At 71.0% G+C, this 51445-nt stretch carries 46 protein-coding genes and 3 pseudogenes (1 of these 49 cut by a window edge); 22 read left to right on the forward strand and 27 right to left on the reverse strand.

The genetic code is table 11. From position 1 onward, the window contains the following. The 3 genes and pseudogenes from ligA to ACIQZO_RS31165 form a co-directional block, all read right to left on the reverse strand. Positions 1-840, reverse strand: the 5' end (the start) of a protein-coding gene (gene ligA / locus ACIQZO_RS31155) for an NAD-dependent DNA ligase LigA (RefSeq protein WP_403632482.1). 1224 nt of this gene lie to the left of the window's left edge; only the first 840 of its 2064 coding nucleotides appear in the window; its start codon is at positions 838-840; its stop codon lies off the left edge, out of view. Between the two features lie 63 nt (positions 841-903). Continuing rightward, a pseudogene (locus ACIQZO_RS31160) lies at positions 904-1575 on the reverse strand (APC family permease); the annotation flags it as partial. Positions 1576-1676: 101 nt separating this feature from the next. Next, positions 1677-2456 carry a TetR/AcrR family transcriptional regulator gene (locus ACIQZO_RS31165; protein WP_403632484.1) on the reverse strand — a complete coding sequence of 260 codons (780 nt, stop codon included), beginning with the start codon at positions 2454-2456 and terminating at the stop codon, positions 1677-1679. Positions 2457-2559: 103 nt separating this feature from the next. On the opposite strand from ACIQZO_RS31165, the gene ACIQZO_RS31170 reads away from it, so the two are divergent. Continuing rightward, positions 2560-3810 (forward strand): saccharopine dehydrogenase C-terminal domain-containing protein, encoded by a 1251-nt coding sequence (locus ACIQZO_RS31170; RefSeq protein WP_403632487.1) that lies wholly within the window; start codon positions 2560-2562, stop codon positions 3808-3810. Between the two features lie 109 nt (positions 3811-3919). Here ACIQZO_RS31170 and ACIQZO_RS31175 read toward each other — a convergent pair whose 3' ends face one another. The 4 genes from ACIQZO_RS31175 to ACIQZO_RS31190 form a co-directional block, all read right to left on the reverse strand. Then, on the reverse strand, positions 3920-5029 hold the full coding sequence (locus ACIQZO_RS31175; protein WP_403632490.1) for an aliphatic sulfonate ABC transporter substrate-binding protein: 1110 nt from the start codon (positions 5027-5029) through the stop codon (positions 3920-3922). Between the two features lie 257 nt (positions 5030-5286). Beyond that, complete coding sequence (locus ACIQZO_RS31180; RefSeq protein ID WP_403632493.1) at positions 5287-5430, reverse strand: putative leader peptide; 144 nt, start codon at positions 5428-5430, stop codon at positions 5287-5289. Positions 5431-5524: 94 nt separating this feature from the next. Further along, positions 5525-5983: an RrF2 family transcriptional regulator gene (locus ACIQZO_RS31185; RefSeq protein ID WP_403632496.1), complete on the reverse strand. Its 459-nt coding sequence runs from the start codon at positions 5981-5983 to the stop codon at positions 5525-5527. Between the two features lie 126 nt (positions 5984-6109). After that, positions 6110-7321: an acyl-CoA dehydrogenase gene (locus ACIQZO_RS31190; RefSeq protein ID WP_403632499.1), complete on the reverse strand. Its 1212-nt coding sequence runs from the start codon at positions 7319-7321 to the stop codon at positions 6110-6112. Between the two features lie 793 nt (positions 7322-8114). On the opposite strand from ACIQZO_RS31190, the gene ACIQZO_RS31195 reads away from it, so the two are divergent. Next, a complete protein-coding gene (locus tag ACIQZO_RS31195; RefSeq protein WP_403632502.1) occupies positions 8115-9215 on the forward strand; it encodes a DUF402 domain-containing protein in 1101 nt (366 codons plus the stop codon). Between the two features lie 182 nt (positions 9216-9397). Here the strand turns inward: ACIQZO_RS31195 and ACIQZO_RS31200 are convergent, their stop codons facing one another. Continuing rightward, complete coding sequence (locus tag ACIQZO_RS31200; RefSeq protein ID WP_403632613.1) at positions 9398-10774, reverse strand: DUF4157 domain-containing protein; 1377 nt, start codon at positions 10772-10774, stop codon at positions 9398-9400. Positions 10775-11294: 520 nt separating this feature from the next. Here ACIQZO_RS31200 and ACIQZO_RS31205 point away from each other — a divergent pair. The 5 genes and pseudogenes from ACIQZO_RS31205 to ACIQZO_RS31225 all read left to right on the forward strand — a co-directional run bounded on the left by ACIQZO_RS31205 (position 11295) and on the right by ACIQZO_RS31225 (position 13533). Continuing rightward, positions 11295-11621 (forward strand): DUF6247 family protein, encoded by a 327-nt coding sequence (locus ACIQZO_RS31205; RefSeq protein WP_403632505.1) that lies wholly within the window; start codon positions 11295-11297, stop codon positions 11619-11621. Beyond that, complete coding sequence (locus tag ACIQZO_RS31210; protein WP_403632507.1) at positions 11618-11878, forward strand: hypothetical protein; 261 nt, start codon at positions 11618-11620, stop codon at positions 11876-11878. The genes ACIQZO_RS31205 and ACIQZO_RS31210 overlap by 4 nt, the downstream gene beginning before the upstream one ends. A 55-nt stretch (positions 11879-11933) precedes the next feature. Continuing rightward, entirely contained in the window at positions 11934-12065 is a 132-nt protein-coding gene (locus ACIQZO_RS31215; protein WP_403632509.1) for a hypothetical protein, read from the forward strand. A gap of 98 nt (positions 12066-12163) precedes the next feature. Beyond that, complete coding sequence (locus tag ACIQZO_RS31220) at positions 12164-12799, forward strand: VOC family protein (protein ID WP_243339124.1); 636 nt, start codon at positions 12164-12166, stop codon at positions 12797-12799. A gap of 116 nt (positions 12800-12915) precedes the next feature. Then, positions 12916-13533: pseudogene (locus tag ACIQZO_RS31225) on the forward strand (transposase). Positions 13534-13558: 25 nt separating this feature from the next. Here ACIQZO_RS31225 and ACIQZO_RS31230 read toward each other — a convergent pair. Further along, positions 13559-14716: an FAD-dependent oxidoreductase gene (locus ACIQZO_RS31230; RefSeq protein ID WP_403632512.1), complete on the reverse strand. Its 1158-nt coding sequence runs from the start codon at positions 14714-14716 to the stop codon at positions 13559-13561. A gap of 258 nt (positions 14717-14974) precedes the next feature. Between ACIQZO_RS31230 and ACIQZO_RS31235 the strand changes: the two genes are divergently transcribed. Together ACIQZO_RS31235 and ACIQZO_RS31240 are read left to right on the forward strand one after the other, a co-directional pair. Further along, a complete protein-coding gene (locus tag ACIQZO_RS31235; RefSeq protein WP_403632515.1) occupies positions 14975-15979 on the forward strand; it encodes an SDR family NAD(P)-dependent oxidoreductase in 1005 nt (334 codons plus the stop codon). A gap of 115 nt (positions 15980-16094) precedes the next feature. Further along, positions 16095-16784, forward strand: a complete 690-nt coding sequence (locus ACIQZO_RS31240; protein ID WP_403632616.1) for an aspartate/glutamate racemase family protein — start codon at positions 16095-16097, stop codon at positions 16782-16784. A 95-nt stretch (positions 16785-16879) separates the two neighbouring features. Here the strand turns inward: ACIQZO_RS31240 and ACIQZO_RS31245 are convergent, their stop codons facing one another. From ACIQZO_RS31245 to ACIQZO_RS31255, 3 genes are all read right to left on the reverse strand, one after another. Further along, a complete protein-coding gene (locus ACIQZO_RS31245) occupies positions 16880-17281 on the reverse strand; it encodes a DUF5958 family protein (protein ID WP_403632518.1) in 402 nt (133 codons plus the stop codon). Between the two features lie 205 nt (positions 17282-17486). Continuing rightward, positions 17487-17795 carry a hypothetical protein gene (locus tag ACIQZO_RS31250; RefSeq protein WP_403632521.1) on the reverse strand — a complete coding sequence of 103 codons (309 nt, stop codon included), beginning with the start codon at positions 17793-17795 and terminating at the stop codon, positions 17487-17489. A 97-nt stretch (positions 17796-17892) separates the two neighbouring features. Further along, positions 17893-18837, reverse strand: a complete 945-nt coding sequence (locus ACIQZO_RS31255) for a DUF1353 domain-containing protein (protein WP_403632524.1) — start codon at positions 18835-18837, stop codon at positions 17893-17895. 146 nt (positions 18838-18983) lie between these two features. Between ACIQZO_RS31255 and ACIQZO_RS31260 the strand changes: the two genes are divergently transcribed. Continuing rightward, positions 18984-19859, forward strand: coding sequence for a hypothetical protein (locus ACIQZO_RS31260; RefSeq protein ID WP_403632526.1), 876 nt, complete (start codon positions 18984-18986; stop codon positions 19857-19859). A 254-nt stretch (positions 19860-20113) separates the two neighbouring features. Here the strand turns inward: ACIQZO_RS31260 and ACIQZO_RS31265 are convergent. The 3 genes and pseudogenes from ACIQZO_RS31265 to ACIQZO_RS31275 form a co-directional block, all read right to left on the reverse strand. After that, positions 20114-20763, reverse strand: a pseudogene (locus ACIQZO_RS31265) (fasciclin domain-containing protein). Positions 20764-20842: 79 nt separating this feature from the next. After that, positions 20843-22456 (reverse strand): molybdopterin-dependent oxidoreductase, encoded by a 1614-nt coding sequence (locus tag ACIQZO_RS31270; RefSeq protein ID WP_403632529.1) that lies wholly within the window; start codon positions 22454-22456, stop codon positions 20843-20845. Between the two features lie 142 nt (positions 22457-22598). Continuing rightward, on the reverse strand, positions 22599-22838 hold the full coding sequence (locus ACIQZO_RS31275) for a chaplin (RefSeq protein WP_403632532.1): 240 nt from the start codon (positions 22836-22838) through the stop codon (positions 22599-22601). A 135-nt stretch (positions 22839-22973) separates the two neighbouring features. Between ACIQZO_RS31275 and ACIQZO_RS31280 the strand changes: the two genes are divergently transcribed. Beyond that, complete coding sequence (locus ACIQZO_RS31280) at positions 22974-23582, forward strand: amidase family protein (RefSeq protein WP_403632534.1); 609 nt, start codon at positions 22974-22976, stop codon at positions 23580-23582. A 538-nt stretch (positions 23583-24120) separates the two neighbouring features. Beyond that, positions 24121-24618 (forward strand): RrF2 family transcriptional regulator, encoded by a 498-nt coding sequence (locus tag ACIQZO_RS31285; protein WP_403632536.1) that lies wholly within the window; start codon positions 24121-24123, stop codon positions 24616-24618. A 151-nt stretch (positions 24619-24769) separates the two neighbouring features. Here the strand turns inward: ACIQZO_RS31285 and ACIQZO_RS31290 are convergent, their stop codons facing one another. The 6 genes from ACIQZO_RS31290 to ACIQZO_RS31315 form a co-directional block, all read right to left on the reverse strand. Next, positions 24770-25309, reverse strand: coding sequence for a hypothetical protein (locus ACIQZO_RS31290; protein ID WP_403632539.1), 540 nt, complete (start codon positions 25307-25309; stop codon positions 24770-24772). Positions 25310-25502: 193 nt separating this feature from the next. Then, positions 25503-26465, reverse strand: coding sequence for a carbohydrate ABC transporter permease (locus tag ACIQZO_RS31295; protein ID WP_403632542.1), 963 nt, complete (start codon positions 26463-26465; stop codon positions 25503-25505). Further along, positions 26462-27853, reverse strand: a complete 1392-nt coding sequence (locus ACIQZO_RS31300) for an ABC transporter permease subunit (protein WP_403632545.1) — start codon at positions 27851-27853, stop codon at positions 26462-26464. Before ACIQZO_RS31300 ends, ACIQZO_RS31295 begins: the two co-directional genes overlap by 4 nt. A gap of 7 nt (positions 27854-27860) precedes the next feature. After that, the gene (locus tag ACIQZO_RS31305) at positions 27861-29192 is read right to left on the reverse strand and encodes an ABC transporter substrate-binding protein (RefSeq protein ID WP_403632548.1); all 1332 of its coding nucleotides are present in this window, start codon (positions 29190-29192) and stop codon (positions 27861-27863) included. 80 nt (positions 29193-29272) lie between these two features. Continuing rightward, positions 29273-30982: a glycoside hydrolase family 13 protein gene (locus tag ACIQZO_RS31310; RefSeq protein WP_403632551.1), complete on the reverse strand. Its 1710-nt coding sequence runs from the start codon at positions 30980-30982 to the stop codon at positions 29273-29275. A gap of 247 nt (positions 30983-31229) precedes the next feature. After that, on the reverse strand, positions 31230-32516 hold the full coding sequence (locus ACIQZO_RS31315) for an ABC transporter substrate-binding protein (RefSeq protein WP_403632554.1): 1287 nt from the start codon (positions 32514-32516) through the stop codon (positions 31230-31232). A gap of 169 nt (positions 32517-32685) precedes the next feature. Between ACIQZO_RS31315 and ACIQZO_RS31320 the strand changes: the two genes are divergently transcribed. From ACIQZO_RS31320 to ACIQZO_RS31330, 3 genes are read left to right on the forward strand one after another with little or no spacing between them, the layout of a single operon-like run. Continuing rightward, positions 32686-33192, forward strand: a complete 507-nt coding sequence (locus ACIQZO_RS31320; RefSeq protein WP_403632557.1) for a PadR family transcriptional regulator — start codon at positions 32686-32688, stop codon at positions 33190-33192. A gap of 29 nt (positions 33193-33221) precedes the next feature. Then, a complete protein-coding gene (locus ACIQZO_RS31325; RefSeq protein WP_403632619.1) occupies positions 33222-34001 on the forward strand; it encodes an ABC transporter ATP-binding protein in 780 nt (259 codons plus the stop codon). A 2-nt stretch (positions 34002-34003) separates the two neighbouring features. After that, entirely contained in the window at positions 34004-36385 is a 2382-nt protein-coding gene (locus ACIQZO_RS31330; protein WP_403632622.1) for an FtsX-like permease family protein, read from the forward strand. A gap of 174 nt (positions 36386-36559) precedes the next feature. Here the strand turns inward: ACIQZO_RS31330 and ACIQZO_RS31335 are convergent, their stop codons facing one another. Further along, positions 36560-37942, reverse strand: coding sequence for a phosphotransferase (locus ACIQZO_RS31335; protein WP_403632559.1), 1383 nt, complete (start codon positions 37940-37942; stop codon positions 36560-36562). A 467-nt stretch (positions 37943-38409) separates the two neighbouring features. On the opposite strand from ACIQZO_RS31335, the gene ACIQZO_RS31340 reads away from it, so the two are divergent. Next, positions 38410-39261: an alpha/beta fold hydrolase gene (locus tag ACIQZO_RS31340; protein WP_403632562.1), complete on the forward strand. Its 852-nt coding sequence runs from the start codon at positions 38410-38412 to the stop codon at positions 39259-39261. A gap of 6 nt (positions 39262-39267) precedes the next feature. Here the strand turns inward: ACIQZO_RS31340 and ACIQZO_RS31345 are convergent, their stop codons facing one another. Beyond that, a complete protein-coding gene (locus tag ACIQZO_RS31345; RefSeq protein ID WP_403632565.1) occupies positions 39268-39957 on the reverse strand; it encodes a hypothetical protein in 690 nt (229 codons plus the stop codon). Between the two features lie 278 nt (positions 39958-40235). Between ACIQZO_RS31345 and ACIQZO_RS31350 the strand changes: the two genes are divergently transcribed. Continuing rightward, positions 40236-41132 carry a hypothetical protein gene (locus ACIQZO_RS31350; RefSeq protein WP_403632568.1) on the forward strand — a complete coding sequence of 299 codons (897 nt, stop codon included), beginning with the start codon at positions 40236-40238 and terminating at the stop codon, positions 41130-41132. Between the two features lie 69 nt (positions 41133-41201). On the opposite strand, the gene ACIQZO_RS31355 is transcribed toward ACIQZO_RS31350, so the two are convergent. Together ACIQZO_RS31355 and ACIQZO_RS31360 are read right to left on the reverse strand one after the other, a co-directional pair. Further along, positions 41202-41558: a hypothetical protein gene (locus ACIQZO_RS31355; protein WP_403632570.1), complete on the reverse strand. Its 357-nt coding sequence runs from the start codon at positions 41556-41558 to the stop codon at positions 41202-41204. Positions 41559-41867: 309 nt separating this feature from the next. Continuing rightward, complete coding sequence (locus ACIQZO_RS31360; RefSeq protein ID WP_403632573.1) at positions 41868-42542, reverse strand: alpha/beta hydrolase; 675 nt, start codon at positions 42540-42542, stop codon at positions 41868-41870. A gap of 359 nt (positions 42543-42901) precedes the next feature. On the opposite strand from ACIQZO_RS31360, the gene ACIQZO_RS31365 reads away from it, so the two are divergent. Next, a complete protein-coding gene (locus tag ACIQZO_RS31365; protein WP_403632576.1) occupies positions 42902-43285 on the forward strand; it encodes a VOC family protein in 384 nt (127 codons plus the stop codon). Between the two features lie 244 nt (positions 43286-43529). Here the strand turns inward: ACIQZO_RS31365 and ACIQZO_RS31370 are convergent, their stop codons facing one another. Continuing rightward, entirely contained in the window at positions 43530-45449 is a 1920-nt protein-coding gene (locus ACIQZO_RS31370; RefSeq protein ID WP_403632579.1) for a hypothetical protein, read from the reverse strand. 170 nt (positions 45450-45619) lie between these two features. Between ACIQZO_RS31370 and ACIQZO_RS31375 the strand changes: the two genes are divergently transcribed. Next, on the forward strand, positions 45620-46999 hold the full coding sequence (locus ACIQZO_RS31375) for a hypothetical protein (protein WP_403632582.1): 1380 nt from the start codon (positions 45620-45622) through the stop codon (positions 46997-46999). Between the two features lie 571 nt (positions 47000-47570). Here ACIQZO_RS31375 and ACIQZO_RS31380 read toward each other — a convergent pair. Then, positions 47571-48752: a hypothetical protein gene (locus ACIQZO_RS31380; protein ID WP_403632585.1), complete on the reverse strand. Its 1182-nt coding sequence runs from the start codon at positions 48750-48752 to the stop codon at positions 47571-47573. A 450-nt stretch (positions 48753-49202) separates the two neighbouring features. On the opposite strand from ACIQZO_RS31380, the gene ACIQZO_RS31385 reads away from it, so the two are divergent. The 3 genes from ACIQZO_RS31385 (at position 49203) to ACIQZO_RS31395 (ending at position 51339) form a co-directional block, all read left to right on the forward strand. Then, positions 49203-49385: a hypothetical protein gene (locus tag ACIQZO_RS31385; protein WP_403632588.1), complete on the forward strand. Its 183-nt coding sequence runs from the start codon at positions 49203-49205 to the stop codon at positions 49383-49385. A gap of 279 nt (positions 49386-49664) precedes the next feature. Continuing rightward, positions 49665-50165: a GNAT family N-acetyltransferase gene (locus ACIQZO_RS31390; protein ID WP_403632591.1), complete on the forward strand. Its 501-nt coding sequence runs from the start codon at positions 49665-49667 to the stop codon at positions 50163-50165. 112 nt (positions 50166-50277) lie between these two features. Beyond that, the gene (locus ACIQZO_RS31395) at positions 50278-51339 is read left to right on the forward strand and encodes a lysostaphin resistance A-like protein (protein WP_403632594.1); all 1062 of its coding nucleotides are present in this window, start codon (positions 50278-50280) and stop codon (positions 51337-51339) included. Positions 51340-51445: the final 106 nt, after the last annotated feature.

Genomic DNA, 51445 nt, shown 5'->3' on the forward strand with positions numbered 1-51445 from the left:
CTGCTGGGCCTCGGCGAGCGTGGCGACCACGTGCAGGCCGGCCGGGGTGTCCGCGGTGGTCCGTACGCCGGCCCGCGCGACCGCGGCCAGTACCTCGGCGTGCGTGGCCCCGGCGGGCAGGAACGATTCCCCGTCCAGTTCGACCGCACCGTACGTCCAGAACGTCATCATCAGCCGGTACGGGCGGTCCTTCGCCCTCAGCGTGCCGGCCGTGCCGTTGCGCGGGTTGGCGAAGACCTGCGCGCCGTGCGCGGTGCGGACGGCGTTCGCGGTCTCGAACTGCTCCTGGGTGAAAAGCACCTCGCCGCGCACCTCGAAGGTGGCCGCCACCGGCAGCCGCTCGGGCAGGCCCTCGATCTGCCCGATGACGTGGCTGATGTCCTCACCGCTGCTGCCGTCACCCCGCGTGATGATCTGCTCCAGCCGTCCGGCCCGGTAACGGGCCGCCACGGCCGCGCCGTCCAGCTTCGGCTCGACGGTGAACCCGCCGACCGACTCGCGGCCCAGCCGGCGCTGCAGGGACTCGCCCCACGCCAGCAGGCCGTCGGCGTTGAACACGTTGTCCAGACTGAGCAGCCGCAGGGTGTGCGCGACGTCCCCGGCCGGAGCGGCGCCGTCGCCGACCCGCCCGGTGGGGGAGTCGGCGGCGACCTCGCCGGGGTGCTCCGTCTCCCAGGCCAGCAGGTCCAGCCGGAGCCGGTCGTAGGTCGCATCGTCCATCGGGCTGTCACCGTCGGCGTAGTACGCCCCCGACGCCGCGCGCAGGCGCTCGAGCGCGGCCTCGTAATCGGAGCGGCTGGACATGCTGGACAGCGCCTGAACGGCGGAAAGGTTCGTCATGTCAGTGATCCTCTCGCGAGGCACTGACAATCGGGCCGGGCCGCCGCCGCGCCTGCCGCGCGCTCACCCTCGTACGGGCGAGGCCCCGGCCCCCGCCGGGTCCGTCTCCGCTGCCTCTGGTGCCTGCGAAGCCCCCTGCGGCCCCTCGGGCCGGTCCGCGGGACCCTCGTACACGGTCGGGCGCTCGGCCCAGAAGGCCCCGGACACCGCGCGCCGCGCCAGCATCACCAGCACGCCTACGAGGCTCAGGCCCAGCGCGATCACCAGCGGCGGGCCCAGGCCGAACCAGGACGTCCCGCCGGAGGAGTTGGCGGGGTCCGCCATATCGGCAACGGCCTTGACGAGCAGCCAGACCAGCAGCGCCGAGCCGATGAGGGGACCGGCACCGATGAACAGGAACTCGCGCACCCCCGAGGTGAGTCGGCGCCGGTGGTAGACAGCGCAGGCGATAGCGGTCAGGGCGTAGTAGAAGGCGATCAGCAGCGAGAGGGCCGTCAGTGAGTCGGCGAGCGCGTTCTCGCTGATCCGGTGGATGAGGAGGTACCAGACGGTGGCCGTGCCGGCGACCCACCAGGTGCTCACGGCGGGGGTGCGGTACCGGGGGTGGATCCGGCCGAAACGACCGGGGAGGGCGTGCCTGCGGACCATGGACAGCGCGGTACGGGAGGCCGGGATGATCGTCGTCTGGGTGGAGGCGAGAGCGGAGGTGGCGACGGCGAGCAGGACGATCCAGTCGCGTGAATGCGATGAGGAAACCCGTGTGCCCCACAGTGGGTCAATGGTGTTGGCGTAAGCGCACCCGCCGCGCCGGATCAGTCATGACATCCCGTGTCGGATCAGCCACGACCTCCCGCCGCGCCCTCGCTCCCGCTGCCCGCCGTGCCCCCGGAGCCCCCGTCGCCCGCAGAACCCCCGGCCGCGTCCGCCAGCTGCCTCTCGGCGGTGTCCAGCAGCATCTCCAGCGCGACCGGGTAGGCGCTGTGCGGCATCCGGGCGGCGAGCAGCCCGGCCGTGGCCGCGATGTTCGGGTAGGTCTCGGCCGGCAGCCGGGCGTACGTCGACTCCCACCGTTCCTCGTCCGACTCCCTCGCCTTGTCGGTCAGAGCGAGGGACCCCGCGTCGAGCGCCGCGAAGGCCAGGGCCTGGTCGATGTACGCGTGGTAGATCCGTACGGCGTCCGGGTCCGCGAAGCCCGCGCCGCGCAGACTGGCGAGGATCGCCTCGTCGGTCGCGATCTCGCGCGGCCTGCCGGTCACCCGGCTCGCGGTCAGCAGCGCGGCCTGCGGATGGGCGAGGTACGCGCCGTGGATGCGGAGTCCGAGCGCGCGCAGGTCCTCGCGCCAGTGTCCGGTGGGGGCCCAGCCCGCGAGCGCCCGTCCGATCAGCTCCTCGCCAATGGCCAGGGTCAGTCCGTCCATCCCGTCGAAATACCGGTACAGGGTGCTGGGGTCCGCCCCGAGGGCGGCGCCCAGCCGCCGGGCCGACAGGCCCGCGCTGCCGTGCTCGCGCACCATCCGCAGGGCCGTCTCGACGATCAACCGCTCGGAGAGCACCGTCCCCTGCCGGGTCGGGCGCCGCCGCCTGCGGGCCTCCTCCGGAACCACGTCCTTCGCCATCGCCTGTCCTCCCACTCTTATGCCAACACCATTGACCTTAACTCGGGGCGAACGGTTGCATCAGCCCCCTGAGGCGCACGCCTCACAGAGAAAGGACCTCGCCATGCGTGTTCTGCTTGTGGGTGCCGGCGGTGTCGGGAGCGCGATCACCAAGATCGCCGCCCGCCGCGGCTTCTTCGACCACTTCGTCGTCGCCGACTACGACCTGGCTCGCGCCGAGGCCGCCGTCGCGGCCCTCGGCGGTGAGGAGCAGCGCTTCAGCGCCTGCCGCGTCGACGCCTCCGACGAGGCCGCGGTCACGATCCTGCTCACCGAGCGCGGATGCGACGTCCTGATGAACGCCACCGACCCGCGGTTCGTGATGCCGCTGTTCAACGCCGCGCTGGCGGCGGGCAGCCACTACGTCGACATGGCCATGTCCCTCTCCCGGCCGCACCCCGACCACCCGCACAGCGAATGCGGGGTGAAGCTCGGCGACGCGCAGTTCGAACGGGCCGAGGAGTGGGAGAAGTCGGGGCGCCTGGCCCTCGTCGGCATGGGGGTCGAGCCCGGCCTCTCCGACGTCTTCGCCCGCTACGCGGCCGACGAGCTCTTCGACGAGATCGAGGAGATCGGGATCCGCGACGGCGCCAACCTGACCGTCGAGGGGTACGACTTCGCCCCGTCCTTCAACATCTGGACGACCATCGAGGAGTGCCTGAACCCGCCCGTGGTCTACGAGCGCGAGCGCGGCTGGTTCACCACCGAGCCGTTCAGTGAGCCGGAGGTCTTCGACTTCCCCGAGGGCATCGGCCCCGTCGAGTGCGTCAACGTCGAACACGAGGAGGTCCTGCTGATCCCGCGCTGGGTCGGAGCCCGCCGGGTCACCTTCAAGTACGGCCTCGGCGACGACTTCATCGGCAAGCTCAAGACCCTCCACGCCCTGGGCCTGGACTCCACCGACCGGGTCGCGGTCCGCGGCGAGGACGGCAGCGAGGTCCGGGTCTCGCCCCGCGACGTGGTCGCCGCCTGCCTGCCCGACCCGGCGACGCTCGGGGACCGGATGACCGGAAAGACCTGCGCCGGGACCTGGGTCAAGGGCACCAAGGACGGCCTGCCCCGCGAGGTCTACCTCTACCACGTGGTCGACAACCAGTGGTCCATGGGCGAGTACGGCTCCCAGGCCGTCGTCTGGCAGACCGCCGTCAATCCGGTGGTGGCCCTCGAACTCCTCGCCACCGGAGTCTGGTCGCAGCCCGGCGTGCTGGGCCCCGAGGCCCTGCCGCCGCTGCCCTTCCTCGACCTGCTCACCGCGTACGGTTCCCCGTGGGGCATGCGCGAAGACAGCGCCGGGGACCGGGCCGCGGACCACTGACCACCGGGCGCTCGAAAGCGGCGGCGTCGACCCGGTGTGCCGGGTGACACCTCAAGGGGGTGACGAACCGAACCGGCTCGTCATCCCCTTGAGGTGTTGCGTCGCGGGGTTACTTGGCGCCGAGGCCGGCGTCGGAGACTGCGGGTTTGCCGGCGGCTTTGAGGACCTTGTTGAGGAGGGTGAGGTCGTAGATGCCGGCGAGGTCGGGCTGCTCGATGAGCTTGGCCTTGACGGCGTGGTCGGCCTGCTTCTTCAGGGTGTCGGCGAGCGGGTCGTCGGTGACGAGGATGCTGGGCCAGGCGGGGTCGATGACCTTCGGGTCGAGGGGCTTGCCGCCTTCGGCCTCGAGTTTGGCGTTGGCGGAGGCCTTGGCCTTGTCGGGGTTGGCGTTGATCCACTCGTTGGTCCTGACGGTGCCGGTCAGGACGGCCTCGACGACGTCGGGGTGCTCCTTGAGGAACTTCTGGGACACGATGATGTTCGTGATGACGAACTTCTTGTCGGGCCACAGGGCGGTTTCGTCGAGGAGGACGGAGCCGCCGTCGGAGACGAGTTTGGCGGCGGTGGGTTCGGGGACCCAGGCGCCGTCGATGGAGCCCTGCTTGAAGGCGTCGGGGGTGACCTTGTTGTCGGTGCGGACGACGGAGACGTCGCCCTTGCCGGATTCGGGGTCGACCGTCCAGCCCTTCTCGGAGATCCAGTTGAGGAAGGCGACGTCCTGGGTGTTCCCCTTCTGGGGGGTGGCGATCTTCTTGCCCTTGAGGTCGTCGAGGGTTTTGATCCTGTCCGGGTTCACGACGAGCTTGACGCCGCCGGAGGCGGAGCCGGAGATGATGCGCAGGTTGGAGCCCTTGGACTTGACGTAGCCGTTGATCGAGGGGGAGGGGCCGATGAACCCGATGTCGAGAGAGCCGCCGTTGAGGGCTTCGATCTCGGAGGGGCCGGCGTTGAAGGACTGCGGCTTGATCTTCGTGCCGCTGAGTTCCTTCTCGATCAGGCCTTCCTGGAGGCCGACCAGTGCGGTGGCGTGTGTCAGGTTGGGGAAGTACCCGATCCGGACCTCGGGGGCCGAGAGCTTCTTGCCGGCACCGGCACTGTCGGCGGCCTTCGGCTCGTCCTTCTTCGCCTCGGAACCGTAGCCGCAGGCGGTGAGCAGCAGGGGAAGCGTCGCTGTGACGGCGATGGCGCGCAGGATGGTGAGCGGTCTGGCGGCAGACACGGGGGTGTCCTTTCACGGGGTGGTGTTCAGGGAGCTGCGGAGATCGATGGTGCGAAGCCGTCGGCGCACAGGACACACGCTCCCGGCCGGCGGCGGCGGTTCGCGGTCGCAGGCTGAGGAACGGGAAGGTGTCGGACGCCCGCGCCGGAACGCGCGCGGTCGGTGGGTTCGGCCGTGGGGCCCGCCCGGTCGAGAGAGCGCGGACCGGGACATCGCCCGGTGGCGCACTACGCAGGGGTCGAGCCAGGCGAAGACTGTCAGCGGGGCTGACAGATGGCGCTGGAGGTGCGGACCAGGTCGATGTGCCGACGGGAGGTCAGAGGCGTAATCCGGCCTGCGTGATGCAGTGTTCGCACGGCCACGCCCCTGATTCCTAGTTTTCCCACCTGGTTGGTAGGCATCTTGGCAGAGGTGAGCAGCCACCCCAAGAGGGTGACCGCATGGTGGACTCTGATTTCTCGCTATGTGAGAACGTGCAGGTGGGGCGTGCAGGGGTCAGGGATTGGTCCAGGCCCCGGGGGTTTCGGCGAGCGCCGATACGGCCGACGGCAGATCGGACGACGCGACGTCGGCGAGGGACACGCCGTCGAGGATCTCGCGCACGTTGGCCCGCAGCGCGATCCACAGGGGGAGCAGCGACTCGGCGGGGCCGGTGTAGGAGAGGTCCGGTGGACGTACCCCCCGCACCGAGACGAGCGGTCCGTCCACGATGCGGATGACATCCGCGATGCTGATGGACTGCGCGGGCCTGGCCAGCCGGTAGCCGCCGTTGCCGCCGCGCTGGCTGAGCACGAGACCGCCCCGCCGCATATCGTTCAGGATGCCCTCGAGGAACTTGTGCGGTATGTCCTGGGCGCCTGCGATGGCTTCGGCCTTCACCGGCCCGTCATCCTGTGACGCGGCGAGTTGCAGCGCGGCACGTACCGCATAGTCCGCCCTGGCTGAGATCCGCATAGGGACATTATCCGGCATGGACGAAGCCGGCGTCGGCCACGGGTGGCCGCGGGCTGCCGGGCGGGTGGTCGTGCCCGTCGGGCGGGGGCCCAGGCCGCGGATCCGTGGCCTGGGCGGCCCTGTCGGTCAAGGGAAGGCTGCCGCCGCCGGGTGGTGGGAGCCGTTGAGGTAGTGCTCGCCGATGGAGCGAAGACGGTGCGCGACCGGGCGGTGGGCCGTCAGGACCCGGGCGTTGCGCCAGAACCGGTCCAGGCCCGGAGCGTCTGCGAGCTCCAGCACCCGGGCGGTGATGTGCAGGGCGGCCCTCGACATCACGGTCTCGGCCGTGGCGACCAGGGCGGCGACGCCCGCGGGTACCTCGGCGTCGAGCTGTGCGCCGGTGGCGAGGGCCTGCGCCATCACCTCCGTCGCCCGGTCGACCACGGCGGTGGCCGTCTGGGCGGCCGAGGCGAGTTCCCCGTACGTCAGGAAGAGGTCCGGGTCCTCGCCGGGCAGCCGGTACGCGCGGCCGCCCCTGCTGAGATCGCGCGCTTCGGTGAGGGCACCCTCGGCGATGCCGAGGCCCACGTGGCACAGGGCGAGCCGCAGGGCAGGCTCCGCGAGCGCGGTGAAGGGCGCAGTGGACTCCTCGTCGTGCGGTCGGCGGCCCAGCACATGCCCCGGGGCGATGGCGACCCTGTTCACGAGGACCTCGCCCGCGCCGGCGACCCGCTGCCCGAGGCGATCGTGGGCCGGTTCGACGCTCACGCCCTGTGCGCCGGGCGGGATCCGTACGACCAGGACGTCACCGCTCGCGGCGCAGACGGCGTCCACCACGATCTGGTCGGCCGTGGACACCGCCGTGTCGACGGACCGCCGCCCGTCCAGCAGGTAGCCGGTGGCGTGCGGCCTCAGCGTGAGGTCCGGTCGTTCGGAGACGGTGTGGGGTGCGGGAGTTCCGACCGTCCCGCTCCACAGCCACTGCTCGCGGACCGACTCCTCTTCGAGGGCGGACGCGTGCTCGTGACCCGCGTAGAAGCGTCCGCTCCAGGTGTGTACGTAGTGGCGGGCGAGCATGTCCCCGACAGAGCTGTCGGCCGCGGCGATCTCCCGTACGACGGCGCATCCGGTGGCCCAGTCCACCCCGCGGCCGGGCCCGGGCGGGGTGAGGGCCGCCGGCAGGCCGGCCTCGCGCAGACGGGCCGCCTCGTCGAACGGCGGCCGGCCCGCCTGATCGCGGACGATGGCGTCCGCGGCGAGGTCGTCCGCCACGTCGCGGGCGGACCGCAGGAGCGCGCGGCTCCGCTCGTCGGCGGGCCGGGAGCCGGTGGGGCCGGATGTCGTCGGCGCGGGCGTCACCGGCAGGACCCGCTGCCGCCGTGCGGTACGGGGGCTGGGCGGACAGCGGTGCCATGGGGGACGGCGGTGGTCATGTCGGCTACTCCGGGACGTTGTCGGGTGGCTTCGGCCGGTGGCTGGGAGGCAGGGGGCACCTGTCCGTACCGCCGCGCCGCGCCCGGTCCACGCGCGCTCAGGCGTGGCACCGCCCCGGCCCGGTTGCACCGATTCCCGCTTCCCCATGTTTCCCATCGGATTGATAGGGATACTCGCCCGAAGCCACCTTCCCGGCAAGAGCGTGACCGGATGATGGACAGTTCGATCTTGAGGTGCGAGACGGTGCAGGTCGGGGGGGCGTATGCCTCGATACCCGACAGCGGCCCGCACGCCGGGGCGGGGATCCGCCGCGGCGGCAGGAGAGGGCAGGCCCCTTCGCTCAATATTTCCTATGGAATCAGTAGGGAAGTATTGACGTGCGCCTGCCGCGCACTTCACGATGTGGTCATGTCCCCGTCGCAGCCGTTGCTCGTACGCCGCAGGCACGTTGACTTCCGTCGCGTCGCCAGCGCCGTCTGCCGACCCGTTTAGGGCTCTTCGACAGGGCGTTTCCCCGACGCGCGCCGGTGATCCGGCTACCACCTCGCATCCGTGCGCCACGCCGTCCGAGACACCGGTCCTCGAGCCGCACGGGTCCGCCCGGTGCGCGCCGCGCCGACCCCCGCGGTCGACTCCGTTACGGAGACTGCTCGCCCTGTCGCGCTCGCTCGAACACCCGGTATCCGTACCTCGATCCGTGCAGCCGAAGGGGCTCATCGTGACCACTGCCATTCCCGCTCCCGCCGTCCACCGCTCCCCGGTCCCGCGCCTCCAGCTGGTCGGAGACCGTCCGCCCGGCGCCTTCGCGACCCATGGCGGACGCGTCGCGTACCTCGTGTACCTGGCGGCGGACGTCGACCCCGTGGCGCTGATGGAGGCGCACGGCATCCGCCCGGAGATCCGTTCCCTCGACCCCAGAACGCTGCCGGCAGGTGAGCCGGAACCGGCGCCGCACCCTGACCCCGTCCGGGTCGACGACGCCATCCGCCTCGACCGCGTGCGGCGGCTGGCCGAGGTCGACGGGCGCGAACTGGATCTCACCTACCTGGAGTTCGAACTCCTGGCCCACGGGAGCGCTGAGGTGGTGACCGGCCCTGCCGGACGGCGGGGTCGGTCCACGACCGAGGAGAGACCGGTGCGCAGCTTCGAGGTTGGCCGGACAGTCGTTCGGCGTGACGTGCACCGCTCGGGCCGGGTGTGGAGCGAGCAGGCCCTCCGGGTCCTCGACGACAGCGACGCAGCCCTGGTGACGGCCTGCGCCCCGGGGGCTGAGGTCCGGTGGCCCGCCCTGTACGCCCGGGCCCGGGACGACCGCGACCGTTCGGCGCGCACGGACGCGTTCGATGAGATGGCGACAGGTGCGTGGGAGTTGGCGGCCGCGGTGTGGCAGGAGACCGACCTGCTGCTGTGGAAGCCGCCGGCAGCCTGGTTCAGCGTCAATGCCTTCTACATCCCCGACGGTGACGGCGACGGGCGGCGGCTGTGGAACTGGTACGTCAACTTCGAGCGGCCCACCGTCCGGACGGCCGCCGGGTTCGACACCTTCGACCTCACCGTGGACCTGGTGATCGCGCCCGACCTCTCCGGCTGGGAGTGGAAGGACGAGGACGAGTACGCCCACGTACGGCGGCTCGGCATCGTCTCCGACGCCGAGCACGAGGCCGTGGATGCCGCGCGCGACCAGATCCTGGCCATGCTCGCCGAACGCTCCGGCGTGTTCGCGGACGCGGAGCGGTGGGCGGCCTGGCGGTGGGAGCCGACATGGCCCACGCCGTACCTCGGGCCGGCCGCGGTGAGGGTGGCATCCGAGGACGGCTGAACCGCTGCGTCGGCCGGTCGGCCGGTCGGCCGGCCGGATAGACGGATGGACGGTCGCGTTCAACGGGTAAGGCTCGATCCAGCGAGGACACCGCGGATGTCCCGGTCCCGGTCCCGGTCCGGGTCCGGGTCCGGTCCGGTCCGGATCCGGGATTGGTCCGGGACATCCCTGGCAGTGCGCGACTACGCGGCTATGGCTTCCTGCTGCGGTGAGGGCAGCTCTTGCCCTGACCGGTTCTTCACGAGTTCGACATTTTCGACGAAGAGCTGGAAAAGTAGCTGACTCGCGCCGAGCTCCCTACCGTTCTTGCCGTTGTTCCCCTGCGCGATGCCCAGGCTGTACGGTTCCTTGTCCTCGGCCTTCACACCGATGTACCCGCCGAGTGTGCCCTCGTTCGAGCTCGCGTTCTTGTAGTCCCCGCCGTCCTTGTTCGCCTTGCGGATCAGGTCGTTCTTGTACCCCGGCCCGAGAGCCATGTGGTCCTGATGGAAGAGGAGTTCATGGGCGCCGGGCTTCAGCGTGAATTTCAGCTGGACCGCGTAGGAATCGCCCTGGGTTTCGTAGTATCCATCGGCCTGGCCCTGGTCGCCGAGATGCGCCCCGATGGTCAATCCGGTGATTCCCTTCTCCCGGAATTCCTTGCCCGATCCCGTGCGGGGGGTGATGTACTCCAGCAGTTCGTTCCGGGCGGATGCGTTTCCCCAGTAGGTCAGAGCGCTGTGGGCCTCCTCGAAACTCATGGACCTGTACAGCTCCATCCGACCGGCGTCCTCCCCCATCTTCCCCAGGTCGTCCAGAAGATTGGGGCCGACGGTCCTGACGATCTCGTCGATCGAGCGCGGCGGCTTGGTGGCCTTGAACTTCTTCGCGCTCGCCTTGGACGCGGCTATCTGCGCGCCCCGGTCCTTCGCGGCCTTGCTGCTGGCCCCGCCCATGCCTGCCTTGTCCTGCCAGTACTCGACGGTCATTCGCTCCTGCGGGTTCTCGACGCGCTGCACGGAGGGGCGAGCGCCCGAGGCGGGGGAGGGCGCCGTATGACGCTGGACGTTCGCGGCGGCCTGGTGGCCGGCCGCCATGACCCGACTGGCATTCGCTTCCGCTTCGCGCTCGAAGCGGTCCGACGGGTCCGAGACCTTCAGCCCCGTTCCGTTGTCGGTGCCCGCGACGGGTCCCTGACGCTGCTGGATGACGTGGGTGAGCTCGTGGGCGAGGGTGTGCTTGTCGCTACCGCCGTCGCCGATCACGACGTGACTGCCGGAGGTGTAGGCGCGGGCGCCGACCTCGGCGGCGGAGGCCTTCGCGGCGCTGCCCTCGTGGAGACGGACATCGGAGAAGTCCGCGCCGAGCCGGGACTCCATGTCAGTGCGGGTGGCGTGGTCCATGGGGCGTCCGGGCGTGCGCAGGACGTCGTGGACGGCGGAGCGCTGCACCGCGGGCTGCTCGGCCTGCTGGTGTCCGCATCCGTCGGTGTGCTGGTGCTGCTCGTGGCCCCGGACCTGACCGGCCCGACGGAGCATCTGGACGACTGCGGCGTTGCCCGCAGTGGCCTGCATCCCCATCAGCCCCACCGGTGGCGCGGCCGCCTGCTGCGGAGTCGCGGCGGTGCGGGAGGATTGCAGTAATTGTTCGTCCGTCTTCCGCGCCGGGCGGGGGTGCTTGGGGCTCACGCGATCGCCTTCTCCATACGTCGGGGCAGCCGCGTCGTACGGCTGCCCGGCCATGCCCCCCAGGGGCGGTCACCGGTCGTGACCAGGGGGTCTGAAGTATTATCAGCTACCTCGCCGACGTGAAGCCAACGCCCTACCGTGACGACCCCACCGGCCCCCAACCACAGTGCGCGGCAACGGTGATGGTTCGACGGGCCTACCCGGACCGCACACTCCGAGGCGGACGCCTCACGCAGCTCGCCGAGCCGTACTTCCACAGGCCCCCGAGCGCACGCCCGCGGGTGCTGGAAGGGATCACCGTCAGGGTCGGGCGGGGCGGCCCGGCGTATCGGGACGGTGAGCGCCGATCCGTCCTTCCGGCACTGCGGTGACGGCTATCGTGACGGGTAGGACCCGCCGGGAGGACCAGCCGATGAGTGCGCAGCCCGACCACGTACCCCTTCCGCCGTACGCGCCCGCGCCCGGCGCCCCGGCCGAACTCCTCGCCCTGCTGCGTGCCGACCACCGCGCCGCACGGTGGGTGCCGGCCTTCGAGCAGGAGTGGGTGACGGCGCTGGAGGAGTCCCGCCGCACCTTCTCCCTCACCACGCTGTACGAGGTCGTCAACACCTGGCAGGCCCGTATCGCCTCCGCCCCCGCGGTCGACGCGTTCCAGGCTTCCGACCGCGACGACGAGGCCGGGTTCATCGGCATGGGAGAACTGCGGAACGGGGACCGGACCCGGAGCCGACGTCGGTGACCGGTACTCCGTACGCGGTCCGGCTCTCCCCGCAGGCGGCGAAGGTGTTCACCGCCCTCCCCGAACATGCCGAGCAGACGGCGTGGGACGTCCTGGACACCGCGGCCGCGGGGCCCTGGGGTTTTCCGCAGTGGGACACCGGCGACGCCGAGGGCGAGGACGTGCGCATCGCGTCCGTGGGCCGGCTGTCCGTCATCTACTGGATCAACCGGCCCCTGCGCCGCGTGTCCGTCCTCGACATCGTCTGGCTCGGCTAGAGCCTGTCTCTTGGAAGTGCGGTGCGCATGGCGCTGCATGCCGGATCGAAAACCTGTGGCAGCAGCGGTCGCCCCGCAGCGGCTGATCGAGCGGGTCGTGGGCCTCGACGAGGCGGCAGCGCTGCTGCCTGGCTTCGACCGGGCCTCCCCCGCCGGGATGACGATGATCGATCCGCTCCACGGCTGAATCCACGGCGGACGCGGCCGGGGCGGCGGCCGGGGCGGCGGCCGGGGCGGCGGGCGTGGCGTCGGGATTTGTGCGGGTTGCCGGGTGATGATGGCGCAGTGCGACTTGATCACGTGTCCTACGCGGTGGCCCGCGACAGCTTCGTCTCGACCGTCCAGTGGATCGGATCGGCCCTCGGCGCCGGGTTCGTCGACGGGGGCGTGCACCCGCGATTCGGCACGCGCAATTTCATTCTCCCGCTGAGCGGCGGCACCTACGTCGAGGTCGTCACCACACTCGACCACCCCGCCGCCGACCGCGCACCCTTCGGCCAGGCGGTCGCGCGCCGCGCCGCCGAGGGCGGCGGCTGGCTCGGTTGGGTGGTCTCCGTCGACGACATCGCCCCGGTCGAGGCCCGCCTCGGCCGCACCTCGGCCGAGGGCCACCGCGTCCGCCCCGACGGGTTCGACCTGAGGTGGAAGCAGATCGGCCTGCTGGAACTGCTGGAGGACCCGCAACTGCCCTACTTCCTTCAGTGGTCGGTCCCCATCGAAGAGCGCCCGAGCGCCGACCCGCGCACCTCCACCACCATCCACGGGGTCTCCATCGCCGGCGACGCCGCCTCCATCGCCGAATTCCTCGGCGAACCGGCCGACCACCCCCTCGACCAGATCGACGTTACCTGGGTCGAGGATGAGGAACCGGGCCTGGTCTCGGTCGAGTTCGCCACCGCCCACGGCCCGGTCACGATCTGACCAGGGCCGACTGCCCCGCGGGAGCCGCCGGCTGGGATCTCCTGACCAGCGCGTGTCTCTTTGAGTGATCGGGCAGTTGATCGGATGTGTCTGCCCGATGAGTGATCACTGATGCGATGTGGGGCCGGATCGAGCCGCTGATGCCGGCCGATCCGATCCGGTCCGTGGGCGGCGGGGGGCTGATCACCGCCGAACGCTCGAGGCCATCGCGTGTAAGTACCGCACCAACTCGCCCCGGCGGGAGCTGCCCGACGAGCTCGGCCCGTTCCAGACCGCCCACAAACGGCTGATCAGATGGGCCGTCGACGCAACCTTGCAGAACATCCTGACCGCCGTGCCGGCGGCCGCGGACGCCGGTGACGAGGCCGGCTGGACCGTCTCGGTCGACTCCACCGTCGTCCGCGCCCACCAGCATTCCGCCGGAGCACGCGCAAAGGGGCCGAAGGCCGCAGCGAGCCTCCTCCCGTGCCATCCGCACCTACCTGCGGAGACGAGGGATCCGCGCGGTCATTCCGCAGCCGTCCGACCAGATCGGCCACCGCCTGCGGCGAGGACGCGGAGGCGGCCGCCCGCCCGGCTTCGACGCCGAGATCCACCAGCAGCGGAACAGCGTCGAACGCTGCATCAAACAGCTGAAGCAGAGGCGCGGCCTGGCCACACGATGCGACAAACTCGCCATCGCCTACCGGGCTGCGCTCCACCTCGCCGCCATCCTCATCCGGGCACGAAGCTGACCAAACAGACAGAACCTAGCCGCCGTCAGCCACCCGTCACGGCGTCTCGTCCCGCACGCTCCCTCTCCGTGATGATGTCGATCAGGGCGTGGGCCGTGTTGCTGTCCGTGCCGAACTCCTGGATCTCGGAGCCGTCGAACGTGACGACCTCGCTGCTACGGGGGAACATGGCCTGCTCGTACTCCGTGAGTGCGGCCTCGATGTCATCGGGGTGGGCGACGAGCGCCCGGCCGAGTTCGGCGCCGTCGAGCATGGCGAGGTTGGCGCCTTCACCGTTCGGGCCGGCGAGGTGGGCGGCATCACCGAGCAGGGTCACCCCGGGCACCCGGTCCCAGCGGTGCCCGGTCGGCAGAGCGTAGTGGGGACGCAGGACCGGCCCGGTGTCGCCATCGGTGATGAGCGCGGTGAGTTCCGGCGCCCAGCCGTCGAACTCCTGCGCGATCCGGGCGGTGGCCGCGGCGGCATCGGTGAAGTCGATGGCGGCGAACCAGTCCTGCGGCCTGGCCAGCGCCACGTAGGTGTGCAGGGTGTCACCGCTCTCCCGGTGCGCGAAGATCTCCTTCCCCGGCGAGGGTGCCATCAGCATCCCGCCGCCGACCGCCTTTGCAGCGGCCGGGTGCCGGGTATCGGCGTGGAAAAGGTACGTCTCGACGAACGACGTACCGGCGTACTCGGGGGTGGCGGCGGTGAGCAGCGGCCGTACCCGTGACCACGCGCCGTCCGCGCCGACCAGCAGGCTGGTGACGACGGTACTGCCATCGGTGAACGTCACCTCGTGGCGGCTCTCGCCGAGGGTGCGGGTGCCGGTGACTTTGTGCCCCCACCGGACGGTGCCGGCGGGCAGCGAGTCGAGCAGGATCTGTCGTAGCTCACCGCGTTGCACCTCGGGGCGGCCGCCCGTGCCGTCGTCGGCCTTGTCGAGCAGGACGGTCCCGTCCGTGTCGAGGACCCGCATCGCTTGGCGGCCTTCGATGATGATGGCGCGGAACTCGTCCATCAGGCCGGCCGCCTCGAGGGCGAGCTGCCCGTTGTAGTCGTGGATGTCGAGCATCCCGCCCTGCATGCGCGCCGACGGGGAGGGCTCGGCCTCGTAGACCGTGACCGGGATGTCGTGGACGTGCAGAACGCGGGCCAGCGTAAGACCGCCGAGCCCTGCGCCGATGATCGTGACGGGAGTGTGCATGGTGGCTCCTCCGGGATCGGGCCGCCCGGTGGAGGGTCGGCCGTCCCCGAAAATGTGCCAAGCCCCGCCGACGAGCCACCGACAGCTGACCGACAGCCCCCGATACCCCGACGGCGAACCGGCACGGCGGCACCGCCACCACTGGCGCGACTGTCGGTGATCGGTGGGCGATGTGTCGGTGGCCACTGGAACTGTGGGTGTCGAGTTGCCCGCGTGCAGCGGCAGCCGCTCGTCACCGGTAAGGGAGTCCCCGCCGCCATGCCCTCCGCAACCTCTGCAAACTCCGCAACCTCCGGATCCTCCACATTCCACGTATCTTCCGGATCCCACGCCCTGCCCTGGAACGTCCAACGGCTGCCGCGAGCCGATGGCAGCGTCTTCCTGGTCACCGGCGGCAACGCCGGCATCGGGTACTTCATCGCAGAGCAGTTGTCGGCAACCGGAGCGACCGTCGTCCTCGGCAGCCGGAATCCCGCGAAGGCCGAGGCCGCTATGGCCTCGATACGTGCACGTATCGCCGGTGCGCGCGTGCGTGCCGTTCGGCTGGACCTCGCCGACCTCTCGTCGCTGAGATCAGCTGCGGAGTCGCTGGGGGTGGAACGCCTTGACGCGGTCATCCACAACGCCGGCGTTGCGCTCGCCGACCCGCCGCGCAGGCAGACGGGGTACGGTCACGAGCTCATGTTCGGCACGAACCACCTGGGGCACTTCGCGTTGACCCGGTGGCTGATGCCCCTGCTGTCGGCTGCGCCGGCGGCCCGCGTCGTGACCATGGGAAGCTTCGCGGCCAAGTCGGAGCGGCTGGACCTGGACGACCTGCAGTCCGGGAAGGACTACCGGCCCAAGCGTTCCTACGGACGTTCCAAGTTGGCGCAGATGTACTTCGGTGTCGAACTCGACCGCCGCCTGCGCGCCGTCGGCAGCACGATGGCGAGCGTGGTGGTCCATCCCGGCGGCGCGCTGGACTCCCTCACCCCGTCACGGCCGCCGATCCACGTGAGGACTGCCGGTGCACGGCTGAGCGCGGCACCTGCGGCCCTCCTCGTCCAGGGCAAGCATGCCGGCGCGTGGCCGGCGGTCCGAGCGATGCTCGACCCGGCCGTGTGCGGGGGCCAGCTGTGGGGGCCGCGCGTGTTCGGCCTGCGAGGCGAGCCCCGACGCGAAGTGATCTGGAACCACCTTGCCGACGCCTCCGTCGCGGCGCGATTGTGGGACACCAGCTGCGCCCTGACGGGCGTCGACCCCGTCGCAAACCTCGGGTAGCCCCGGGTAGCCCCGGGCATCCGCGCGGGGCTCGGTCACACACGCCCCACCTAATCAAAGTAATCCTTATGGATGAGGCTTACTGCTAGGGTAAATGCTTATGAACGGCATTTCGATGAAGACGATCGGCTTGCTCGGCGGAATGAGCTGGGAGTCGACGGCCGAGTACTACCGGCTACTGAACGAGTTCACCCGCGAGCGGCTCGGTGGACTGCACTCGGCGCGCTGTGTGCTGTACTCCGTGGACTTCGCGGAGATCGAACAGTTTCAGGCGCAGGGGCGATGGGACGAGGCGGCCCAGGTGCTGGCGGCGGCCGCCCGTTCGGTGGAGGCCGCGGGCGCGGACCTCGTACTCCTGTGCACGAACACGATGCACAAGGTCGCCGACCTAGTGCAGGCGGCCGTCTCAATTCCTTTGCTGCACTTGGCCGACGCCACCGCGGACGCGGTGCGGGCCCAAGGCCTGCAACGGGTCGGCCTGCTGGGCACGGCATTCACGATGGAGCAGGACTTCTACCGGGGGCGGCTCGCGGCGGGTGGACTGGACGTGTCCGTGCCGGATCCCGCCGAGCGCGCCCTGGTGCACCGGGTGATCTACGAGGAGCTGTGCCTCGGTGTCGTACGGGAGGAATCCCGGACCGCGTACCGGGAGGTCATCGCGGGCCTCGTGGCGACCGGCGCCCAGGGGATCGTCCTCGGCTGCACCGAGATCGAGCTGCTGGTGGGTGCCGAGGACAGCCCGGTGCCCGTCTTCCCGACGGCACGAATCCATGCGGCGGCCGCCGTGGACGCCGCGCTCAGCTAGCGGGACCTCGGCACGCGGCTTCCGAACGGCCAGCCGCGGATGGAGGCCCTGCCGGCCAAACTCACCGCCAGGCGCGGCACGGAAGGGGTCCGGCATCATCCGCCAGCGACAGGCAGTCCGTGCCACCAGTGACCGCATCCGCCGGAGCAGAAGCGCTCGCGGCGCCGCTCGTCCGCGACCGCGAGTACCGAGATCAGCAGACGGAAGGCTTTGCGGCGTTCGTCGACAGGCGTGAGGCCGGCGATCTTCCCCAGTTGCTGGTCGATCGGGCCGCGAGTGATCAGAACCGCCGGCGTATGCGTCGGGCGCAGCCCGGAACGGCGGATACTCTCCGGCCCGTCTTCAGCGACGGCGCGGGCCTGCACGCAGTGATGGCGCAGGAACAGGAGCGCCTCGGACTGCTCTTCCTGGCTGAGTGCGTCGAACCGTTCGATGCCCCGCGACATCTGGCGCAGCCCTTGGGCGAGTTCGTTCAGGATGAGGTCTCGTTCGGTCATGACTGCCTCCGGTGTGACAGGCGATGCTCCGCCGCAGGACTGTCCGCCGTACCGAAGCCCGTCGCGCGCCGCTGCTCCCGCGTCGCTGCGAGCGCTGTTCCAGTATGGCCAGAAGACCTGCGTGCGCATGCACAACCGGTCGGCGAGGGCGTCCTGCCGGCGGCTGGTCCCGGACCTCCGTCCACGGTACTGGCGAACCGCCCACTCACGACGAGGGCGAGGATGAGGAGGAGGAGGAGGAGAACGCGACCGACGGCGACGGCGACGGCGACTGTGACGGCGGCGGCGGCGCCAAGGCGGAGAAGCGCTCGGCCAAGTCCTCGATCCAGTCACGCCAGTCGAGCAGAGCCGAAACGACCAACCGGGCGGTCGCGTCCGCCGTCGATACGCAATGGGCGGCGCAGCACCACACATCGACGACCCCGCCGTCACGATCGCCCTCTCCCTCCGACCAGTTCCAACCGCAGGCACACCGGCCGAAACGGGTCACCAGGAACTCCGTTACGGGGTCCATCGCTCGCTCCGCATCCGTGTCAGCATCCGTATGTGCTTCGCCCTTCGCCCACCGAGGTGGGCCGCATGCCGACCCGCTCGCTGAGTGGCCCCTCGCCTCATCGCAGGAAGAGCGTTGCGGCGAATACGGACAGCAGTACCAGCGTCCCGGCGCCCGCCAGCACGAGTGCCAGGATCTTCGGCATCCACGTCGTCACCCACTCCAGCCCTTGGTAGATCGCGGTGATGAGGAGAAGTGCGACCGCGACATACAGCAGCACCCCCATGCTCACTCCCACGATCGCGCCGGCGATCCGGAAACGGCCCCAGAGCAGCGCCAGCGCCAGTGGGATCACGACCGCGCCCGAGAGCCCGCCTGCGAGTTCGCAGAACCAGGGCCGGTCGCCCATCCACGGCAGCTTCGGGATGCCGATCGCGATGTCGAAGAGGTCCACGAACGCCCAGAACCCCAGGACCGCGACTACCACGAGCGTCACGGCCACGGGTACGCGGTATCGCCACGTCCGCGCCTTCGACCAGCCGGTTCCCCTCCCGTCGAGCATCGTCGCCAACGTCACCGCCGCCCAGATCATCCATCGCCGGATCAGCCTGGTGCCGGCGTCCGCCATCGCGTCCCGCAGCACGCGGTCGGCCTCCACGCGCAACACCAGGCGGCCCCTGGACGAGGTGTACGTCGTGTCGTCCAGCGGGTGGATCAATCCGTCGTGCAGAAGCGTCGCGGGAAGGTGTTCGCCGGTCTTCGGCACGAGCCAGGTGAAGAGTGCCGGTACCGAGGTCAGGTCGCTGAGGAAGGTACGGGTCTGCCGGGGCACCAGGAGCTCGCCGAAGTGCCGGTCGTTGTAGGCGATGCGGCGCAGCATCCTGAACTGCTCCCGGCCCCCCTCGGTGCACCGGTCCAGTTCGATCCGGGCTGCGGACCCAGGGGCGGCCAGCTCTTCCGGTTCCCCTTCGACCCCGTCGACGCCACCGTCGTAGAACCGGAACGGCTGCGGGACAAGCGGATACTCGGGTCGCACCTCGGAGACGCTGTCGGACGCGGACATACGTACACCTCCCTCTCACCAGACGGGCTCGTACCCCTGACCTTCCGGCGATCGGCCGCCGGTTCCTCTTCGCCGACGACATCGGGGACCGGTATCTGTACACCTTCGCGGATCTCGCCGAGGCCCACGAGCACCTGGCCGACCCGGTGCACGGATATCTCCGGTGCGCGCTGGCCTGGCGCCCGGGCCCGGACGCGCTCGCCGTGCAGGCCCAGGAGATCGGAAGCAGTACTTCCTTCGTGCTGACCCGGCACTGCGGTCCGGAGGGACCGGCCGGCGACGTCGTACGCACCGAGGGGGAGCAGGCAGTGCTGCCGGCCTCGGGATCGGCAGCGAGGCCGAAGGGGGAACCGGCCGATCTGGCCGATCCGGCCTACCTGGCCGAGCTGGCGGACCTGGAGGGCGGGATCGAGCGCGCCGTTGACTCCGGGGAGGCTCTGGCAGAGGCCGAGGACCGGCTGCAGAGCTGGCTCGGCCGTGCGGATGAGGGCGGCTGGGCCGCTGCCGAAAGGTGGTTGCGCAGTCGCGTTCCGATCGAGGGCGACCACGAAACGACGGACGACGCGCTCCCGGCAGCAACCTTGGGCGAGGCGCGCACGGCGGGACGGTACGCGATTTCCTTCCGGGAGGACGACACCCCGACCGGCCCCGCCGCGGCCCTCGCCACATGGGACAGGATCGCGCGGCATGCCCGCGAGATCCTGGGTCAGCAGACGGCTGCCCCGGCGGACGGGACGACCGTGGAACACCCGGTCAGCGGCGTGCGCCTGGTCCTGGACCGGACGTCGGGCCGGTACGAACTGTCGGTTCCCCTGCCGGATGACGACACGGCCTTGGCGGCCGTGGCGCTGGAGCAGCTCTACCAACTGGCACTGACCGTCCAGTTGGAGACAGGCCGACGTGCTGTCGACCCACAGCTCGGACAGTACGTCGATCGGCTCGGCGGGGCGACGTGGGCACGCCGGTTCGGCCTGTTCGCCCGAGCCATCCGTTCCTTCCGCCCGGGCCGGCCTTGGAAGTGATCTCACTTTGGCGGCTTGGGTAGCCTGCCGGTCGTGGCGGGGATTGTTGAACGGCTTGCGCCGGATGAGCTGTGGGAGCTGTTCCAGCGGTTGTGCCGGAGGCGCCGTCGCAGCCTCAAGACGGTGGCCGGCGCCGGCACGGTGACCGGGAAGTGCTGGCGGCGGGCACCGCGTTTCCCCCGCCGATCAGGACCCGGTGCCCGGCCCGAGGGCCGCTGGGGACGTAGAGGAGCCGGGTGTCGTGCCCCATGCGACTACTTCGGCATCAGGACGGTGTCGACGATGTAGACGGTGGCGTTGGCGGTGGGGACGTTGCCGCAGACCACGTTGGAGGTGTCGTTGACCTTGTAGTTCTGACCGGAGCCGGCCGTGGCGATCCTGCCCTTCTCCAGGGTGTCGAAGGAGCCGTTCTCCAGCTGCTTCGGGGTGAGCTTCTGGCCGACGACGTGGTAAGTGAGGATCTTGGTGAGCGTGGCCTTGTCGGTGAGGACCTTGTCCAGGTCGGCCTTCGGGATCTTGGAGAAGGCGTCGTTGGTCGGGGCGAAGACGGTGATGTCCTTCGCGTTGTTCAGGGTGTCGACCAGGCCGGCCTGCTTGACGGCCGCGACGAGGGTCGACAGGGCGGGGTTGTTCGAGGCGGCGGTGGCCACAGGGTCCTTGGCCATGCCGTCGAACGAACCCACCCCTTCCTTGGGCACGCCCGCACAGGCTGTGCCGAACGGCTTGTCCATCGCCGTCGCGGGCTCGGACGAGGCCGTCTCCGGGCCGGATCCGTCCGCGCTCGCCGAGGCGGCGGGCGCGGCGTCCGAGGACTTGCCGTCCTCAGAGCGGCGGTCAGCGCGAAGGGCAGAACAGCCGCCGTGGCAACGGCGAGGGCGGTACGACGGAAGCGAAGAGCGTTCATGATTTTCTCCATGGGGAATCCGGATCGGTGTGCATCGGGGACTGGGAAGAAAGGTCTTGGCGCGTACCGGGGAGATGGCTCAGGTGGCGGTGACGAAGACGCTGTGCCAGCCGCTGGCCCCGTCGGGGATGGTCCGGGCGCGCTGCTCGGTCTGCACCTGACCGGTGCCGTCGGTCGCGCGCACGGTGAGGTTGTGGCCTCCAGGTGTCGTCTTCCAGGGGAAGGACCACTGGCGCCACGTGTCGGTGGTGGCCTGCTCGGCGAGCTCGGCCTCCTGCCATGGGCCGTCGTCGACACGGACCTCGACCCGCTGGATGCCTCGGTGTTGCGCCCACGCGACACCCGCGACCGTCACCGTGCCGGCGCCGGCCTGTGCGAACGGTTTGGGGGTGTCGATGCGCGCCTGGGTCTTGATGGGGGCCGTGCGGGCCCACTGCCGCTTGACCCAGTACGGGTCGTAGGTGTCGAAGGTGGTCAGCTCGATGTCCTGGATCCACTTGCAGGCCGAGACGTAGCCGTACAGACCCGGCACGACCATCCGTACGGGAAAGCCGTGGTCGAACGGCAGCGGTTCGCCGTTCATACCGAGGGCCAGCATCGCGTCGCGGCCGTCCATGACGTCCTCGACGGGTGAGCCCAGGGTCATGCCGTCCACGGACCGGGCCACCAGCTGGTCCGCCCGGCCGCCTCGGGACGGGGGCCTGACGCCCGCCTCCTGGAGGAGGTCCGCGAGGCGGACGCCCAGCCACCGGGCACTGCCCACGTAGGGGCCTCCCACTTCGTTGGACACGCAGGTCAGGGTGATGTCGCGTTCGATCAGAGGCCGCCCGAGCAGCTCCTCGAAGGTGTAGGTGCGCGGGCGCATGACCCCCTTGCCGTGGATCCGCAACCGCCAGGTGCCCGCGTCCACTTTGGGCACCACCAGCGCGGTGTCCACTCGGTAGAAGTCCTTGCTGGGGGTGGTGAACGCGCTGAGACCGGGGATACGGAGTACCGCGCGGGGCGGAACGGCAGCGGCCGGAGACGCGGGCGTGGGAAGTTCGACGGCTGCCCGGGAGGCGAGCACGCCTTGGCCGGCGCGACCGGTCAGGGTCCGGCCGAGTACTCCGGCTCCGGTGGCGGCGACCGCCGCGACACCGGCGCCGAGCAGGAAGCCGCGCCGGTTCCAGCCGCCCGGCCCCACCGCTGACCCGCCCTCACCCTCAACCTCACCGTCGCCGGGCGCTGCGGAGGCGACGGTCAGGTGTCCGACGAGCAGATAGAGGACGGCCGCTCCCGCCACGGCCCCCAGCAGCGAAGGCAGTACGTCGCCCGCTCCGGCCGAATCGGGCCTGGTGAGCGCCGCGGCCGCGCCGACGACTCCGAAGGCGAGCACGCCGGCCGCCCCTGTACGCCGGTGCCGCAGGGCGAGCAGGCCGAGCAGGGCGGCGAGCACCCCGATGGTGGCCAGGATCCCCAGCTGGAGCACCAACTTGTCGCTCTCGCCGAAGGTGCGGATCGCGTAGTCCTTCAGCCACGCCGGCGTCCGGTCGATGGCGGCTCCGCCGACGACGGTGACCGGCCCGGCCTGGGGCCGTACGAGGGAGGCGACCAGCTCGCCCACGGCCAGGGCCGTGAATCCGGCGAGCAGCCCGCTCGTGGCGGCGAGTGCGCCGCGTTTGACGGTCCTTCGGTTGATCCTCACGCTGGGCATTCGGCACGCTTCTCGCCCCGGATGGGTCGTGTCACCTGATCAAGTGAAGATCGGCAGTCTTATTGACGCCTGGGTCGTGCCCGAGCGGTCTGGAGGCCGGTCCTCCGCCGACAAGCGAGGACCGGCCCGTCATAGGCCCAGGTCAGGCGTTGACGCAGGTGTTGCCGAAGGCCGGGTTGAGCAGCCCGATGATGCTGACGGAGTTCCCGCACGCGTTGACCGGGATGTGGATCGGGACCTGGATCAGGTTGCCCGACAGCACACCCGGCGACCCGATGGCAGCACCCTGGGCGCCGGCGTCCGCCGAAGCCATCGACGCACCGCCGACCACGACGGCCCCGGCGGCCAGGACGAGGGCTGCGTTCTTCAGAACACGCGACATGACGAGATCTCCTTGATCGGTACTCGGCGGCACCCCCGGTACGGGGTGCCGCGCGGCCGGTAACCGGTCCGCACGCCCCATTCGCCATCGAGCCCGGTCCCGGCTTGGCCTCCCGACCGACCTTCCCCCGAAGGGATGAACCCGTGGTCCACTCGGCCCAACCGCCATGCCCACGTCGTCGCTGGAAAGCCCAGGGCAGTGGCCCTCAGCGATGTGACGTCCGGGCGGGGCGCCGCAGGGAGGAGGAGGACCTCCGAGAGCTTCCGAGAGACCGGCACGAAGCTGTCGAACCGCTGGGGGTGGGGTGACAGCCCTACCTGCGGTGGGGGGACCACTCATGATCGTTTCAGGGGTCGCAATGGGCGCAGTTCCGCTCCTCGCAGGCCCTCGCGGGCTGGTCAGCCACCGGCGGCCAGACCCACAACGCCGTACGTCCTGGACCGGAGCCCTTGTGGCTCCTCCAGCGGCTCGGCCGTCGCCGCCGCCACGAGCCTTGCCGCGGTGACGATCGGAACCGAGACCGACGGCTCGATCGTCCGCCCGTCCAGTGTGAACTCCGCCGTGGGCGTCAAGCCCTCGCTCATAGTGCTGAGTCGCCGCGGCATCGTGCCCATCACCGCACGCCACGACAGCGCCGGCCCCACCACCCGCAACGACACCGACGCCGCACTGAACCTGTGGGCGATAGGCGGCACAGACCCCGCGGACCCGGACACCGTCCCCCAGCGTGTCCGCCCGGGCTGAGGCAGAGGCATCTCGTGCCCCTTGCACCTGACGCTGATATCGACTTTCACCACCCCAGACACCCTCCGTACCGTCGGCATTCCCGGAATCACCAGCCGATCCGCAGGCGGCGGAACCAGCGCAGGTGGGCGAAGGTATGCGCGGCGCCCACCGCTGAACGCCCTGCCGGAGCAGCGCCCGTTGCTCCGGCGGCCGGCCACTGGCGGCACCCCGACGCCCCGCAGGTGCGTTGGCGTTTCTGGGTGTGACGGGTGCGCTCGACGAGTCGACTGCCGGCGTGGCCGAATTTGCGCACGGTGTGCTCATCTGTCTACGGTGTGCGCTACGTGGTGCTCGACCCGCTGTGGCGGCTCGTTTCGGTGGCAACGTAAGGGCGTACCCGACGGGGGTGGGTACGCACCGTGCGTGCTGTTTACGGGGCTTCGGGCATGAGCGGGCCCTCGGAATCGGTCAAGGATCCGAGGGCCCGGGGTAGCACGCGCAGCCTGCGCGACGCCTCCGCGTCGAGGTGGCCGCCTGGACCCGCCCGGAAAACGGAATGACAGGGGGCGTCGAGTGGGCGCTGCACTGCTGTGTGGTGCTGACCGCGGCGAGTCGGCCGGTGCCCGCCGCCCGCCTGGCGCTGCTCCACGACGTATCGCCGAGCTACCTGGCCAAGCAGATGCAGGCCCTGTCCCGCGCAGGACTAGTGGCTTCCGTCCAGGGCAAGACCGGCGGATACGCACTGACCAGGCCCGCTTCCGAGATCACCGTCCTGGATGTGGTGCAGGCCGTCGACGGAGCGGACCCGGCCTTCATGTGCACCGAGATCCGTCAGCGCGGCCCGCTCGGGGCCCCGCCCGAGGCGTGCACGAAGCCGTGCGGGATCGCCCGCGTGATGGGCGAGGCCGAGGCCGCCTGGCGGGCGTCGCTGCGGGGGGTCACCATCGCCGATCTGGTCGGCTCGGTGGAACGGGACAACGGTCCCGAGGCGCTGCCCAGCGTCGGCGCATGGCTGGCCCCGGAGCCCGGCCCGGCAGCCGGCCACGCGCGTTGATCATGGGCGTTGCCGACTTCGGCCAGCCGTCCCCGGCGACACGGCTGTCCCGAGCTGTGCCAGTAGGCCGACGAACTCCCGGCTGCCGGTCGGCTCAGTGGGCCCCGTGCAGGCCGCGCCTGCCCCTCATCGCCCGTCCTGTCCACCGCGCTCAGTCGTTGAAGCGGAGGCTCTTACGGGTCCAGAGAGTGAGGTCGCTGCTGGTGGCGACGGCCAGGGTGAGGCCGGACGGCGAGAATCCGGCAGCGCGGAGTTCTGAGTACTCCGAGTGGAAGACGTGCCACCACGTCTCTCCCGCCGGGCCCTTGTTGGACCCGCCGTCCGCGGAGAGGATCACGCGGTCATGGGGCCACTCCGGGCTGACGACATCCAGGGTCCAGCCGTCGGGGGTGGTGCTGTGGAGGCCGCCGCCGAAGAAACCGGCGATGCGGATCTGGGTGCCTGCGACCGGTCCGAGGCCGGGGCAGGTGAGGTCCGGGTGGGCATCGGGGGTGCTGGTGTCAGGATCTGGATCCCGGTCACGGGCGATCTTCTCGCCGGTGACCGCGTCAAAAAGTCCGTGGCCGTCACCGGAGACGACCATGACGAGGTCGTGCCCACTGTCGGGGTGGACGGCGAAGCCGATGCCGAGCAGGCCCCCGATGGGCGTTCTGCGGTCGAGTACCGGTTGCCATGGCTGCGGGGCCGGCATGACGGGGGCGGCGAGGTAGCGCTCGCGCAGCCTCTCTGGTACTCCGTGATCACGTCGTTCCCTTGGTGCCTGACAGTCTGATCATATTGCTACGCCCATGCTGGCACAGGACCCACGGACGCCGCGGCTCAGGCTCTGCCACCGGTTCCCGAACCGGTGGCAGAGCCTGAGCCGCGCAGGGGAGCGAGGGCGGCTACTTCACCGAGCCCGCCATCACCCCCTGGACGAAGTGCCGCTGGAAGGCGAAGAAGACGATCAGCGGGACCACCAGGGACAGGAACGCCCCCGGCGCGAGGACGCCGATGTTGCTTCCGAACTGCCGCATCTGCGACTGCAACGCGACTGTGAGCGGCTGCGAACCGCTGTCCGCGAAGAGCAGTGCCACGAGCATGTCGTTCCAGACCCAGAGGAACTGGAAGATGGCCAGGCTCGCGATGGCCGGCCGGCCGAGCGGCAGCACCAGCCGGGAGAAGATCCGCCACTCGCTGCCGCCGTCCATCCGGGCGGCCTCCAGCATTTCGCGCGGTATCTCCGCGAAGTAGTTGCGCAGCAGGAAGATCGCGAACGGCAGTCCGTAGGCGACGTGGAAGAGGACGACCCCCGCCACCGTGCCGAACAGCCCCACCGCGCCGAAGAGTTTGGCGACCGGCAGCAGCCCGATCTGCACGGGCACGACCAGCAGCCCTACGACCACCAGGAAGACGGCGTCCCGGCCGGGGAACTCCAGCCAGGCGAAGGCGTATCCGGCGAGCGCCGCGATGGCTACCACCAAGGCGGTGGTGGGTACGGAGATCAGGACGGTGTTCCCGAAAGCCGCAGCGATGCCGGAGTCCTTCAGGAGGGCGCCGTAGTTGTCCAGGGACAGCTGGGACGGGTCGGTGAGGGCGGTCCACCAGCCGTCGGAGGCGTTGTCGCCCTCGGTGCGCAGTGAGGACAGGAGCAGGCCCGCCAGCGGGGTGATCCAGACCAGGGCGACCAGCAGCAGTGCGCCCTGGACGAGGGAGTTGCTCAGCAGGCGCGACAGCCGGTTCCCGTCACCGCGCGCGTTTCCGCGCCCGCGCCCGCGCCCGCGCCCGCGCCCACGCACAAGCCCACGCCCCTTCCCCAGCTCGCCCTCGCGCCCATGCCGACGCTCGATGACGCTGGGGCCGCTCATGCTCCACTCCTTCGGAAACGCCGGATGTTGAAGATCATCGCCGGGACGACCAGCAGGAGGAGCACCACGCTCAGCGCGCTGCCGAGCCCCTGGTCGTTGCCGCCGCCGAACGAGACCAGCCACATGCGGGTGGCCAGTACGTTCGCCTCCTCCTGGACCGGTCCCGGCGCGATGATGTAGACGAGGTCGAAGACCTTCATCACGTTGATCACCAGGGTCACGAAGACGACCGTGAGCACCGGCGCGAGCAGCGGCACGGTGATCTTGCGGAAGATCTGCCCTTCGGTGGCACCGTCCATGCGTGCGGCCTCCAGCGCGTCCCGGGGGATGGCCGCCAGGCCCGCGCCGATCAGGACCATTGCGAAGCCGGTCCACACCCACAGGTACGCGCCGATGATGGCCGGTGTGACCAGCGCCGGACCGAGCCAGTTCACCCCCTGGTACGGGGCTGCGAAGTTGGTCGCGGGCAGCCTGACGGTGTACCCGTCCTCGGCCAGCCCGTTGAGGCGGAACGACCCGTCGTCGGCCGTCACGGTACTGGCGGCCACCCGGCCGTCCCGCACCGCCTCGACCGTCATACCCGGCAGCCCGTTCTCGCCGGCGTCGATGCGGCCCGGGACACCGGCCCCGCCGGGGGCGAAGTCGAGGTAGACGACGCCCCCGATCCCGTCCGTGGCGGGCGCCGCGGCGGCCGCGGGCTTCGCTGCGGTGGGGATCGAGGCAGGCGCCACCCCGATGAGCCCGAGACTGACCGAGCGACCGGGACGTACGGTCTCCTCGGTGCTGTACGGGCCGCCCGCCCCGCCCGTCAGGCCCTGGCCCTCCCGGGCCCGGGCCGTCGGATAGGCGGCGGGGTCCACGAAGCTGTCGTGGACGCCGACGACGGCGGCGTTGAGCACGCCCCGGTCCGGGTTCTGTTCGTAGGCGAGCCGGAAGATGATGCCCGCGGCAAGGAACGACACGGCCATCGGAAGGAAGAGCACGAGCTTGAACGCGGTCGCCCAGCGCACCTTCTCGGTGAGCACGGCGAGCATCAGCCCGAGCCCGGTGAGCAGGGTGGGGGCCACCACGACCCAGATGGCGCTGTTGCGGATCGCCTTCAGGGTGGCCGGGTCCTGTACGAGCGCGACGTAGTTCCCGGCTCCTACGAAGCGGTCGCCGTCGGCGTCGAAGAGGCTTCGGCCGAGGGAGAAGAGGACGGGGTAGACGACCAGCGCGCCGAGCAGCAGCAGGGCCGGGAGGACGAAGACCACCGCGAGGCGGCGCTTCCTGCGCCGGGCCAGTCGCCGCCCGTCGGCCGGGTCCCCGCCGCCCGGGCCCTTGCCTGCCGACCCCTTGCCTGCCGGAGCCCGGGCGGTGACCGCGCGGGTGGTCACGGTGTCAGTCATGGGGGCCTCAGTTCCCGTAGGCCTTGGCGGCCTCCGCCTCGAGCTTCGCGGAGGTGCCCTGCGGGTCCGACGGGTCGCGCAGGAAGTCCTGGAGGAGCTTCCACTCGCCCGCGCCCTTGGTCCCGCCGAACGCGGCGGGGGCCTGGTCCGACATGTCGAAGCGAATCGAGTCGCCCGCCGCGATGAGCGAGTCGGCGGTGCTGCGGGTGATCTCGTCGCCGTACGAGGCGATGTCGACCTCCTTGTTCGGGGACAGGAAGCCGCCCGCGCCGGCCCAGACGGAGGCCGCCTCGGCGCCGGCCAGGTACTCGACCAACTTCATGCCGGCCTTGTTGTTCTTGCCGTCCTTGAGGACGACGGCCGCGTCGCCGCCGCTGACGACCGGCGCCTTGCCGCCGTCGACCCCGGGGAACGGGAAGAACTTGGCGTCAGTCCCCAGCTTCTTGCCGAACTGGTCCTTGGCGACGCCGCCGACGAAGTCCCCTTCGTAGACCATGCCCGCCTTGGGCTCGGGGCCGAAGACCTGTGCAACGGACGAGGGGAAGTCGGTTCCGAGTGCGCTCTGGGCGCCGCCGGCGACGAGTTGCTTGTCCCTGAACAGGTCTCCGAGGGTGGTCAGTGCCTTGACCACGCTCTCGTCGGTCCACTTGATCCGGTGCTGGGCGAGCTGGTCGTACTTCTCCGGCCCGGCCTGGGAGAGGTAGATGTTCTCGAACCAGTCGGTGAGGGTCCAGCCGTCCTCACCGGCTATGGCGAAGGCGGGGCGGCCGGAGTCGGCGAGGGTGCGACCGGCCTTCAGCATGTCGCTGTAACTCTTCGGCTCGGTGACCCCGGCCTGGGCGAAGGCCTCCGGGGCGTACCAGACGGTGGACTTGTGGGCGGCCTTGAAGTAGAGGCCGTAGTACGCGCCGTCGACGGTGCCGTAGTTCCGCCAGACCGGGGCGAGGGTGGAGCCCGCGCTCCGGGTGGCCGGCTCGGAGAGGGGCTGGAGCCAGCCCTTCTTGGCGAACTGCTGGAGCACACCCACCTGGGGCACCATCACCACGTCGGGCGCGTTGCCGCCCTCGATCTTGCTTCCGACGAAGGTGGAGACATTGTCGCCGGAGGGCACGAAGACCGTCTTGGCTCCGGTCTTCTCGGTGAAGGCGTCCAGGACCTTCTTGAAGTTCTGCTGCTCGCTGCCGGTCCAGACACCCGCGACGGTCACGGTCTGGCCGCTCAGTTCGCCGCCGCTCGCGGGTCCGGTGGTGCCGCCGCAGGCGGTGGCCCCGAGGGCGAGAGCGAGTGCCGCCGATGCGGTGGCCGCGGTCCGCCGGGTCATCGTGCTGGGTCGTCGCATGAGAGGTCCTTACGTCTGGGGTTGCACGCGGGGAGGGAAAGAGGGGGAGGGAAAGAGGGGGAGGGGAACAGGAGGCAAGGTCAGGGGGCCGGGCACTCGGCGATCCACCAGGCGGCGGTCGCCGCGGGGAGCACGCCGTCGGGGCACGGGCCGCTGGCGAGCAGCGGAGTTCCGGGGACCGGCGCGGGCACCGGCTCCGCGCCGAAGTTCACCGCGCAGACCAGTCCGTCGCCCCGGACGATCGCCAGTACCTGCGGTGGCGCGTCCAGCCAGCGCAGGGCGCCGTCACCGAGCTGCGGCAGGGTGCGCCGCAGCTGGAGGCCGTCGCGGTACAGGTGCCAGAACGAACGGGTGTCGGCCAGGGCGCGGTCGGTGGCGTGCTCGGCGAACCACTCGGGCTGCGGCAGCCACGGCATGGCGCCGCCGGCATCCCGGGTGAAGCCGAACGGCGAGGCGTGCCCGGACCAGGGAAGCGGCACGCGGCAACCGTCCCGTACGTGCTTGCGGCTGCCCGTGCGCAGGAAGATCGGGTCGGTGAGGACCTCGTCGGGCAGGTCGAGCACCTCGGGGAGACCGAGTTCCTCGCCCTGGTAGACGTAGGCGGCGCCGGGCAGTGCGAGCATCAGGAGGGCCGCGGCGCGGGCACGGGCGGCGCCCAGTCCGCTGCCTTCGACCCCGGGCTCGCCCGCGTAGCGGGTCACGGTGCGGACCTGGTCGTGGTTGTTGAGGACCCAGGTGACGGTGGAGCCGGTGCCCGCGATGTCGCGTACCGCCTCGGTGATCGTGGTGCGGAAGGCGTCGGCGTCCCAGGGCGCGCTGAGCAGGTCGAAGAAGAAGGCCTGGTGCAGTTCGTCGGGACGGACGTACTCGGCGTGCTCGCGTGCGGTGGGTACGGACACCTCGCCGACCAGCAGCCGCTCGTGGCCGTCGGCGGCGGTGTACTCCTCGCAGAGCGCGCGCCAGCGCCGCCACACGTCGTGCACCTCGGGCTGGTTCCAGGCCAGCTGGTTGACGGCGTCCCGGGCGCGCTCGTCGGCTCCGGGATCATCGGAGTCGGGCAGCTCCGGGTGCTTGAACAGGCCGGCGGCGACATCGATGCGGAAGCCGTCGACCCCGCGGTCCAGCCAGAAGCGCAGCACCTGCTCGAAGTCGTCGCCGACGGCCGGGTCGCGCCAGTTCAGGTCGGGCTGCTCGGGCGTGAAGAGGTGCAGGTACCACTCGCCGGGGGTGCCGTCGGGCTCGGTGATCCGGCTCCAGGCGGGACCGCCGAACATGGCGCGCCAGTTGTTGGGGGGCTCGGCCCCGTCCGGGCCGCGGCCGGGCGCGAAGTGGAAGCGGGAGCGTGCCGGGCTTCCGGGTTCTGCGGCGAGCGCGTCCCGGAACCACGGGTGCTCGCTGGAGCAGTGGTTGGGGACGATGTCGAGCAGCAGCCTGAGCCCGAGGCGGCGGGCGTCGGCGACCAACCGGTCGAACTCGGCGAGGTCGCCGTAGACGGGGTCGACACCGCAGTAGTCGGCGACGTCGTAGCCGTGGTCGTGCTGAGGCGACGGGTAGAAGGGGCTGAGCCAGATGCCGTCGACTCCGAGCTTGCGCAGGTAAGGGAGTCCGGCCCGGACGCCGGCCAGGTCACCGATGCCGTCCCCGGTGCTGTCGAGGAAGCTGCGGACGTAGACCTGGTAGATCACCGCGTCACGCCACCAGGGGGCGCTCGGGGCGCTCGGGGCGCTCGGGGCGCTGGGGGAGGCGGTGCGGGAGGGGTGGCCGGTGTCGGCCGGAAGGGTGCTGAGCATCTCGCGTCGACCTGTCTGCTGAATGCGAGAGCGCTCCGGATCGGTGCGCTGTTATGCATGCATGTTAAGTAGCAGTGACTGGAAGGTGTCAACGATGTGTCCAGAAACAGCGAAAATCTGGGGTGGTTTGTACGGAAACATCCGCATGCATGAAGAAGGGTCTCTACTTAACATGTAAGTAGAGACCCGTAGAGACCCTTGGTCGCAGCAGAAAGCAGGAGAAGGAAGGAGGGACGGCGGAGTGCGCTCAGCCCTTGCGGGAAATGGCCCCGAGCTCGCGTGCGAGCCGCGCCGTCGCCTCCTCGGGCGTCTGGCGCAGCGCCATCACGTCCTGCGCCACGGCCTGCACGGCCAGGCTCACCTGGTCGTAGCGCGGACTCTTGGGGCGCGGCACCGCCGACAGCACGCTCTGGCGGAGCGTGGGCAGATACGGAAACGCGCGCACCAGCTCGGGATCCTCGTACAGTGCGGCGCGCACGGGCGGCAGCGAGCCCTTGGTGAGCACCTGGCGCTGCACCCGTTCGCTGGTCAGGTACGCGATCAGATCGGCTGCCGAGGCCGGATGCCGCGCATGGCTGCTCACGGCGAGGTTGGAACCGCCCAGCACGCTGGTGCCGGGCCCGTTCGGTCCGGGCAGCGGCACCGCGCCGAACCTGCCGGAGACCTTCGAGCCCTGCGCGCTCGCGTCCGCGTACACGTAGGGCCAGTTCCGCAGGAAGAGCAGCCGGCCGTCCTGGAAGGCCTGCCGCGACTCCTCCTCCTTGTAGCCGAGCGCGTCGCGGGGGATCCAGCCGTCCCGCACACCGTCCGCGAGGAACCGCAGTCCGGCGCGCGCCGCCTCGGAGTCCACGCTCACGCGGGCACCGTCGTCGCGCAGGATCGATCCGCCCGCCGAGTGCACGGCCTCCGTGACGTTGACGGTGAGCCCCTCGTACGGCAGGAACTGCCCTGCGTAGCCGTCCAGTCCGTACTCCGGGGCGATCGTGCGCGCCTGGCGGACCAGATCGGACCAGGTGCGCGGCGGCTCCTCGCCCGCCCGGTCCAGGATGTCCTTGCGGTAGTACAGCAGCCCCGCGTTGGTGACGTACGGGACCGCGTACAACCGGCCGTCGAAGGTCGCGGTGTCGACGACCGGACGCAGGAAGGCGTCCAGCGGGAAGCGGTCGCGCCGGAGCGGGGAGATCCACCCGGCCGCCGCGAACTCGGACGTCCAGGCGACGTCGATGTTCAGCACGTCGAACCGGTCACGGCCCGATCGCAGTTCGCTGATCATCTGGGCCCGGGTCTCGTCCGCCGAGTCCGGCAGCTCGACGAGCGTGACCCGCTCGCCGGGATGCGCGTCGTTCCAGTCGTCGAGGAGCGGAGGAAGGTAGTCGGTCAGGTCGCCCGCCGTTACGAGCGTCAGCGGGCCGCGACTCCCGGAAGCCGCGTCGGAGGCAGCCCCCGCGTCGGCGCGGACGCCGAAACCCGTGTATCCCGCCAGCACGACCGCCCCGACCAGGAGAGCTCTACCCGCGGCACGCATCCACCGCATAGATTCCCTCCCAGTGCACGATCCGGCTGCGCTGCCGACCATCGTGGCCTATATATACCCGTTAGGCATGGGCGATACTAGACACCCAGGCAGACGAGACGGACGGCGGCGCAACTCGGACCGCTGCCGAGTGAACCGTTGACTACGGAGCGGGAAGGAGGGGGAGCGAGTGCGGCTGGCGCTCCTTGCGCTCCTCACCCGTAGCCCTGCGCACGGTTACGAGCTGAAGCAGGACCTTGAGAAGCTCCTGGGCGCCGCGTACCCTCAGCCCAACGTCGGCCAGATCTACGTCACCCTCGGCCGGCTGGAGAAGAGCGGCCTGATCGAGGGCGAGGACGTCGCGCAGTCGGGACGTCCCAACAAGCGCACGTACAGGCTCACGGATGCCGGGCGCGAGGCCGTGCAGGCCTGGTTCGAGGACACCACCGAGGAGCCCCGGGTACGGGACGAGTTCTTCATGAAGCTGGCGCTCTCACCGCAGTCGGGGCTGGCCGATCCGGTCGCACTGATCAACAAGCAGCGGCGGCAGTACCTCAACTCCATGCGGGACCTGTCCAAGCTGGCCGCGGCGGAGGACCGCGACAACAAGATCTCCCAATTGCTGATCGAGGGCGCCATGCTGCACCTGCAGGCCGACCTCGACTGGCTTGAACGCTGCCAGGAGGAGCTGGAATGAGCGACGACGCCACCACGGCCGCTCCTGGCATGTCCGCCGACCCGGTCGCCCCCGTCGAGCCCATCGTGCGCGCCGAGGGCCTGACCAAGACGCACCACGGCGAAGGCGTACCGGTGCACGCCGTACGCGGTGTGGACCTGTCCGTCCGGCCGGGCGAGTTCGTCGCGGTCACCGGACCCTCCGGAGCCGGCAAGTCCACGCTGCTGCACCTGATAGGCGGCCTCCAGCGGCCCGACAGCGGGAAGCTGTGGCTCGGCGGCGAGCGCGTCGACGAGTACCGCGAGGCCCGCTGGGCGGTCCTGCGGCGGCGCAGCATCGGCGTCGTCTTCCAGTTCTTCAACCTGGTCTCCAACCTCACCGTCGCCGACAACGTCGAACTGCCCGCCCTGCTGGCCGGAGCCTCCCCGAAGGCCGCCCGCGCATCCCGTGCCGAACTCCTGGCCGACCTCGGCCTCGAAGGCCGCGAACGGTCCATGCCCGGCGAGCTGTCCGGCGGCGAGCAGCAGCGCGTCGCGCTCGCCCGTGCCCTGGTCAACCACCCCGCGCTGCTGCTCGCCGACGAACCGGCCGGCAGCCTCGACAGCAAGGGCACCCGCGAGGTACTGCGGCTGCTCTCCCGCTTCCACGAGCGCGGCCAGACGATCATGATGGTCACCCACGACGCCCGGATGGCCAGCGCCGCCGACCGCGTCATCAGCTTCTTCGACGGTCGGATAGCCGACGACGCGCAGCTCGGCGGCGGCGGACGCGGCGCGCCGTCCCGCGGCGTCTCCGGCGTACTGGACCTGGAACTGGAACCGAAGCGGTGACCGTGCGGGCCACGCTGCGCTGGGCACACGCCGACTTCCGCGCACACCGCGGCGAAGCCCTCTTCGTCGTACTGGCCAGCGCCGGGATCATCGCCTCGCTGCTGCTCGCCGGCGCGCTGTTCAGCTACGCCGCGAACCCCTGGCAGCGCGTCTTCAACCAGTCCCACGGCGCGCACATCTGGCTGCACACCCGAGCCGGGGCGGACATGGCGGCCCTGTCCCGCGTGGACGGGGTCGCAGCCCTCTCAGGGCCCTACCGGACAGCGGCGACGACGGTCGAGTCCCGCGGCGCCCGGGTCGGGGTGACACTGCGCGCGGCCACGGCGGCGCCCCCGGAGACCGGGCGACCGCTCGTCACCGCCGGAAGCTGGCTCACCGAGCCGGACGAGGGCGCGGGCGCGAGCGGCACGGGTGCGGGTACCGGTGCCGGTGCCGGTACTGGTCCCGGTAACGGTGACGTCGTACTGGAGGCCTCCGTCGCGAGGGCGCTCTGGGCTGAACCGGGCGACACCGTCCGGGTCACCGGCCCGGACGGCGCACCGCACGCACTGCGGGTGCGCGGGATCGCCGAGGTGGCCGAACCCCGCTACCACCCCGGCGGCGGGCCCGGCATCGGCTGGGTGCCGTCCGGCACCCTCGACGAGATCGCCCACGGAGACACCGGCCAGAGCGTGGGCCTGCGCCTGGCGAACCCGGACGACACCGACTTCGCCGTCCAGCGCGCCGTGACCGTCCTCGGCGCCGACCGGGTCGCCCAGGTCACCAAATGGCAGCAGGCACGGGCCGAGGCGGGCGGCGACGACCGGCTGCTCGGCCAGATGTTCGCCGTCTTCGGCCTCGGGGCGCTGCTCGCGGCGGCGCTCGCCGCCGCCGGAGCGATCGGCGCCCGGGTCCGCGGCCAGCTCAGGGATATCGCGATCCTCAAGGCCGTCGGTTTCACCCCCGGCCAGGTGACCCGCGGCTTCCTCGTCCAGCATCTGGCCTTCGCACTGCTCGGCGTGGCCCTCGGCACCGCCGCGATCGCCCTGCTCGGCGCCCGGATACCCGGGCGGATCGGCGAGGCGGCCGCCGTATGGCAGGACCTGCCCGGCCACACCGCGCTCATGCTCGGCGTCCCCTGCGGAGCGGTGCTGCTGATCGCGGCCGCCACCGGCCTCTCGGCCTGGCGCGCCGGACGGGTTCCGCCCGTGCCGGTGGCCCGCGCCGCACTGCCGACCGCCGCCCCGATGACCGCGCTCGGCAGACGGGCGCTCGGCGTACGCGTGCCCCCCGCCCTGGTCCTGGGCTGGCGTGCGGCCTTCCCGCGGCGCGGCCGGACGCTCGTCCCCGTCGCCCGCCTCGCCCTGCCGCTGCTCCTCATCACGGTCGCGCTCGTCGCCTGGTCGACCCTGGACCAGTTCCGCAGCCGCCCCGCGCAGATGGGGCTGCCCGCGGCACTGACCGTACGGGCCGGACAGCCGGCCGCGTCGCCGCAGTCCGAGGCGGAACTGGAGAAGACCCTCGCGGCCGTCCCCGATGTCGCCACCGTCCACCCGGGCGCCGAGATGGCGGCGCTGGTGCCGGGGCAGACCGGGACGATCACCCTCCGGGGGCTGGGCACCGCCCGGGACCCGTACCCCGCCAAGGTGGTGGAAGGGCGAGCAGTCAGCGGTCCGGACGAAGCGGTGGCCGGACAGGGACTGCTCGACCTCCTCGGAGTGCGCGTCGGCGCGTGGGTCCGCATGACCGTAGAAGGACGGCCCCAGATCCTGCACGTCGTCGGCCGCACCATCGAACCCGAGTCCGGGGGCCGCGTCATCACGACCACCATCGACGCGCTGCGGGAGCGCGACCCGCAGTTGCGCGCCGACTTCCACGCCCTGGTACTGCGCGAGGGCGCCGACCCCCGGGCCGTCGGCGCCGCGCTCGCCGGAACGGCCGGCGGCACGCTGGAGGTCCGGGAGACGCCGAACCCGGTCGACCGGCTGGAACCGGCGCGCGCAGTGATCGCCGCCCTCATCGCGGTCCTGGCACTGATAGGCCTGATCGATCTGCTGACACTGATCAGCACGGGCGTCCGCGACCGGGGCCGGGACCTGCTCGCACTGAAGGCGATCGGGCTGACGCCCCGGCAGATCGGCTCGATGATCGTGACGGCCGCCGGCCTCACCGCGCTGGCATCCGCCGTCCTCGGCACGGTGCTGGGAGTGCTGTCCGGCAGCTGGCTGGTCGACACCCAGGGCGCATCGAGCGGCATCGGCGCGGGTATCGCCCAACTGCCCGCGCTGCCGATCCTGCTGACCGTGATCGTCGCAGCGGTGCTGGGCGCGGTGGTGGCGGCGACGCTGCCGGCGACGCGCGCGGCACGGCGCCGCCTCGCGGACTCCCTGAGCGAAACGCTCTGACGCAGCGGGCCTGACGCAGCGGGCCTGACGCAGCGGGCCTGACGTACCGGGCTTGACGTATGGGGCTTGACGTACCGGGCTTGACGTATGGGGCTTGACGTATGGGGCTTGACGTATGGGGCCTGGCGTATGGCCTTGGGCTGGACGTATCGGGCCGGCGGGAGACCCGATCGATTACGGGCGGTGGGCCGCGTGAAGCCGCAGCAGGGTGCGGTGGCCGCGTTCCGTGACCTCGGGGTCGTCGTGGCCGACGCCGTAGGCGATACCGCAGACCGCGTCGAAAGCGGACTCGCAGTCCTGCCGGAGCTCCTCGGTCGGGGTGAGCGCCCTGCCGTACCCGTCGAGGAAGGCGGCGCGCAGGTCGGGCCGGCCGGTCCAGGTGTCGCCGAGGCGCACCATGTCGCGGGTGGCGGTGGCGTACTGCGACCGCTCGAAGTCGAACAGCGTCACCTCTCCGTCGTCGGCCAGGAGCACGTTGCGGTACTGGAGGTCCCCGTGCGTGGGTACCAGTACGGGCCGCGGGAGGTCCTCGTAGGTGCGGGCCAGGGCGAGGACCAGCTCCTCGTCCCCCTCGGCCAGGTACGGCCGGGCCTCCTCCAGGTGGCGCTTCACGCTGCCGGTGGCAGCGGGAAGTCCGGCGGGCCGTTCCGGGGTGCAGTGGTGCAGGGCAGAGGCCAGGCGGCCCAGCTCCCGGTGCAGACGTACCTCGGCCGCGGCGCCGAGGACCGTTCCGTGCGGGGAGCGCCCCGCCAGCGCGGTGATCACGACGGCCCGCGCCGCCGTATCGACCGCGACGAGGTGCGGAGCCCCGCGCCCGAGCACGGGCACCCAGGCACGGTACGCGGCCACCTCGCGCTCGTGAAAGGTCGGCCCGCGGTGCTGCTTGAGGTACCAGGTGCCGCCGCCGGAACCGGTGAGGCGCCATACCCGGCTGCCGCCGCGCCCCCAGGAGACCTCGGCCGCCGCCGCGATGCGGCCGACCGCGCGCTCGGCGAACTCCCGCAGCCGGTGCGGCAGCTCCACCCCGTCCGTGGTCGGCCCCTGCACGAGTCGGGTGCGGTTGGTGGCGTCCGCGGCGTACCGGACGCGGTCGCCGGGCTGCTGGAAGTGCACGGCGGCAGGCAGGCCGGCGCGGTAGGCGTCCAGGCCGGCCCGGCAGTAGGCCACCATCGGCTCCGGCAGGTCGTCCAGCGCATACCACCCCATGCCGTCGCATCGGTCCGGCTCCATCACCCGGGGCACACCGGACCACCGCCGCACCTCGAAGAAGACGCCGATCCGCGACCCGGCACCGATGGGAGGCCGATGGTGGACCGTGACCGCGGCGGTCACATCCGCCGCCGCGATGACGACGCCGGTCTCCTCGCACGCCTCACGGATCACCCCGTCGACCATGTCCTCACCCGCCTCGAGGTGCCCGGAGGGCAGATGCCACAACCCCGCCGCGTACACCGGCCCGGACCGGCGGGACAGCAACACCTCCGGGCCGGACCCGCTGGTACGGCGCAGCACGAGATGGACGTCGACCGGCACGGTGTGCCGCGGACCGCCGCTCACGACGCGATTTTGGTTCGGTGCCGGGCGTGGCCGCCGGCCACCGGGTCGAACGGGCTCATGTGTCTCCGATCGTGGGCGCAGGGCCGGGTGCCGGGCGGCCCGGACGGATGGCTGTGAATCCGGTGCACTGAGAACGCCCCGGATCCGGGGCCGTAACGGCCGGACCCCTTCGGTGGCGCATCACAGGATGATCCTGGCTCGGCGACCCGCTACGGGTGGGTGTCGCCCGGGAGGGGGAATCCCCGCCGGGGGTAGGGCTCCGTTCAGCCCGGCGAGGAGCGACCGATGGCATGGTCGAGGGGCCGGGACTTCGGCCTGGCCGGTCCCAGAGCGCGCCGGGCATGGCGCGTGGGGTGCATGGGTTGTCTGGGGCGTGGGGGCGTGGGGCACATCGGGGACATGGGCCTGACGGCGCGTGGGCGCTGTGGGACAGGAGACGCTGTGGGACAGGAGAGGGAGCGGCAGCGATGGTCGAGCGCATGATCGAGCCGGAGGGGATCCGACTCTGTACCGAGCCCTTCGGTGCCCCGTCGGATCCGCCCGTGCTGCTCGTCATGGGTACGGGGGCTTCGATGCTCTGGTGGGAGGAGGGCTTCTGCCGGATGCTCGCCGAGGGCGGGCGCTTCGTGATCCGCTACGACCACCACGATACCGGCAGATCGGTCACCTACGAGCCGGGCCGCCCCGGGTACAGCGGTGCGGACCTGGTCGCCGATGCCGTCCGTGTGCTCGACGCCCATGGAATCCCGGCCGCGCACATCGTCGGTGTCTCGGCCGGAGGCGCACTCGCGCAGCTGCTCGCACTCGATCACGCCGGCCGCGTCCTCTCGCTCGTCCTGATCAGTACGTCCTCGGCCGTGCCCGACGTCCGCGGCCTGCCCGGGCCGACCGAGGAGTTCACCACGTTCGTCTCGGCCTCCCACGTCGACTGGTCGGATGCGGAATCGGTGATCGACCACCAGGTCGCCTACGCGCGTGTCCTCGCGGGCGGCCGGCGCCCGTTCGACGAGGCCGCCGCCCGCAGCCTGGTCCGCCGCGACGTCGAGCGCGCGGACGACTTCACCGCGGTCCGCAACCACGATCTGCTGCAGGACGACGCGCCCGCACCAGCACCCCTGTCATCGATGACAGTGCCCACGCTGGTGATCCACGGAACGGCCGACCCGCTGTTCCCGCTCCGGCACGGTGAGGCACTCGCGGAACAGATCCCGGGCGGAAGCCTCTTGGCTCTGGAGGACGCCGGGCACGGGGTGGAGCGAGCGGACTGGGCGACGATCGTCACCGCGCTCCTCGCACACACCTCGCCTCAGCCCCGATGAGCAGGTCTACGGCTGATCGGGACCGGAGCCGGGGCCGGGGCCGGGACCAGCACCAGCACCAGCACCAGGACCAGGACCAGGGGCGGAGCCCGGCGCATTGCTCTCTCCGGCTCGCTCATCGTTCCGCGCCCTGACCCGATCGATGGCCCACGCACCCACGCCCACCAGCAGGGCCACCCCGGCTGCGTAGACCGGCAACCACAGGGTCGTGGTGGCGGACAGGCAGTCGGCAACGGCGACGTGGCTCTGGACCTCCTGCGTGCGAGCCAACGCGGCACCGTCGCGACCGGCCAGGTCCGCCAGCGCCGCCTCGGTCCGGATGTTCTCGTACCTGCCCAGCGCCGGACACCTGGCACGGGTGCCCGGCATCGGGAACAGCCACGCCCAGCGCTGCAGCATGGGGGCCAGCGTGATCGCGACGCACAGGCCGACGACCAGCGAATACGCCGTCAGGTTCCCCACGTACGCACATCGGAGACCGGGCGTCCACCTCGGCAGTCGGTAGAGGGTGAAGAGCACGGCGAGGAGGGTCACGCCGATGTACGTGGAGAACCACTGCCACGAACCTTGCGCGAGTACGGCCGCCAGCACCGCCCCGAGCGCGATGCCGATGACTCCGGGCTGGCCGGCGACACCTCGGCTCGCACCGGCGGTGGGTGACGGGCTTCGAGGTCCTTGGAGGCTGGGTTCGTCCACGATTTCTCCTGCCTGGTCCGGCCACCAGCATCTCGACGCTCCGCGCGGTCAGCCAGGCACCATGCCGGAACGACCCGAATGCCTGGCCCGGTTGGCGGGTCATGTCATACGGCCGAGCAGGACCGGCAGCGAGGTCCGGGGGGGGGCGATGCTGCGGGAGCGGCCATCGATCGGCGGGAGAAGCGGCGGTGGCAGCTGCCGACGCCTTACGACGCGCACCGCGCGGCAGGTACGTTTCGCTCACCGTCCGGCGCTGCCACCCGCACTAGGCTCGCGACGTGGGACAGCCCGAGCAGCGCGTCGAAGGCGCAGGACCGTTCACCACCCGGCTCACCTGGGAGCGGCCCGAAGGGGAGAGGGTGGTCTGGGACTCGCGGCTCGCGCGCAGGCGCGGCACGCTGTCGGTCCGAGGCCCGGGGGACACCGTCGACCGGCCCTCGCCCGCCGGCCCGGAGGCACTGCTCCGCCTGCGCAGGCTCAACGTCGTAGCCTCGTGCGCGTTCATCATCGGCGGGGCGCTCTTCGCGCTCGGCGCCGCGATCGCCCAGTTCGGTGCGGGTGATCCGCTCCTGAGCGCCTGGGTCTACTTCGCCGGGGGTCTGTTCTTCAACACCGGCGGCTACGTCTCGCTCCTGCAGGTGCTGAACGCGCCCCGGCACGCCCCGGAAGGCCGGTTCCTCGGCACCGCCGACTGGCGGTGGTGGGGGTACGAGCCCATGCGGCTGGACTGGCTGAGCACCTTCGTCCTGTTCGTCGGAACGCTCGTGTTCGGCGTCAACCTCCTGGACTCCTTCCTGCAGGGCCTCACCACCCAACAGGTCAACCGGCTCATCTGGACCCCCGACGTGATCGGATGTCTGCTGTTCCTGATCTCGGGGCATCTGGCGTTCGTCGAGATCTGCCATCGGCCCTGGCCCTGCTTCCGTTCGCGCAGCCTCGGGTGGTGGGTCGTCGCCGTGAACCAGTTCGGTTCGGTGCTCTTCATGGTCTCGGCGCTGGCCGCCTTCAGCCGGCCCGCCACCGGAAGCCTGGTCAACGTCGACATCGCCAACTGGGCGACCCTGGCCGGCGCGCTGAGCTTCTCGATCGGCGGCGTCCTCCAGCTCTACGAACGCCCACAGGCGGCCCCCGCAAGGCCCGCAGGCAGGCGCGCCCGTACCCGAGCCGCACCGTAAGCGGGGCCGGCCCCGGACTGGGCCCTTGCGGGCAGCGGGAAGTGTCGGGCTGCGGAAGGGGTTCCTCCATCAACTCCCGAAACGGCGGATCAACTCCTGGGCGTCCACCCCCTCCACCCCGTCGAAGTCCTTCACCTGCCCGGACCCGAACCACACCCGCAGCGGCACCGCTCCCGCGGCCCGTACGAATTCCAGCTTCTGCACCGATGACGGGTTCGGCGCCGAGTCGATCTCCACGACGAAGTCGGGGAGCGGCCCGGGCGACCACCCCAGCAGGTCCGCCCGCCCGTACCGGCCCTTGCCGTCCGGCACGACCGGCAACCGCGCCTCGGCGTAGACCATCGCCCCCTCGCCCAGGGCGACCTTCAGGAACTCCCGGGCCTCCCCGGTGAGCGCCCGGGTCAGCTCGGCCGTGCCGACCGGCACCTCGCGCCCGGCCGCCGCTAAGGCCTTCGGCCCAGCCCTCCAGCCACCCCTCCAACCCGGTGCGGACGCCGTCCAGTTGCTCGGACGTCAGCGGCCGACCCGGTGGCCCGGACAGGACGTACCGCCACCCCTCGGCCCAGTAGGCCCGGCCCAGGATGTTCAGCACCCCGTGCTCGGCCTCCCGTGTACCGGGCCGGACCATCTTCACGCACCCGCACCTCGGGAACACCCGCCGGACGCGGTACCCGACGCAGTCACGGTACGCGGCGATGTCCCCACCCTTCCACTTCGGCAGAGACCTGCGACTGATCACGGCATGCGCGATGCGTCGGTGGCGAGCAGTTCCTGCAGGAGTTCAAAGATGAGGCCGGGCTGTCCTACGAAGGGGGAGTGGCCTGTCTGCCACTCGCGCACGTCGGTGCAGCGCGCGGCCATCGTCCGCTGCATGCGAGGGTCGATCGCCCGGTCCTGTGCGCAGACGACGTACGTGGCCGGTGCGTGCTTCCAGCTGTGGCGCTCCGGAACTCCGCGCCCGCAGCCGGGGGCTTGGGGACGCAGTAGGTCAACTGCCCAGGCAGCGAGAGGCTCGGGGCAGTCGTCAAAGAGTGTGGCGGCAGCCCGGTCGGGGTGCAGGCTGGTCGAGCCGTCGGGCCCGGGGCTGATCGCGTCCTGGAGCTGCGAGGACGCCCCACCCAGACCGGCCGCGCTCTCGCCGACATCCGGCACGAAGGCTGCCAGGTAGACCAAGTGCCTTGCTCCGCATACTCCGGTGATCACCGACCCGCCGTAGGAGTGACCCAGCACGATCGGAGGTTCCTCAAGCGCGTCGACAACAGCCTGGACCGCGGCTGTATCGGCGAGCAATGAGCCCCGGTGGAGCTCGGGCACGAGAACGTCGGTTCCTGCGGTCCGCAGCTGCTCTGCGACCAGCGCGAAGTGTTCGGGGCGGTGATACAGGCCGTGAACGAGCACCACAGCGGTCATGGTGTCCCTCCTCAGGCCGATGTCAGGCCATTGACCTTGGTTCCGGAATCTGCACGACGAGCTGGCGTCCGGACGCCCCCCCGCACGGCTGATCGGGTGGGCCGTGGACGGGACCCGGAAGCGGATCTTCGCGACGATCCTGGCAGTGCCGGCCGATGCCTGCCGGGGCGAGCTGCCCACTGGCTACGGACCGGGCACGGTCGCCTGCGGAGGAGCTCACTGCCAGGTCCGGGAGACACCGTCCAGGGCTGCCTGTTGTGAGGGTACTGGCTCTCATATGGCAGGCGAGTTCGAACACACAGGTGGGGCTTGGACAACTCTGGTGGCGGACCCAGGGGCGCTCAGGCAGGCTGAGCGGCATGGTTTCGGTAGTGCAGAACGTGGCGATCGACTGTTCGGATGCCTATGAGTTGGCGCGGTTTTGGAGTGAGGTGACCGGTTCTCCGTTGCATCCGCAGGACAGACCGGGCGGCCGGGAGACTCAGGTGATGCTTCCGGAGGGCCCGGTGCTGTACTTCAACCAGGTGCCGGAGCCGAAAACGATCAAGAATCGGATCCACCTGTGCCTCCGTCCGACGACCTCGCGCGAGGAGGAGGTCGAGCGACTGCTTGCTCTCGGGGCCACCCTGGTAGCTGATCGCCGGCAGTCCGACGGTGCGGGCTGGGCTGTCCTCGCCGATCCTGAGGGCAATGAATTCTGTGTCCTGCGTGGCGAGTCCGACCGCGCCGCGATGCCTTCTTGAGGAGCGCAAGCTCAGGCTGAGCCCCGACCCCGGCAGCTGATCGCGGCAACCCGTTGAGTGCTGCGACCAGCACGGCCGTCCCGCAGCGGACAGTCGCCCACACGGGCGGATGCTCGGCTTGATGCCATGCGTCAGCAACGTCTCACACCGAGCCCACTGGCCATTCGTCAGATCACCACACCCCGCAGAACGTGGTCCTTCACGATCAGGATCGACGTTCGCAACGAACGCTGAACGCTGAACGCTAGTCCCGGCCTCCTGCGGCGCCGTCGAGAGCCGTGATGACTGCTCCGCTGTGCAGTCGGGCCGTCAGGGTGGCCGCCGCCGCGGCCACCGTGGTGGGTGCCGGTTCGGGCGCGGGGGCGGTCAGTGAGCGGCCCGAGGCGCGGGCTCGAACGGGACCGGCGGCGGTGATCTCGGCGACCTCGCGGCTCCCCACGGCGAGCAGGTACGGCCGCCCGGACGGCGCGCGCCATACCGCACCTGCCAGGACGTGCTGGCCGAAGCGGCCGCAGGCGGCGGTGGCGCGGGCTCGTGCCACGGACACCGAGGGCCCGACGGGCGGGCGCAGGCTTACCTCGACGTCGCCCTGCCCGGTCCAGTGGGTGGCTCGGCTGCACGACCAGACGGCTCGTCCGGCGTCCTCGGGAAGGTCGGACGCGGCGAAGTCCCACAGGTTCACCGACCGCACGGAGCGGGCGTCCACGCCACGCAGTGTGCAGGCCTCCTGCGCCCAACGCTCCAAGGCTGCGGGCCCCGTGGCCTCCCGGGGCTGCCGTGCGGGCACCGCGCCGGATCCCTCGGCGAGCGGCGTGTACGTCAGGTGCACCGGAAGGAGGCCGCCGAGATCGGCGAGGAGGAAGGAGTGCTTCCCCACGATCCGTGCCGAGGAAGCGACCTCCAGCACGGGCCGACTGCCACATGGACCGTCCGCGGAGGTCACGTGCGCGAGGACCGTGCCATCGCGGTCGATCGGCAGCGTGCGGGCGGGCCCGGTGGGCCCGTTCAGGTCCCGCTCGGCGGCGGTCGCGATCCAGGGGGCGAGCAACTCCCGCGCCGTGTCGCCGGTACGGGTCAGGGTGAGCGCGGCGGCGGTGGTGACGCTGGCGTCGTCCACCCGGGAGATGTCGAGCGTGCGGCGGCGGCCGTCGTGTTCTGCGTACCGGACGATGCGGTCCGCGTCGAGGAGGACGACGACGACGGAGGAGCCGTTCCGGGAGTTGGACGGGTCGCCGGCATCTCCGGCGTACAGCAGGTGGGGTGGGCGCACGGGGGGTTCGGCGGGGGTGGTGGGGGAAACGGTCACCACGGTGCCCCCGGGGGGCGCGGCCCAGGTGCCGAGGGCCCGGGTCAGGAGGGCGGTGTCGCCCGTACGGGAGCCCCGGGCCGGCCACGCCGTGAAGTCCACCCGGCCGGTGTCGGACCATGCCTGGGCGGGAGTGCGGACCAGCTTGGCGGGGTCCAGGGCGATCCGGGCGGCGGGGGAGCCCGCGTAGGGCCCGGAGGCAGTCGGGTCGCGAACCTCGCGACTGCCCTGGCCGAGGACGGCGGCGAGGACCAGGACGCCGGTCGCCGCCCAGGCGACGCGGACCCGGCCGCGGCGTCGGAGCAGGTCAGAGGGTCGGGTGTGGACCGCGGCGGCATCGAGGGCGGTGGGGTGGGGGAGGGCGGGGCCCGCTTCCCCGGCCGGGACGGCGAGGGCCTCGCGGACCGCGGCGGCGGCGTCACGGATGCCGGCGTGCTCCAGTACGCGTACCGCGCCGGGCTCGTCCAGCCCGTCGAGCCGACACAGTACGTACGCGGCTCGGGCCGGCGGGGTCAGCGGAATCAGGGCGCGGGCGATCTCGTCGAGGCCTTCCGCCGCGGGCCACATCCGCAGTCCCCACACCCACGGCGGCAACGGCAGCGGCGGGCGGACCGTCCCGCCGACGCGCCGGACGACTTCGGCCCGTACGACCGTGAGGGAGTCGGGCCGGTCCTCGCTGCTGCCGCCGCTGCCGCTGCCGGTATTGCTGCTGCGACCGGCGGAGCGCAGGGTTTGCTGTACGGCCCGATGGGCGCGCAGCACACGCGAGTGGCGGTCGAGGGACGTGGGCAGCGAGAGGTAGGCCAGACGCACGAGTTGGGGGTAGCGCTCAACGATGACTGCCTCGGCTTGCCGCACGGAGGCCCTGGATCCTTTTCGTAGTCCCACGATACGGACAACGAGTGAATCATGGGATGGTCACATCCTCGTCGCTGCAGCCCGCCGGGGTCTGCTGGTGATGGGTGGCCGGTGGCCGGTGAGGGCGGTGGAGTTCGCGGGGTGGGGTGCAGGGTGAGTACGGTCTGCTCATGTATTTCAATGGACCGGGGCCGCACCGGGGGCATGTTCTGCTGATAGCAGGGGATGTGGCGGCGCGACGCCGGACGGTGCAGCTGGTTCCCAGCGCGAACCTCGCTGCGTTGGCGATGGTGCCGGCATCGGTATTGCTGGGCAGCGATGTTCCTACCGACACGGTGTGCCTGGACGGGACGCGTGATCCGAATACGGTGTTGACGCGGTTGCGTGCGGCGGCCGCCGCTCCGGGGCCGTTGCTGGTCTATCTGTCGGGTCGGCTGACCGCGGACCGGCGGGGGCGGCATCTGTATTTCGCCCTGGCGGGGACGACGGCGTCGGCGGTGCGCTATACGGCTGTGCCGTGGGAGTGGCTGGGAGCTGAGCTGCGGGGGCGTCCGGCGGGCTTGACGACGGTGCTCCTGGACCTTGCGGCGGACCGGGATGCGTGGCCGCTGTTGCGGGAGTACGGAAGCCTGCCTGCTTCGCCGAGTGTGCAGGTGTACGGGGTGGTGTGCCCGCCGGGGTTCGGTGCGGGTGATGGTGCGGTGAGTGGTTATACCCGGCAGTGGATCGATCAGCTGCGGCGTGCTCCGATGAGGCCGTCGGATGTTCAGCTGCACGCTCTCGCGGCGGGGACGGCGGGCCTGCCGCCGGGTGCGCTGGTCCTGCCGACCGCCCGCGAGCTGAGCATGCGCCAGGGCCCGCCGCCGCAGCCACCCTTGTCGCAGGAGCCGTGGGGTGAAGGGGAGCGTCGAGAGGAGGTCGGCCGGCAGCAGGACCGGCCGGTCGTGCCGGCCTCCGAGCCGGTCTCGCGTTCGCTTGCGGATGCCGGTCCGGCTCCGGCCGTCGTGCCCGGTGGGATGCCGGGCGTGGCGTCGTGCGTGATGTCGGGCGTGGAGTCGGGCGTGGCGTCGGGTGGGGATGTCCCTGCTGTGCCTGCCGGGGTGTCGGGTGGGGATCCGCGGCCCTACATTCATGCGTTGGCGTCGGAGGGCCGGCACGGTGAGGCTGCTGCTCTGGCGCAGGCGTGGGAGGAGTACGTGCGGGGCGTGTACGGGGTGTCGTCGTCGCAGGCGGTGCAGTGGGTGGAGATCCGTGCGGATCTGGCGCGGATGGCGGGTGATTTCCTGCTGGCGGCACGGTTGTGGATGGGGGCGTGCCGGGTCCGGTTGGCGTGGCAGGGCGGGAGCGGGCCCGAGGTGCACGCGGCGGCGGCCGGTGCTCTGTACTGCTGGACGCGGCTGGGGGAGCGGGGCGCGGTGGTTGAAGTAGGTACGGAGCTGGTTGCTGTGCTGGGGGTGCTGCCGGGGTTGGACCCGCGGTATCTGGCACTGGCACGGGCAAGGCTCTCGGCGTGGGAGAGTCCCGTCCTGCCAGGCCCTGTCCGCACCTGAACACCCGGCGGCTGGACTGCCTGCGGCAGGCCGGGCCGGGCCGGTGGAGTGTGCTGGTCGGTCCGGGGTGGGGGGCTACCAGGGGCCGCCCGGAGCCGCCCGGGGCCGGTCGCAGGCTGCTTGTTCCGCGCCGGCCGGTTGGCGGTCGGCTGCTATCGGGACTGAGGGCTGGTGTTCGTCGCCGCCGAGAGCGGTGGCCGATCCGCAGAGGTAGCAGGCGGAGGCCACCTTGAGCGGAGGACGGTGTCGTACCGGGCGGTGGGCTTTCGCCCGGTGACGATGATGGCGGATCCTGCGGTCCGCGCGGTGGTGTTGGCGGCGCCCTCCGTGGCGATGTTCCATCCGCGGTCGGTCCGGGACTTGAGATGGCCTGGTGATGCCGGTGTCGCCCTGGCTGTCGGTCCGTTCGCGCGCGGACCAGGGGTGGAGGCGGGGATCAAGGTCGTCGTAGCCGCCATGAACCCACCTCCTCACACCCCAGGTCTCTCACGCCGCGGCGGCACGCCCGGGTTCCGGTGTCATCGACACCGGAACCCGGGCCCCGCCCCTCACACCGCTGTGGGGTTGGGGGTTACGGCTGGGGTTGGTTGGTGTCGGTGCTCTGAGTCTGGGGGGCGGTGGGGGTGTAGTAGACGGATCGGCCTTGTTTGGTTCGTTCGATGAGGCCGCGGGCGACGCCTTGTTCGAGGGTGTTGCGGATGACTGCTGCCTGGACTTTGCGTTCGGGGTGGGCGGTGCTGATGCTGTCGGTCACTTCGGCCGCGGACCGCGGTTCCGTCCTACCGGCCAGGGCTGCCGAGACGAGTGTGAGCCAGGACGCCGTGGCGTTGGAGGTGGTGGTGCTCGACTCGGCCTTCGCTCCACCGGCATCGAGGCGGCTTCCCGACTCCACCTTCGTGCCACTGGCGCTGCGGGTGACAGACGTGCGGGTGCGCGGCGGCTTCACGGCCCGGGCGTCGACCGGCTCGGCCTTGGCGGCCTCGGCGCCGATGCTGCTGTGGGGTTCCGCCTTCACGGTGTCAGTGCTGCTGGTCGGTTCGGCCTTTGTACTGTCGGCGCCGGCCGACTGTGTCTTCGTGCCACCGGTGCTGGGCTTCGTGGCCGGGGCACCTGTCGGCTTCGCCTTTGTGCTGCCGGTGTTGCTGGCGGGCTCGGCCTTCGTGCCACCGGTGCTGCTGCCGGTGGCTGTCCGTCGGGTGGCTGTCCTACGGGTGCTGCTGGTGGTGCGAGTGCGTGGGGGCTTCGTGGTCAGCGCACCGTTCGACTCGGCCTTCGTACTGCGGGGCTTCGTCTTCGTGTCGCTGGTGGTGCTGTCCGGCTCGGCCTTCACATCGCCAGTGCTGCGGGTGGTCGTGGTGCGGGTGCGCGGGGGCTTCGCGGCCGGGTCACCTGCCGGCTCCGCCTTCGCACCACCAGTACTGCTGGTCGGCTTGGCCTTCGGCTTTGTGCTGTGGGTGTTGCTGGCCGGTTGGGTTGTGGTGGTGGTTGTGCGGCGTGCGGTGGGGATGGTCGGGGCTTGTTCCGTGTGCCGTGTGCTCGGGGGTGTGATGGCGTCCGGTTGCGTGGGGGTGTTGAGGGCGTGTTGCATTCGAAGGAGGACTTGCTCGTTTTCTTCGAGTTCTCCGATTTCTTGTTGGAGTTGTTGTAGTTGGTTGTGTCGTTGTTGTTGGGCGGTGCGGTTGCTCGCGAGGTCGGTGGCGATCTGTTGGGCGTAGTCGGTTTTGACGCGGCTGGTGTTGGTGGTTGTCGTCATGGGTTCCTCGTCGTCTGTGGTGTGGGGGTGGTGGGACGCGATGGTACGCACTATGTGTTCCTGTGTACCCGTGACATCGGATCGGATACCGGATCCGGTCGTGTGGACGTCCATGCGACAAGTACCGCCCGAGCGGGGGTCACCCACCGGCCCGTGACGGTGGGCCGCGTCCGCGTCCCCCGCAAGGTGGTTGGTACTACCCGCCCCTCGGTTCGGTCCCGTACCGAGCCAGCCGCCCCGTACGCGCGGTCCGGCTGCATCCCGCGCATGGTGCCGTTGATGGGCGGTGATGCTGGTCGATGTGACAGCTACGAACGGCGAGTCGGGTGTTCCGCTTCTGTTCTCCCGGATCAGGGTCCTTATCGCGGCTTTGGTGTTCTGCGGTGATGAGGCCGCTCTGGTGCGCCGTGATCGTCCGGTTCCGTCCATTACACGCTGGTGGGTGGGAATGTGGAGCGCGGTGACGATCTGTTCGGGGCATTGCGCCGGGAGTTGGCCGAGGAACTCGATCTTGATGTGGGCCGGGCTGATGGCGGGGAGCTGCTGTGGTTGTGGGTCTCATGTCTCCCGTCCGGGTCCCACGCCGCCGCCGCGCAAGCTCCACCTGGTCCATCGCTTTCATATCCCTCGTGAGCAGCGGGCGGCTTTGGCGCGGTTCGAGTGGGACGAGCAGCCTGACGGCAGTTTCGAGCGGGGTGTCATGGAGTGGGTCGATTGCCGGCGGGCCTGGGATCTGCCGTCGTCCCCGCCGATCGGGTCGGCCCTTGCCGCCCTGGACCATCCGCGTGCGGAGGTGGCCACCGCTGTCCTGGACCTCGTCACGGATGGCAACTACACCTGGGTGCGTCCCCCCTGGCACCCCCTGTCTCCTTTCGCGGTGTTGGGGTGATGGGGGGTGGATAGGGTGGGTGGATGGTCATTGTGCGCCGTGCCGGTCCGTGCGACGGAGATGTTCTGGGAGAGATCCATGCCGCGGCCTGGGAGGCGGCGTACGCGCCTTTCTTCGAGGCGGGGTTCGCGGCGGGGGCGGTGGCCGACAGGCGGACGCGATGGCACGAGCGGGTCGGGTCGGGGGCCGTTGCCACGACCTTGCTGGCCGAGCAGGAGGGCCGCGGGGTGGCGCTGTCGGCCTACGGCCCGTCGGCGACCCGGCCCGGACTGGCCGAGATCCTCTCCTTCTACAGCCATCCCGACGTGTGGGGCGGCGGGGTTGCGGCCGCGTTGATGGGCGGGACGCTGCGGCATGTGCGCGAGGCCGGGTTCACCCGCGTGCACCTGTGGACTCTGCGCGAGACTCCGCGCTCGCGCCGTTTCTACGTCAAGTGCGGCTTCAACGAGTGCCGTACCGGGCGCACCATCGACTTCGGTGACGGCCGCCCCCTGGATCAGGTCGAGTACGAGCGGCCTTGCTGACGACACCCCCTGGGTAGACCGTGGCGCCCTCGGGTGCCCGCGGTGTCGGTGGTGGCGGTCGAGTGGGGGTGGGCATTGGAGGGTTGTGGGTGGCATGGCTAATGCTGGTGGCATGACGAGTGAGACGACGGTTCCCGATCCGGCACAGGTGTTTCCCGCCGCCCCCGCACCGGCCCACCAGGTACCGCCCCACCCCGTTCCGGCCCATCCGATGTTGGCGCACCTGCTGTCGTCCGGCCCGGCGACGCAGAAGCCGGTGGCCTATCACCGGTTGGCCTGGGCTGTCGGGCGGTGTGGTTGGTGGCGGCCGGTGGCCGGGACGGTGTTGGTTCTTGTCGGTGTGCTCGCCTTGATGCTGGTGCTCGCCGTCGGTGCCCAGATTCTGGGGGAAGTCGCGCACCGGCCGCTGGACTCCGATGGGGTGCCTGTATGGGGCGATGTGGGTGACATGGCTTTGGCGTTGTTGTCCATAGCCGTGGCGACTCCGGTGGTCCTGCTGGTGGCCCGGTGTGTGCAGCGCCGTCCGGCGGGGACCGTCTCCTCGGTCTCCGGCCGGCTGCGCGTGGGCCGACTGGCCGTCTGTCTCGCGTTGGCGCTGCCTCTGGTGGTCGTCGGGATGGGCGTTCAGGTCCTGCTGCCCGCCCCGTCAGGTTCGGGCGGGGAGGAGGCCGTGTGGGCGGGCGCGTCGACGTTCCTGGCCGGACTGGCGGCGGTGTGGGTGCTGGTGCCGTTCCAGGCGGCGGCCGAGGAGTACGTCTTCCGGGGCTGGCTGCTGCAGGCGGTCGGGGCGTGGTGGCGCTCCCCGTGGGTGGCGATCGCGCCGCAGGCCCTGCTGTTCGCCGCGGCCCACGGCTGGGGCACCCCGTGGGGTTTCGCCGACCTGGTGGTCTTCGGTACGGTGACGGGCTGGCTGACCGTCCGCACGGGCGGGCTGGAGGCCGCCATCGCCCTGCACATACTCAACAACCTGGTGGCGATGAGTATCGCGGCCGCGATCGCCGGCGCCCTCGGGTCCCCGGACACCGCCGCCGACATGGGCTGGCGGGCCCTGGCCGTCGATGCCCCCATGGTGCTCCTCTACGCGGCAGCCGTGCTGTGCGTGACCCGCCGCCGTGAACGCGCGTCCGGCACGGACGAGCGAACGGCCCCGCTGCACCCGGTGACCTCCGCCTGACCCCCGCACCCCACCGGGTTACGTCTCCAGCACCAGCCACTCCGTCCTGCTTCCGGGCATCCGTCCGGCGCCGGCCTTCGCCCGTTCCCGAGTCGGCTTCCGGCCT

It is taken from the genome of Streptomyces sp. NPDC097617 (assembly GCF_044761485.1).
In the GTDB taxonomy this organism is placed as follows: Bacteria; Actinomycetota; Actinomycetes; order Streptomycetales; family Streptomycetaceae; genus Streptomyces.

Coding starts and splice junctions, on each gene's coding strand:
- ACIQZO_RS31285 (WP_403632536.1), top strand. CDS start 24,121: ATGACAGGGGGCGTCGAGTGGGCGCTGCACTGCTGTGTGGTGCTGACC.
- ACIQZO_RS31275 (WP_403632532.1), bottom strand. CDS start 22,838: ATGTCGCGTGTTCTGAAGAACGCAGCCCTCGTCCTGGCCGCCGGGGCC.
- ACIQZO_RS31310 (WP_403632551.1), bottom strand. CDS start 30,982: ATGCTCAGCACCCTTCCGGCCGACACCGGCCACCCCTCCCGCACCGCC.
- ACIQZO_RS31300 (WP_403632545.1), bottom strand. CDS start 27,853: ATGACTGACACCGTGACCACCCGCGCGGTCACCGCCCGGGCTCCGGCA.
- ACIQZO_RS31250 (WP_403632521.1), bottom strand. CDS start 17,795: ATGGACCCCGTAACGGAGTTCCTGGTGACCCGTTTCGGCCGGTGTGCC.
- ACIQZO_RS31235 (WP_403632515.1), top strand. CDS start 14,975: ATGCCCTCCGCAACCTCTGCAAACTCCGCAACCTCCGGATCCTCCACA.
- ACIQZO_RS31185 (WP_403632496.1), bottom strand. CDS start 5,983: ATGCGGATCTCAGCCAGGGCGGACTATGCGGTACGTGCCGCGCTGCAA.
- ACIQZO_RS31270 (WP_403632529.1), bottom strand. CDS start 22,456: ATGCCCAGCGTGAGGATCAACCGAAGGACCGTCAAACGCGGCGCACTC.
- ACIQZO_RS31255 (WP_403632524.1), bottom strand. CDS start 18,837: ATGTCCGCGTCCGACAGCGTCTCCGAGGTGCGACCCGAGTATCCGCTT.
- ACIQZO_RS31395 (WP_403632594.1), top strand. CDS start 50,278: ATGACGAGTGAGACGACGGTTCCCGATCCGGCACAGGTGTTTCCCGCC.
- ACIQZO_RS31365 (WP_403632576.1), top strand. CDS start 42,902: ATGGTTTCGGTAGTGCAGAACGTGGCGATCGACTGTTCGGATGCCTAT.
- ACIQZO_RS31325 (WP_403632619.1), top strand. CDS start 33,222: ATGTCCGCCGACCCGGTCGCCCCCGTCGAGCCCATCGTGCGCGCCGAG.
- ACIQZO_RS31170 (WP_403632487.1), top strand. CDS start 2,560: ATGCGTGTTCTGCTTGTGGGTGCCGGCGGTGTCGGGAGCGCGATCACC.
- ACIQZO_RS31295 (WP_403632542.1), bottom strand. CDS start 26,465: ATGAGCGGCCCCAGCGTCATCGAGCGTCGGCATGGGCGCGAGGGCGAG.
- ACIQZO_RS31315 (WP_403632554.1), bottom strand. CDS start 32,516: ATGCGGTGGATGCGTGCCGCGGGTAGAGCTCTCCTGGTCGGGGCGGTC.
- ACIQZO_RS31165 (WP_403632484.1), bottom strand. CDS start 2,456: ATGGCGAAGGACGTGGTTCCGGAGGAGGCCCGCAGGCGGCGGCGCCCG.
- ACIQZO_RS31245 (WP_403632518.1), bottom strand. CDS start 17,281: ATGACCGAACGAGACCTCATCCTGAACGAACTCGCCCAAGGGCTGCGC.
- ACIQZO_RS31240 (WP_403632616.1), top strand. CDS start 16,095: ATGAAGACGATCGGCTTGCTCGGCGGAATGAGCTGGGAGTCGACGGCC.
- ACIQZO_RS31290 (WP_403632539.1), bottom strand. CDS start 25,309: ATGCCGGCCCCGCAGCCATGGCAACCGGTACTCGACCGCAGAACGCCC.
- ACIQZO_RS31305 (WP_403632548.1), bottom strand. CDS start 29,192: ATGCGACGACCCAGCACGATGACCCGGCGGACCGCGGCCACCGCATCG.
- ACIQZO_RS31340 (WP_403632562.1), top strand. CDS start 38,410: ATGGTCGAGCGCATGATCGAGCCGGAGGGGATCCGACTCTGTACCGAG.
- ACIQZO_RS31390 (WP_403632591.1), top strand. CDS start 49,665: ATGGTCATTGTGCGCCGTGCCGGTCCGTGCGACGGAGATGTTCTGGGA.
- ACIQZO_RS31380 (WP_403632585.1), bottom strand. CDS start 48,752: ATGACGACAACCACCAACACCAGCCGCGTCAAAACCGACTACGCCCAA.
- ACIQZO_RS31180 (WP_403632493.1), bottom strand. CDS start 5,430: ATGCCTACCAACCAGGTGGGAAAACTAGGAATCAGGGGCGTGGCCGTG.
- ACIQZO_RS31375 (WP_403632582.1), top strand. CDS start 45,620: ATGTATTTCAATGGACCGGGGCCGCACCGGGGGCATGTTCTGCTGATA.
- ACIQZO_RS31230 (WP_403632512.1), bottom strand. CDS start 14,716: ATGCACACTCCCGTCACGATCATCGGCGCAGGGCTCGGCGGTCTTACG.
- ACIQZO_RS31360 (WP_403632573.1), bottom strand. CDS start 42,542: ATGACCGCTGTGGTGCTCGTTCACGGCCTGTATCACCGCCCCGAACAC.
- ACIQZO_RS31205 (WP_403632505.1), top strand. CDS start 11,295: ATGAGTGCGCAGCCCGACCACGTACCCCTTCCGCCGTACGCGCCCGCG.
- ACIQZO_RS31280 (WP_403632534.1), top strand. CDS start 22,974: ATGAACCCGTGGTCCACTCGGCCCAACCGCCATGCCCACGTCGTCGCT.
- ACIQZO_RS31200 (WP_403632613.1), bottom strand. CDS start 10,774: ATGGGGATGCAGGCCACTGCGGGCAACGCCGCAGTCGTCCAGATGCTC.